The sequence below is a fragment of the Aquibium microcysteis genome (assembly GCF_014495845.1).
Lineage (GTDB): Bacteria > Pseudomonadota > Alphaproteobacteria > Rhizobiales > Rhizobiaceae > Aquibium > Aquibium microcysteis.
The window spans coordinates 2,773,766-2,830,202 of sequence record NZ_CP061080.1 but is presented as its reverse complement, the minus strand read 5'-3'; the positions used below and the strand labels follow the sequence as shown (position 1 = coordinate 2,830,202).

The 56,437-nt window shown below is 67.5% G+C and carries 51 protein-coding genes (2 of these 51 cut by a window edge); 26 read left to right on the top strand and 25 right to left on the bottom strand.

All coding sequences use genetic code 11. The annotated features are described in order from the left end of the window. Both IAI54_RS13125 and IAI54_RS13120 read right to left on the bottom strand, forming a co-directional pair. Positions 1-837 carry the start of an autotransporter domain-containing protein gene (locus IAI54_RS13125; RefSeq protein ID WP_187972758.1) on the bottom strand. The gene continues 4,074 nt to the left of window position 1, outside the view, so only the first 837 of its 4,911 coding nucleotides appear in the window; it begins with the start codon at positions 835-837; its stop codon lies off the left edge, out of view. Positions 838-1,157: 320 nt separating this feature from the next. Then, on the bottom strand, positions 1,158-2,501 hold the full coding sequence (locus tag IAI54_RS13120) for a UDP-glucose dehydrogenase family protein (protein WP_187972757.1): 1,344 nt from the start codon (positions 2,499-2,501) through the stop codon (positions 1,158-1,160). 333 nt (positions 2,502-2,834) lie between these two features. Between IAI54_RS13120 and galE the strand changes: the two genes are divergently transcribed. Then, the gene (gene galE, locus IAI54_RS13115) at positions 2,835-3,812 is read left to right on the top strand and encodes a UDP-glucose 4-epimerase GalE (RefSeq protein ID WP_187972756.1); all 978 of its coding nucleotides are present in this window, start codon (positions 2,835-2,837) and stop codon (positions 3,810-3,812) included. 21 nt (positions 3,813-3,833) lie between these two features. Here galE and IAI54_RS13110 read toward each other — a convergent pair whose 3' ends face one another. After that, on the bottom strand, positions 3,834-5,267 hold the full coding sequence (locus IAI54_RS13110) for a mannose-1-phosphate guanylyltransferase/mannose-6-phosphate isomerase (RefSeq protein ID WP_187972755.1): 1,434 nt from the start codon (positions 5,265-5,267) through the stop codon (positions 3,834-3,836). A 45-nt stretch (positions 5,268-5,312) separates the two neighbouring features. Beyond that, a complete protein-coding gene (locus IAI54_RS13105; RefSeq protein ID WP_187972754.1) occupies positions 5,313-6,740 on the bottom strand; it encodes a phosphohexomutase domain-containing protein in 1,428 nt (475 codons plus the stop codon). A gap of 860 nt (positions 6,741-7,600) precedes the next feature. Between IAI54_RS13105 and IAI54_RS13100 the strand changes: the two genes are divergently transcribed. From IAI54_RS13100 to IAI54_RS13075, 6 genes are all read left to right on the top strand, one after another. After that, positions 7,601-8,026 carry a FecR family protein gene (locus IAI54_RS13100; RefSeq protein ID WP_187972753.1) on the top strand — a complete coding sequence of 142 codons (426 nt, stop codon included), beginning with the start codon at positions 7,601-7,603 and terminating at the stop codon, positions 8,024-8,026. A gap of 114 nt (positions 8,027-8,140) precedes the next feature. Further along, entirely contained in the window at positions 8,141-8,944 is an 804-nt protein-coding gene (locus IAI54_RS13095) for a tyrosine-protein phosphatase (RefSeq protein WP_235679351.1), read from the top strand. Further along, on the top strand, positions 8,944-9,723 hold the full coding sequence (locus tag IAI54_RS13090) for a polysaccharide biosynthesis/export family protein (RefSeq protein ID WP_187972751.1): 780 nt from the start codon (positions 8,944-8,946) through the stop codon (positions 9,721-9,723). The genes IAI54_RS13095 and IAI54_RS13090 overlap by 1 nt, the downstream gene beginning before the upstream one ends. A 27-nt stretch (positions 9,724-9,750) precedes the next feature. Continuing rightward, positions 9,751-12,120 (top strand): GumC family protein, encoded by a 2,370-nt coding sequence (locus tag IAI54_RS13085; RefSeq protein WP_187972750.1) that lies wholly within the window; start codon positions 9,751-9,753, stop codon positions 12,118-12,120. Next, a complete protein-coding gene (locus IAI54_RS13080) occupies positions 12,095-13,267 on the top strand; it encodes a tetratricopeptide repeat protein (RefSeq protein ID WP_187972749.1) in 1,173 nt (390 codons plus the stop codon). The genes IAI54_RS13085 and IAI54_RS13080 overlap by 26 nt, the downstream gene beginning before the upstream one ends. Further along, positions 13,267-14,583: an O-antigen ligase family protein gene (locus tag IAI54_RS13075; protein WP_187972748.1), complete on the top strand. Its 1,317-nt coding sequence runs from the start codon at positions 13,267-13,269 to the stop codon at positions 14,581-14,583. The genes IAI54_RS13080 and IAI54_RS13075 overlap by 1 nt, the downstream gene beginning before the upstream one ends. Positions 14,584-14,656: 73 nt before the next feature. Here the strand turns inward: IAI54_RS13075 and fcl are convergent, their stop codons facing one another. From fcl to IAI54_RS13035, 8 genes are all read right to left on the bottom strand, one after another. Further along, complete coding sequence (gene fcl, locus IAI54_RS13070) at positions 14,657-15,613, bottom strand: GDP-L-fucose synthase (protein WP_187972747.1); 957 nt, start codon at positions 15,611-15,613, stop codon at positions 14,657-14,659. 4 nt (positions 15,614-15,617) lie between these two features. Further along, positions 15,618-16,700: a GDP-mannose 4,6-dehydratase gene (gene gmd, locus IAI54_RS13065; protein WP_187972746.1), complete on the bottom strand. Its 1,083-nt coding sequence runs from the start codon at positions 16,698-16,700 to the stop codon at positions 15,618-15,620. Between the two features lie 166 nt (positions 16,701-16,866). Further along, the gene (locus tag IAI54_RS13060; protein ID WP_187972745.1) at positions 16,867-17,598 is read right to left on the bottom strand and encodes a FadR/GntR family transcriptional regulator; all 732 of its coding nucleotides are present in this window, start codon (positions 17,596-17,598) and stop codon (positions 16,867-16,869) included. A gap of 8 nt (positions 17,599-17,606) precedes the next feature. Then, positions 17,607-18,587 carry a galactofuranose ABC transporter, permease protein YjfF gene (gene yjfF / locus IAI54_RS13055; protein ID WP_187972744.1) on the bottom strand — a complete coding sequence of 327 codons (981 nt, stop codon included), beginning with the start codon at positions 18,585-18,587 and terminating at the stop codon, positions 17,607-17,609. Next, a complete protein-coding gene (locus tag IAI54_RS13050; RefSeq protein WP_187972743.1) occupies positions 18,584-19,609 on the bottom strand; it encodes an ABC transporter permease in 1,026 nt (341 codons plus the stop codon). The genes yjfF and IAI54_RS13050 overlap by 4 nt, the downstream gene beginning before the upstream one ends. Further along, positions 19,606-21,132: a galactofuranose ABC transporter, ATP-binding protein YtfR gene (gene ytfR / locus IAI54_RS13045; RefSeq protein ID WP_187972742.1), complete on the bottom strand. Its 1,527-nt coding sequence runs from the start codon at positions 21,130-21,132 to the stop codon at positions 19,606-19,608. The genes IAI54_RS13050 and ytfR overlap by 4 nt, the downstream gene beginning before the upstream one ends. A 112-nt stretch (positions 21,133-21,244) precedes the next feature. Further along, positions 21,245-22,153: a galactofuranose ABC transporter, galactofuranose-binding protein YtfQ gene (gene ytfQ, locus IAI54_RS13040; RefSeq protein WP_235679405.1), complete on the bottom strand. Its 909-nt coding sequence runs from the start codon at positions 22,151-22,153 to the stop codon at positions 21,245-21,247. Positions 22,154-22,527: 374 nt separating this feature from the next. Then, the gene (locus IAI54_RS13035; RefSeq protein ID WP_187972741.1) at positions 22,528-23,826 is read right to left on the bottom strand and encodes a PQQ-dependent sugar dehydrogenase; all 1,299 of its coding nucleotides are present in this window, start codon (positions 23,824-23,826) and stop codon (positions 22,528-22,530) included. Between the two features lie 308 nt (positions 23,827-24,134). Here IAI54_RS13035 and IAI54_RS13030 point away from each other — a divergent pair, with 308 nt between their 5' ends. From IAI54_RS13030 to IAI54_RS13020, 3 genes are all read left to right on the top strand, one after another. Further along, the gene (locus tag IAI54_RS13030; protein ID WP_187972740.1) at positions 24,135-25,049 is read left to right on the top strand and encodes a sulfurtransferase; all 915 of its coding nucleotides are present in this window, start codon (positions 24,135-24,137) and stop codon (positions 25,047-25,049) included. 95 nt (positions 25,050-25,144) lie between these two features. Next, positions 25,145-26,374: a YeeE/YedE family protein gene (locus IAI54_RS13025; protein ID WP_187972739.1), complete on the top strand. Its 1,230-nt coding sequence runs from the start codon at positions 25,145-25,147 to the stop codon at positions 26,372-26,374. Between the two features lie 384 nt (positions 26,375-26,758). Further along, positions 26,759-27,352: a DUF6969 family protein gene (locus IAI54_RS13020; protein WP_187972738.1), complete on the top strand. Its 594-nt coding sequence runs from the start codon at positions 26,759-26,761 to the stop codon at positions 27,350-27,352. Positions 27,353-27,374: 22 nt separating this feature from the next. Here IAI54_RS13020 and IAI54_RS13015 read toward each other — a convergent pair whose 3' ends face one another. From IAI54_RS13015 to coxB, 3 genes are read right to left on the bottom strand one after another with little or no spacing between them, the layout of a single operon-like run. Then, positions 27,375-27,737, bottom strand: a complete 363-nt coding sequence (locus IAI54_RS13015; protein ID WP_187972737.1) for a hypothetical protein — start codon at positions 27,735-27,737, stop codon at positions 27,375-27,377. Further along, positions 27,734-30,244 carry a cytochrome c oxidase subunit I gene (gene ctaD, locus IAI54_RS13010; protein ID WP_187972736.1) on the bottom strand — a complete coding sequence of 837 codons (2,511 nt, stop codon included), beginning with the start codon at positions 30,242-30,244 and terminating at the stop codon, positions 27,734-27,736. The genes IAI54_RS13015 and ctaD overlap by 4 nt, the downstream gene beginning before the upstream one ends. Further along, on the bottom strand, positions 30,241-30,918 hold the full coding sequence (gene coxB, locus IAI54_RS13005; RefSeq protein ID WP_235679350.1) for a cytochrome c oxidase subunit II: 678 nt from the start codon (positions 30,916-30,918) through the stop codon (positions 30,241-30,243). Before coxB ends, ctaD begins: the two co-directional genes overlap by 4 nt. A 42-nt stretch (positions 30,919-30,960) precedes the next feature. Here coxB and IAI54_RS13000 point away from each other — a divergent pair, with 42 nt between their 5' ends. Next, positions 30,961-31,461 carry a DUF2231 domain-containing protein gene (locus IAI54_RS13000; RefSeq protein WP_187972734.1) on the top strand — a complete coding sequence of 167 codons (501 nt, stop codon included), beginning with the start codon at positions 30,961-30,963 and terminating at the stop codon, positions 31,459-31,461. On the opposite strand, the gene IAI54_RS12995 is transcribed toward IAI54_RS13000, so the two are convergent. The 8 genes from IAI54_RS12995 to IAI54_RS12960 all read right to left on the bottom strand — a co-directional run bounded on the left by IAI54_RS12995 (position 31,439) and on the right by IAI54_RS12960 (position 39,763). Continuing rightward, on the bottom strand, positions 31,439-31,945 hold the full coding sequence (locus tag IAI54_RS12995; RefSeq protein WP_187972733.1) for a CopD family protein: 507 nt from the start codon (positions 31,943-31,945) through the stop codon (positions 31,439-31,441). The two genes, IAI54_RS13000 and IAI54_RS12995, sit on opposite strands and share 23 nt — an antisense overlap. 226 nt (positions 31,946-32,171) lie before the next feature. Beyond that, entirely contained in the window at positions 32,172-34,112 is a 1,941-nt protein-coding gene (locus IAI54_RS12990) for a TRAP transporter permease (protein WP_187972732.1), read from the bottom strand. Positions 34,113-34,138: 26 nt separating this feature from the next. After that, entirely contained in the window at positions 34,139-35,080 is a 942-nt protein-coding gene (locus tag IAI54_RS12985; protein ID WP_187972731.1) for a TAXI family TRAP transporter solute-binding subunit, read from the bottom strand. 84 nt (positions 35,081-35,164) lie between these two features. Next, entirely contained in the window at positions 35,165-36,340 is a 1,176-nt protein-coding gene (locus tag IAI54_RS12980) for an ABC transporter substrate-binding protein (RefSeq protein ID WP_187972730.1), read from the bottom strand. A gap of 52 nt (positions 36,341-36,392) precedes the next feature. Continuing rightward, complete coding sequence (locus tag IAI54_RS12975) at positions 36,393-37,136, bottom strand: ABC transporter ATP-binding protein (RefSeq protein WP_187972729.1); 744 nt, start codon at positions 37,134-37,136, stop codon at positions 36,393-36,395. Continuing rightward, positions 37,126-37,926, bottom strand: a complete 801-nt coding sequence (locus IAI54_RS12970) for an ABC transporter ATP-binding protein (protein ID WP_187972728.1) — start codon at positions 37,924-37,926, stop codon at positions 37,126-37,128. Before IAI54_RS12970 ends, IAI54_RS12975 begins: the two co-directional genes overlap by 11 nt. Next, a complete protein-coding gene (locus tag IAI54_RS12965) occupies positions 37,923-38,843 on the bottom strand; it encodes a branched-chain amino acid ABC transporter permease (protein ID WP_187972727.1) in 921 nt (306 codons plus the stop codon). Before IAI54_RS12965 ends, IAI54_RS12970 begins: the two co-directional genes overlap by 4 nt. A 2-nt stretch (positions 38,844-38,845) precedes the next feature. Next, positions 38,846-39,763, bottom strand: coding sequence for a branched-chain amino acid ABC transporter permease (locus IAI54_RS12960; RefSeq protein ID WP_187972726.1), 918 nt, complete (start codon positions 39,761-39,763; stop codon positions 38,846-38,848). A gap of 441 nt (positions 39,764-40,204) precedes the next feature. Between IAI54_RS12960 and IAI54_RS12955 the strand changes: the two genes are divergently transcribed. The 7 genes from IAI54_RS12955 to IAI54_RS12925 are packed head-to-tail and all read left to right on the top strand — an operon-like array spanning position 40,205 to position 47,161. Then, on the top strand, positions 40,205-41,410 hold the full coding sequence (locus tag IAI54_RS12955) for an FAD-dependent oxidoreductase (RefSeq protein WP_187972725.1): 1,206 nt from the start codon (positions 40,205-40,207) through the stop codon (positions 41,408-41,410). 42 nt (positions 41,411-41,452) lie between these two features. Beyond that, a complete protein-coding gene (locus IAI54_RS12950; protein ID WP_187972724.1) occupies positions 41,453-42,199 on the top strand; it encodes a maleate cis-trans isomerase family protein in 747 nt (248 codons plus the stop codon). A 16-nt stretch (positions 42,200-42,215) separates the two neighbouring features. Continuing rightward, positions 42,216-43,130 (top strand): polysaccharide deacetylase family protein, encoded by a 915-nt coding sequence (locus IAI54_RS12945; protein WP_187972723.1) that lies wholly within the window; start codon positions 42,216-42,218, stop codon positions 43,128-43,130. Beyond that, positions 43,127-43,864 (top strand): GntR family transcriptional regulator, encoded by a 738-nt coding sequence (locus IAI54_RS12940; RefSeq protein WP_187972722.1) that lies wholly within the window; start codon positions 43,127-43,129, stop codon positions 43,862-43,864. The genes IAI54_RS12945 and IAI54_RS12940 overlap by 4 nt, the downstream gene beginning before the upstream one ends. A gap of 43 nt (positions 43,865-43,907) precedes the next feature. Beyond that, positions 43,908-45,416, top strand: coding sequence for an aldehyde dehydrogenase (locus IAI54_RS12935; protein WP_235679404.1), 1,509 nt, complete (start codon positions 43,908-43,910; stop codon positions 45,414-45,416). Then, positions 45,416-46,273 carry an SDR family NAD(P)-dependent oxidoreductase gene (locus IAI54_RS12930; protein WP_187972720.1) on the top strand — a complete coding sequence of 286 codons (858 nt, stop codon included), beginning with the start codon at positions 45,416-45,418 and terminating at the stop codon, positions 46,271-46,273. Before IAI54_RS12935 ends, IAI54_RS12930 begins: the two co-directional genes overlap by 1 nt. Before the next feature lie 9 nt (positions 46,274-46,282). Then, on the top strand, positions 46,283-47,161 hold the full coding sequence (locus IAI54_RS12925) for an MBL fold metallo-hydrolase (RefSeq protein ID WP_187972719.1): 879 nt from the start codon (positions 46,283-46,285) through the stop codon (positions 47,159-47,161). 23 nt (positions 47,162-47,184) lie between these two features. On the opposite strand, the gene IAI54_RS12920 is transcribed toward IAI54_RS12925, so the two are convergent. Beyond that, positions 47,185-47,952: a GntR family transcriptional regulator gene (locus tag IAI54_RS12920; RefSeq protein ID WP_187972718.1), complete on the bottom strand. Its 768-nt coding sequence runs from the start codon at positions 47,950-47,952 to the stop codon at positions 47,185-47,187. Positions 47,953-48,179: 227 nt separating this feature from the next. Here IAI54_RS12920 and IAI54_RS12915 point away from each other — a divergent pair, with 227 nt between their 5' ends. Genes IAI54_RS12915 through IAI54_RS12900 form a run of 4 tightly spaced genes read left to right on the top strand, consistent with a single transcriptional unit; the run spans position 48,180 to position 51,213 of the window. Beyond that, a complete protein-coding gene (locus tag IAI54_RS12915; RefSeq protein WP_187972717.1) occupies positions 48,180-48,926 on the top strand; it encodes a maleate cis-trans isomerase family protein in 747 nt (248 codons plus the stop codon). Between the two features lie 25 nt (positions 48,927-48,951). Beyond that, entirely contained in the window at positions 48,952-49,812 is an 861-nt protein-coding gene (locus IAI54_RS12910; RefSeq protein ID WP_187972716.1) for an isocitrate lyase/PEP mutase family protein, read from the top strand. 25 nt (positions 49,813-49,837) lie between these two features. After that, a complete protein-coding gene (locus IAI54_RS12905) occupies positions 49,838-50,479 on the top strand; it encodes an isochorismatase family protein (protein WP_187972715.1) in 642 nt (213 codons plus the stop codon). Next, entirely contained in the window at positions 50,476-51,213 is a 738-nt protein-coding gene (locus IAI54_RS12900) for an SDR family NAD(P)-dependent oxidoreductase (RefSeq protein ID WP_187972714.1), read from the top strand. Before IAI54_RS12905 ends, IAI54_RS12900 begins: the two co-directional genes overlap by 4 nt. A 130-nt stretch (positions 51,214-51,343) precedes the next feature. Here the strand turns inward: IAI54_RS12900 and IAI54_RS12895 are convergent, their stop codons facing one another. Beyond that, positions 51,344-51,781 carry a MarR family winged helix-turn-helix transcriptional regulator gene (locus IAI54_RS12895; protein ID WP_187972713.1) on the bottom strand — a complete coding sequence of 146 codons (438 nt, stop codon included), beginning with the start codon at positions 51,779-51,781 and terminating at the stop codon, positions 51,344-51,346. A 136-nt stretch (positions 51,782-51,917) separates the two neighbouring features. Between IAI54_RS12895 and IAI54_RS12890 the strand changes: the two genes are divergently transcribed. The 4 genes from IAI54_RS12890 to IAI54_RS12875 form a co-directional block, all read left to right on the top strand. Further along, positions 51,918-53,036 carry a substrate-binding domain-containing protein gene (locus IAI54_RS12890; protein WP_187972712.1) on the top strand — a complete coding sequence of 373 codons (1,119 nt, stop codon included), beginning with the start codon at positions 51,918-51,920 and terminating at the stop codon, positions 53,034-53,036. 164 nt (positions 53,037-53,200) lie between these two features. Further along, positions 53,201-54,802, top strand: a complete 1,602-nt coding sequence (locus IAI54_RS12885) for a flotillin family protein (RefSeq protein ID WP_187972711.1) — start codon at positions 53,201-53,203, stop codon at positions 54,800-54,802. Between the two features lie 87 nt (positions 54,803-54,889). Then, positions 54,890-56,125 carry an urea ABC transporter substrate-binding protein gene (locus tag IAI54_RS12880; protein ID WP_187972710.1) on the top strand — a complete coding sequence of 412 codons (1,236 nt, stop codon included), beginning with the start codon at positions 54,890-54,892 and terminating at the stop codon, positions 56,123-56,125. Positions 56,126-56,421: 296 nt separating this feature from the next. Then, a protein-coding gene (locus IAI54_RS12875) for an ABC transporter permease subunit (RefSeq protein WP_187972709.1) crosses the window boundary here: on the top strand, positions 56,422-56,437 show its start. It continues 851 nt past the right edge of the window; only the first 16 of its 867 coding nucleotides appear in the window; it begins with the start codon at positions 56,422-56,424; its stop codon lies beyond the right edge, outside the window.

Sequence of the window (56,437 nt, the reverse complement as noted above, 5' to 3'; positions counted from 1 at the left end):
GGTATTGCGGTTCTCGGCGAAGATGCCGTCGCCGTAGGAATCGATTGCGCCGTAATGCACGACCATGACGGAATCGAGGGCCGAATAGGCGTAGATGCCCTTGGCCGTCTCGGACGTGATCGCACCGGACCAGCCGACGATGACGCTGCCGTCGCCGTTGGCGCCGAAGGACTGGACCACGATGCCGTCGCCATAGGCCTCGATCTCACCGCCGCCGCTCAGTTCGGCGTCGCCGTTGGGGGCGTCGACGACGATGCCCTTCCCGCCGGACGAAGCGATGCCGCCGCTGCTGCTCACGCCGACGTCGCCGAATTCCGACCAGGCACTGATGCCGCCGAGCGTGCCCTCGATGTCTCCGACCAGCGTGATCGAGGTGTTGTCCTGCGAGAGGGTGCGGACCCCGTAGCCGCCGTCGGAGACGATGTCACCCGTGTGGTCGATGGTGACGGTGCCGCCGGAGGAGTTGGCATAGATGCCGTCGGCGTCGACGGCGATGGTCTCGAAGTTCCCGGTGTCGCTGGTGATGGTGATCGGACCCGTCGACTGGAAGTCGATCGCGTTGACGCCGGCATTGTCCGGCCAGATCTTGCCGGTCACGCCGGTGATGACGAGCGTCTCGACCGGATTCGTCGCGACGACGCCGTCGCCGAGCAGGCCGGTGCAGGTCTGGGTGGTGCCGGCGATGCTGCAGGCCGCCTGCGCCTCGCCCGGCGTTCCAAAGCAGAGGAAGATCGTAGTCAGTGCCGCGCCGCTCAGAAGGGCGTGCTTCCTCCCCGCCCTCCGGCCGGCCGATCCACCAGAAGGCGAGGAGCCCTGGCGCGCTACGAATACGTTCATTCCTGTCAACCCCCGTACAATCCAGGCGCGCAAACGGAATCAGATCGCGCCTTGCCCCTTAGAACTCTAGTCAACGGGTTCAACCCGCGATAGCGCGTGTCATCTTCCCTAGCGGCATTTCGCGGCTATGTGGCATTCCCGCCACAGGGTGCGCCCGGAACGCGGGCTCCTGCGGAAGGGACGGCTGCGGATCCTGACGGCGCGAGGATGACCCCGGCCGGCGGGCGCGCTTCAGAGAGGAGTCGCGTCCGGCAGCCGAACGACCTTTACGCGCCGACGGGCCGTCGGTCGTGACCGTACGGCGAGCGCGCGCCGCCCGGTCAGGAGGCGACGTTTCGGGTGCCGCGGCCGACGGCATAGAGGGTGATGCCGTGGCGTTTCGCGGCGGCCGGATCGTAGACGTTGCGGCCGTCGAAGATGACCGGCTGCTTCAGCACCGCCTTCAGCGCCTCGAAGTCGACGATGTTGTAGGCCTTCCACTCGGTGACGAGGACCAGCGCGTCGGCGCCTTCCAGCGCGGCGTCGCGGCTGGCGCAGAGCATGAGGTCGGGGCGGTCGCCGTAGATCCGGCGGCATTCCTCCATGGCCTTCGGGTCATGGGCGCGCACGCTGGCCCCCGCCGCCCACAGGGCCTCCATGATGACGCGCGCGGGCGCCTCGCGCATGTCGTCGGTGTTGGGCTTGAAGGAGAGGCCCCAGAGCGCGAAGGTGCGGCCCTTAAGGTCGCTGCCGAAATGCGCGGTGATCTTCTCGACGATGAAGCTCTTCTGGCGGTTGTTGCGCTCCTCGACCGACTTGAGCAGCGTCGCGTCGAAGCCGATCTGGTCGGCGGTACGGATCAGCGCCTGCACGTCCTTCGGGAAGCACGACCCGCCATAGCCGACGCCGGGATAGATGAAGTTGTAGCCGATGCGCGGGTCCGATCCGATGCCGTGGCGGACGTGCTCGATGTCCGCACCGAGCCGGTCGGCCAGATTGGCGATCTCGTTCATGAAGCTGATCTTGGTCGCCAGCATGCAGTTGGCGGCGTATTTGGTCAGCTCCGCGCTGCGGATGTCCATCGCGATGATCTTCTCGCGATTGCGGTTGAAGGGCGCGTAGAGTTCGCGCAGCCGCTCTTCGGCGCGGCGGCCGGCCACGCCGATGACGATGCGGTCGGGCCTCGTGCAGTCGGCGACGGCGGAGCCTTCCTTGAGGAATTCCGGGTTGGAGGCGACGTCGAAGGCGATGTCCTCGCGTCCGCGCGCGGCCAGCCGCTCGACCATCCTGGCACGCACCTTGTCGGATGTGCCCACCGGGACCGTGGACTTGACGACCACGAGCCGTTCGGAGGTCATGTGGGTGGCGATGGTGTCGGCTACCGCCAACACGTAGGAGAGGTCGGCCGAGCCGTCCTCGTCGGGAGGTGTGCCGACCGCGATGAACTGGATCTCGCCATGGGCGACGCCGCGCGCGGCGTCGGTGGTGAAGCGCAGGCGTCCTGCCGCGCCGTTCTCGACGACGAGGGTCTTCAGATCTGGCTCGTAGATCGGGATCTCGCCGCGCTCGAGCCCGGCCACCTTGGCGGCATCGACGTCCACGCAGAGCACCTGGTATCCGGCCTCCGCGAAGACCGCGGCCTGGACCAGACCGACATAACCCGTTCCGAAAATGGTGATCCGCACGCGCTTCTTTCCCTTCGTCCCTCTGGCGACGGCGCATATCCCACGCCGCGCAGGCCAGCGCAACGTTCCGCGGGACGTGCCGTCCGGCCGGGCTCCGGCCGCCCGGCATCCGCCCGGTACCTCTCCGAAGATGCAGCTGCAGAACGTCCGGTCGCGGCGCCGGCCGGCCGTTCCGTTCCGCACCGAAACCGTCGTGGAGCCATCGGTCGAGGCCGTCCGGCTTCATCGGGAGGTCGAGCGATGCCGTGACTTCCGTCGCCGACGATGACAGAACGCACGGCAGACGAATCCGTTCATGGCCGCGCCGACCTGCCGGCGCGGAGAAAGGTGCACATGGCGACGATACTTGTGGTGGGCGGCGCGGGCTATATCGGCGCGCACTGCTGTCTCGATCTCGCCGGGCGGGGACACCTGCCGGTCGTGTACGACAACCTCTCCAACGGCCACGAGGAATTCGTGCGGTGGGGCCCGCTCGAAGTCGGGGACCTGCACGACAGGGACCGGCTGCGCGAGGTGCTGGCCCGGCACCAGCCGGCCGCGATCATCCATTTCGCGGCGCTGATCGAGGTCGGACAGTCGCTGCTGGACCCGCTGTCCTTCTACGACAACAATGTCGGCGGCACGATCGCCCTGCTGTCGGCGGCGTCCGAGGCCGGTATCCACAGGCTCGTCTTCTCATCGACCTGCGCCACCTACGGCGTGCCGGACGCCACGCCGATGGCGGAGGAGCACCGGCAGGTGCCGATCAATCCCTATGGCCGCAGCAAGCTGATGGTCGAACGGATCCTGTCCGACCTCGACGACATTCGGGGCCTCCGCTCGGTCGTCCTGCGATACTTCAACGCCGCAGGTGCCGACGAGGAGGGACGGATCGGCGAATGGCACGATCCGGAGACGCATGCGATTCCGATCGCCATCGAGGCGGCGATGGGGCGCCGTGCGGGCTTCACGATCAACGGCAGCGACTACGACACGCGGGACGGGACCTGCATCCGCGACTTCGTCCACGTGATGGATCTCGCCGACGCCCACACGCGCGCGGTCGAGCACCTGCTGGCCGGCGGGACGAGCGCCACGGTGAACCTCGGCACCGGCACCGGTACCTCGCTGCGGGAACTGCTCGACGTCGTGCGCAAGGTGAGCGGGCGCGACGTCCCGGTGTCGCTGGGACCGCGGCGCGACGGCGATTCGCCGTCGCTCGTGGCCGACAACCGCCGCGCACGGGCGCTGCTCGGCTGGGAGCCGAAACGGTCGATCGAGGACATCGTGGCGAGCGCCTGGCGCTGGCACTCGTCCCGCAACGCGGGCTAGTCTCCCTCGTCCGGTGCCGGTTCAGCCCTTGGCGCCCTGGCCTCGGGCATAGATGTCGTCGTAGCGGATGATGTCGTCCTCGCCGAGATAGCTTCCGGTCTGAACCTCGACCAGCACCATCGGCACCTTGCCCGGGTTCTCCATGCGGTGGACGGCGCCGAGCGGGATGTAGACGGACTGGTTCTCGGTGAGCAGCCGGACCTCGCCGTCGATGGTGACCCTGGCCGTCCCCTGGACGACGATCCAGTGCTCCGAGCGGTGGTGGTGGCTCTGGAGGCTCAGCGACGCGCCCGGGTGGACATGGATGCGCTTGACCTGGAAACGGTCGCCGACGGCGAGCGATTCGAACCAGCCCCATGGCCGGTGGTCCTTCGGAAGCTGCGTCGCCTGCCCGGCGCCCTTCGCCCGCAGCGCCTCGACGGCCAGCTTGACGTCCTGCGCGCGGCTCATGTCCGCCACGAGCACCGCGTCGTTCATGGCGATCGCCATGACGTTGTCGAGCCCGATGCCGACCAGTTCGACGCCGTCGCTCTCGGACCTGAGCAGGCTCGCACGGCAGTCGATCGCGGTGACCGCGCCCGACCGGGCGACTCCCGCGGCATCCTGCGCGGTCTCGCTCCAGACGGCGTCCCAGCCGCCGAGGTCCGACCAGGCGCCGTGATAGGGCACCACGGCGAGGTTGGAGGCACGCTCCATGATGGCGTAGTCGATCGAGATGTCGCGGGCGGCCGCGAAGGGTGCCGGCGCCAGCCGCAGGAAGCCGAGATCGGCCTTCGCCTCCGCCACCGCGGCGCGCACGGCTGCGAACACGTCCGGCGCATGCGCCTCGAAGGCCGCGACCATGTCGGCGGCCGAAAAAAGGAAGATGCCGGCGTTCCAGAGATAGTTGCCTGCGGCCAGCATGGCCGCGGCCTTTGCCGCGTCGGGCTTCTCCACGAAGCGAGTCAGCGCCACCGGCTCCCCGTCCGCCGGCGGCTGCCCCGCCAGTTCCAGATAGCCGTAGCCGGTTTCCGCACGGGTCGGCGCGATGCCGAAGGTGACGATCCGGCCTTCGGCGACGGCCGCCAGTCCGCGGCCGACGGCGGCGCGGAAGGCCGCGGCATCCGGTATGACGTGATCGGACGGCGAGACGAGCAGGATGCCTGCCGGATCGCGCTCCCGGACGAAGAGCGCGGCGGCGAGGATGGCCGGAGCGGTGTTCCGCGCCTCCGGCTCGATGATCACCGCGAACGGGTCGAGCCCGGCCCCGGCAAGCTGCTCGGTGACGATGAAGCGGAAATCGGCATTGGTGAGCACGATGGGCGCGGCATAGCCCTCGCCGACGAGCCGGCTCGCCGAGGCCTGGAAGAGGGTCTCCTCGCCCACCAGCGGGACGAACTGCTTGGGATAGCTCTTGCGCGACAGCGGCCAGAGCCGGGTGCCGGAGCCGCCGCACAGGATTGTCGGGTAGATCATGTCGCCTTCAGCCTTCCCGATGGAGCACGCCGGTAGAAAGCAGATTCAGGCATTGCCCGCAATGATCGAGGACCGGCCGTCCAGCGCGCCGCGCACCCGGTCGAGGAAGACCGCGAGCAGATCGGCAGCCGCCTGCGGTTCGTCCGATTCGGTGTAGATGCGGAACTCGGGCGCATTCCCGGAAGGGCGCAGGTGGACGACGTCGCCGTTCGACAGCGTCGCGCGCAGGCCGTCGGTCCGGTCGAGCGCCACCTCCCGCCCGGCGGGCGACAGGAAGGCCGCGCGGGCCTGGTCGTCGGCCAGCCGGTCGAGAAGCGCGAGCGCAGCCGCGGGATCGATGCCGGCAAGCCTGTCGGCGGCGGTGAAGCGGGGCGGGAGCGCCTCGACGAGCTCTGCGAGAGACCGTCCGGCGGCCCTGGCGGCCGCGAGCGGCGCCAGCATCGGAAGGAAGGCGTCGCGCGTCATCAGCGGCGCGAGGTCGCCGGCCGGTGCCGCGGCACGGAAGCCCAGCAGGAACCCGCCATTGGCCTCGAACCCCGCGACGCGTGCGGCCGGATCGGCAGCGCGTGCGGCCTCCATCGCCGCGATGACGAAGGGCGAGCCGATGCGGGTCAGACGAACGGACGAGAACTCCGGGATCACGGAGACCATGGAATTGGACGAGACCGGCGTACAGACCACGGTCGCGCCGAGAGTGCGCGCGGTCAGGACGCCGAGCACGTCGCCCGGGATCACCCGGCCGGACGCGTCGGCCAACATCGGGCGGTCCGCGTCGCCATCGGTGGAGAGGATCGCGTCGAGTCGTTCCGACGCACACCAGGCCGCGAGCTGTGCCCGCGTCTCCCGGTCGACCGCCTCGGTGTCGACCGGGATGAACCTGTCCGAGCGCGCGAGCGCCACCGTCGTCGCACCGAGCGCGCCGCAGACTTCCGCCATGGCATCGCGCGCGACGGAGGAATGCTGGTAGATGCCGACGCGCAGCCCCGACAGCGCCGATGGCCCGAAAGCGCCGACGTAGCGGCCGACATAGGCGGAGGCGGCCAGCGGGGAGGGGACCAGGCTGCCCGGTGCCGAGGCAGCCGGCCGCAGACGGGCCTCGAAGGCCGCCGAGATCGCCGCCTCCTCGAGCTTGGTGATCTCGCCCGTCGGCAAGTAGAACTTGAGGCCGTTGCGGTCGGCCGGAATGTGGCTGCCCGTGACCATCACGCTCGCGGCTCCGGCCGACATGGCGGCCAGCGCGAGCGCCGGGGTGGGCAGGGCGCCGCAGTCGTGGACGCGCAAGCCCGCGTCGAGTGCGGCCGCGATGACGTCGTCCGCGATCCGCGGTGAGGACGGTCGCAGGTCCCGCCCGACATGGAGGCCGGTGCCGGCGGGACAGACGGCGAGGAAGGCGTTCGCGTAGGCCGTCACCAGATCGGTGTTCAGTTCCGTGACAAGGCCGCGAAGACCGCTCGTTCCGAACCTGGGCGCCACGTTGCTCTCCGATCATCAGACGCCGTGTCGAACCAGATTCCGGCGCCAAAGTCACGCTGCGATATCGGACCGGGGGGCAGAGCCGAGCGGCGACGGCAGACGGCGTCCCGGACGCAGTGCGACCGCCCGGCCAAGCGTCCGCCCCGGCGCCGAGCCCGCCGCTGCGGTCGCAGGTGCGAGCCTCCGGCACCCGCTACCGATCCTTGCGCAGGTGTTCCGTTCACGCTCGCCGACGCCGGCTGATTCGCCGGACCGCAGCGGAAGCTGCCGCCGAATACTGCGCCTGTTCTTGAGTTCCGGACCCGAAGCAGGCACGCGGCAGGTGGTCTCCCGCGCACCTTGCGGCGGCATGAAGTCGACACAACCAGATATCGATCCTGCGCGGTGAAATGTCGCGCTTTCGTTATCTTGCGGCGTATTACGGAAGTTGCGATCCGGTGCCTGCTCTTCCATATTTCCACTTCGGCAGATCGACGACCACCCTCTCAAGCTCCTGTCGCGCGTCCAACCTCTAACTTTTGTTGTTCCGGTGCGTCTTTCCTGCGCGGCTTTCTCCGCCGGTCGGCATTGCGCCAGTTGTGTTACAATCTGCCTCAAGGGCATCCCCCTGAGTGGCAAGCCACAACTCTGGCACAAGATCGGACGACTGGACTTCGACGAGGGGCGATTGCTTGCCGACTACTGTTGCGCAAGCCGCCGGTGTTACAAACATTGATCCGCATCGACCTCGGTCTGATCCATTGGCCGTTGAACCCGTCAGGGGTGTGTGATAGCGGTCGCATACAGTGTAATGCTTCAGGAGACAGAGGGAAGTGATGCGGATCACATCTATGATTTGCGCGGCGGGGGTGGCCGCGGGGATGACCCTCGCAGCCGGGGCGGCCTTCGCGCAGGAATGCGCCTGCGTCGTTACGTCGACCGCGAACATCATCGGCAGGGTGACGGCGGTCAAGGGCACGGTGCGGATATCGCAGCAGGCCGGTTTCTCTCCGGTCCAGAACCAGTCGGCCCTCCAAAAGGGTGCCACGATCATGACTGGTGGGGATGGTTCCACGACGCTGGAACTCGGCACAGGGTGCACGATCAATCTGGTGGAGAACCAGTCGATGACCCTCGTCTCGCAGGCGAACGGCAACATCTGCGCGGCGGTGCGCACGGAGGCGGCTGCGGCCGGTGGCGTCACGACGGGCGCCGTCGTCGGTGTTGGGGTCGGAACGGCGCTTCTGGTCGGTGGCGTCATCGTGCTGAGCCAGGATAAAGAAACGATCTCCGTCAGCCAGCAGTAGCGAGGGCGGCCAGCTCTCAGTCTACCCCAGTGCAGTCGTCATTCGGTGCCAGGATCCCGATGGATCGTTCCGTGAGCGGCGGGTCGTTGTGAGGCTGATGGCGCCGATTTATCGGTGATCGACATCCATTCGCACATTCTTCCGGGCGTCGACGACGGTTCTCCGGACATCGCCACTTCGCTGGAGATGGCGCGGATGGCGGTCGCCGACGGCATCACGTGCATGGCCTGCACGCCGCACATCCTGCCCGGCATGTACGAGAACAGCGGGTCCGGCATAAGGAAGGCGGTCGATGGCCTGCGGACGGCGCTGGCAGCGGCGGGGATCCCGCTGGAGATCGTCACCGGCGCCGACGTGCACGTGGCGCCTGATCTGGTGGAAAAGCTGAAGGCCGGGACCGTTCCGACCCTGAACGGCTCCCGCTACTTCCTCCTCGAGCCCTCGCACACGATCCTGACGCCGCGTCTGGAGGAGTTCGCCGAACGCCTTATTGGTGCCGGCTTCGTTCCGATAATCACGCATCCGGAAAGGTTGCAGTGGATCCGGACTTCGTATGGCGTCATCCAGGGGTTGAACCGGATGGGCTGTCTGATGCAGATCACGGCCGGTTCGGTGCTGGGCGATTTCGGGAAGGTGCCATTGTACTATTCGGAGAAACTGCTGGACGAGGGCCGGGTGGATATCGTGGCGTCCGATGCGCACGGTACCGGACGGCGCCGCCCGGTGCTGACCCGCGCCCGCGATGCCATCGCGCTGCGCGTCGGGGAAAGCGAGGCCCGCGCCATGGTCGAGTCCCGGCCGGGCGCGGTGCTGACGAACACGTCGATCCAGGCCGTGGGCCGGTTCCGCGAGGCCGTGCCTGCCGAACCGGAGAAACGCAGTTTCATCGCCAGACTTCTCCGACGGACGGACAGCTGATGCACGCGACCAGACTTGATCTTCGACGGTACGGGCGGGCGGCGGCGGTGATCGCCGTGGCGGTGGCGTCGGGCTGCTCGACGACCGACACCCCGACCTCCGCGGCCGACGCCTCCTCGCAGGAGGTGCTGGCGCTTCAGGGCGAAGCAGGCGCCGGATCAGGCGGGCTCAGGGTCGTGCGCGACCTGCCGCCTCCGGCCAACACCCAGAACGGACAGGAGCAGCCGCTGGCTCCAAACGACGTCCTGGAGATTGACGTCTTCCAGGCCGATTCGCTCGACCGGACCGTTCAGATCGATGCAGCGGGGCGGGTGAACCTGCCGCTGATCGGGCAGGTGGAGGCGGCCGGCAAGAGCGTGCGGGCCCTCGAACAGGAGATCGAGGCCGCCTACGGCAAGAACTATCTGCAGAACCCCGACGTGACCATCTTCCTGAAGGAATCCTTCGGTCAGCGCGTGACCATCGACGGTGAGGTGACGAAAGCCGGCGTCTATCCGGTCTCCACCAGTTCGACGCTGCTGGAGACGATCGCGCTCGCCGGCGGCTTCCGCCAGATCGCCGACCAGTCGAAGGTCTACGTCTACCGCGACATCGGCGGCCAGAAGCTGGTGGCGAATTTCGACGTCGCCGAAATCCGGTCGGGACGGCGGGCCAATCCGCGTATTTACGGCGGCGACGTCATCATCGTGTTCACTTCGCAAACCAAAGTCGCTATGCAGAATCTGAAGGAAGCGCTGGGTATCGCAACCAGCGCATCGAGGCTCGCGGTGATTCCGTGATCGGGCGGCTGCGAAGAGTGGCTTGAGATGAACCGACAGATTCAACCCGGCGGACAAGGAGCGGCCTTCTCGCCGCCGTCGGAATTCCTGTATGACGGGCCGCATCGCTACGCGGCCTACGGGTATCGGGAGCCCGAGCCGGAGCCCGAGACGTTCAACCCGCTCACGCTGCTCCTCTACGTCATCCGGTATCGCTGGCTGATCGCGTTCCTGCTCGCGGTCGGCCTCGTTTCGGGCGCGGTGTTCACGATGATGCAGACGCCGCGCTACAGGGCGACGGCGCAGCTCGAGGTTCTGGTCCCGTCAGCCAAGGTGTTCCAGGACATCGAGGTCGTGTCGGAGGCCACCGACGTGCGGTCGTTCCTGACTGCGCGCGAGAAGCTGAAGAGCCGGGCACTGGCGCAGCGCACGGTCTACGAGCTCGGCCTGACCGAGCGGGAGGATTTCCTCTTCCCGAAGCCGGACTTCTCGCCGTTCAACCTGTTCTCCCGGGCCTTCGGCATCGACCGGACGACCGACATCGATCGCTATACGCCCGAAGAGCGCGAGGCGATCGCCATCGGCCGGGTCATGCAGAACCTGTCGGTCGATCTCGTGACCAACACCAGCCTGCTCAAGGTCAGCTTCAGCGACCAGCAGCCGGCCTATGCCCAGAGCGTGGCCAACCAGATCGCGCAGAGCTTCATCGACCAGCGCGTCGACCAGACCAGCGAGACGTCGGGCCTGGCCCGCCAGTTCATCCAGGAACAGGTCGTGCAGGTGAAGGAGCGGCTGCAGCAGTCGGAGAAGGCGCTCGTCGACTACGCCAAGGAAGCCGGAATCACGGTGACCGGCGACGAGAACTCCCTGATCGCCGCCAACATGACCGCCATCAACACCTCGCTCGCCAAGGCGATCGAGGAGAACCTCGAATATGGCCGCCTGGTGCAGCAGATCGAGGCGGGCCGCGGGGACGGGCTGGAACAGGTGCTGGCGAGCGAAGGCCTGGCGCGGATCCGCAGCCGCATCGCCGAGCTCAGCGCCGAATACCAGCAGAAGCTGTCCCTGTTCAAACCGGGCTTCCCGGAGATGAAGCAGCTGGAGTCGCAGATCCAGGAACTGCGCAAGCAGGCGGAGAACGGAATCGCGGTGATCACCGATTCCATCCGGCTGAAGCACGAGGAGACGCAGACGAAGGTCGCGGACCTCCGGTCCAAGCTCTCCGAACTCGAAGCGCAGCAGGCCGACTATCAGGACAAGAACATCCAGTACACGATCCTGAAGCGTGACGTGGAATCCTACCGGTCGCAGTACGAGAGCCTGATCGACAAGCTCAACGACATCGGCGTGGGCGCCGACCTGAAGACCCAGAACGCGGCGGTCGTCGACCTGGCCGTCCTGCCGGGCGGACCCTATTCGCCGCGGATGACGGTCAACGTCGCGCTCGCCCTGGCGCTCTTCGCGGTCTTCGGCGCGGTGCTGATCTACATCCTCGAACTGCTCAACAACACCTTCTCGAACCCGGAGCAGGTGGAGAAGGAACTCGAGCTCCCCGTGCTCGGCATCCTGCCGTCGGTGGACGAGAAGGAGATCGCGGCGGCGCTGAACGACCAGCGGTCGGGTCTGTCGGAGGCCTACAGGTCGCTCCGCACCGCGCTCCAGTTCTCCGGTACGGAGGGCATGCCGCGGACCCTGCTCGTGACGAGTTCGGAACCCTCGGAAGGCAAGTCGACGACCGCCTTCAAGCTGGCGCAGGATTTCGCCTCGCTCAACACCAGCGTGCTGCTGGTGGACGCGGACATGCGCAAGCCGAACCTGCACCGCCTGTTCGGGCTAGACAACACGCTGGGTCTGAGCAACCTGCTCACCAACACGATCCGCCGGGAGGACTATCCGAAGCTCCTGCGCCCGACACGCTATCCCAACGTGACGATCCTGACCTCCGGGACGATCCCGCCCAATCCGGCGGACCTGCTTTCCTCGTCGCGCATGGCCGCCGCGCTGAGCGGGTTCGCCAAGCGTTACGATCTCGTGATCATCGACGCTCCGCCGATCGTCGGCCTTTCGGACGCGCCGATCCTGAGCCGGCTCGCGGACGGGTCGCTGCTGGTCGTCTCCGCCAACCAGGTCCCGCGCAAGTCGGCCATCAATGCCCTGAAGCGGCTGCGCGCGGCCGGCGCCAACGTCGTCGGAACGACGCTGTCAAAATTCGCGGTGAGCCGACTCGACTACAACTACGCGTATAGGTACATCAACAGCGACTACTATTCATACGGGGCCGAGACCCCCAGGCTTGCCGGCACCGCGGGGCGTGTTGAGGAGGAAGACGTTGGTCAGGATCCGACGTTTGGCGATATGGCTCGCGGCGTCCGCGGCCGTCTTGATGCTTTCCTTGCACGCATCAAGCAGGCTCGTTGAGGAGACCGACCCGGGCTTCGCGATCGCCCTCTTTCCCCTCAACGTCGACGCCACGACGACCCTCGTCGAGCGGCTGCTCGACGGACAGGAGGCGGGCGCCGACGTCTCCCGCGCGCAGGAGGTCGTCGAGAAGGCCATCGCGCTCAACGCCGGCCATGCCCGACTGCAGAGCCTGAAGGCGGAGATCCTGCTGCGCGAGGGAGACCGAAGCGGCGCAGCGGACGGCTTCGAGCGCGCCCTGCGGCTTTCGCGCACGGAGAGCGTCGCCCTGCAGCGGACCATCGCCTGGTCGATCGAGGCGGAAGAGGTCGTCGGCGCGCTCGAGAACATCGACGTGCTGCTGCGCCGGCATCCGTGGAAAATCAGGGATCTGGGCAGCATCTTCGCCGCCATCGTGACGACGCCCGAGGGCTATCGGGAACTGCGCCGCCGGCTTCTGGTCGGGCCGCCCTGGGCCGCCGCGGTCTTCCGCCAGATCGCCGCCGACCCGCCCAGCCTGGCCGCAGGTGCCTCGCTGCTGACGGATCTGCACAAGGAGGGCGCCCCGGTCGGCGACTGGGGACTGTCGACGATCGTCCAGGCCCTCATCCGCGAGGGACGCCCGATGGAGGCCTACAACCTGTTCCTGGCGACGCAGTCGGCCGAAGAGGCAGCGCTGGCCGGGTACGTCCACGATGCGGGCTTCCAGGGAACGCCGAGCAACAAGCCGTTCGACTGGCAGATCCGCAGCCGTTCCGGGCATACGGTGGAGCGGCTGCCGCATCCGTCCTTCGCGAGCGCCAAGTCGGGGCTCCTCATCCAGTTCAACGGGACGCCCGTGAAGGACATGCAGGCGAGCCAGGTCCTGGCCCTGCCTCCGGGACTTTATGATCTTTCCGCCACCCTCACCGCCGCCAATGCGAAGCTGCCGAAGGGGCTCTACTGGTCGCTGCGCTGCCTGTCGTCCAGCCGCGAATTCGCGCGCCTCTCGATCGCGGAGGGGAGCTACCGCGACGAAACCGTGTCGGCGGCATTCGAAGTCACGGCGCTCGACTGCCCGCTGCAGATCGTATCCATCCACACCGCAGTCATCGCCGAGAGCTGGAAGGATCGCTACCTCGGCAGCGTGGTCGTCCAGCGGCTGCAGATCCGCAAGAGTGCAAGCTGATGTCCACATCCGAGGCGCGACAGAAGATCGGACTGGGCGTCGTCCTGTTCCTGTCCCTCGTCTTCGGCGGCGGGGCAGGGCCCGGGCTGTTCACGGATTCGCTGCTGCAGGCGGCGATCGTGCTGGCCGCTGCCTTCGTGTTCACAGGCCCGTCGAACCTGCCGGCCTCTCCGGTGGGGATCTTCTTCCTGCTCGCCACGGCGCTCGCCGGGCTGGCGCAGGTGGTGCCGCTGCCGACGTGGCTCTTCGCCGGCATGCGCGCGGACGTCTTCATGCAGGCGGACGACGGCACTGGCTTCCGGTTCGTCAGCCTCGGCGTCGGGCGGACGCTCGAGGCGGTCGCCTTCGCCCTGGCAGCGATACTGTTCGCGCTCTCCGTCACGAAGCTCAAGGGCGAGCATGTGAGAGGGCTGCTGCCGTTCTTCTTCATCGGAGTGGCCTGCAACATGCTGGCCGGCGCCATGCAGTTCTCGATGGCGGAGAATGCCAGCCTGCAGAGCTGGCTGCCCTACACGATCAAGGCGGGCCTGTTCGCCAACGTCAACCACTTCTCCACGCTCCTCTTCGCAAGCATCCCGCTCATCGTCTACTATGGGCTCTTCGTCGGGCGCGGCATCCTCATGAGCCTGTCCATTCCAGCCATCCTGCTGATCCTGCTGGCGGCCGGCTCGCGGGCCGGCGTGCTGATCGGCCTGGCGATCACCGTCCTGTCCTTCCTCTTCCTCGCCTGGCGCTCGCGTGTCGGCACCCTGACGTCGGCGGCGCTGTTCGTGGGTCTCGGCATCTACAGCTTCGGCGCGACGACGAAGTTCATCGGCGATCTGGATCCGGGCTTCGGCCGCATGGAATTCATGCGCACCACCCTGGAGGGACTGAAGGAGAACTGGGTCTGGGGGGTCGGCTACGGGAACTTCCTCAGCGGATACGGCCCCAACGAGCGCGCGGAGATGATCTTCCGGCCCTACGTCAACCACGTCCACAACGACTTCCTCGAAGTCGCCTTCGAAGGCGGCGTCGTGGCGATGGCGCTGATGGCACTGTACCTGGTCCTGTTTCTCCTGCGGATGCGCCACCGGCTCGATCCGCTGCAGCGGGCGGCGTTCCTGTCGATCGTCTTCGTCCTCCTGCACTCGTCGATCGACTATCCGATGCGGACCATGGCGATCGCCGTGTCCTTCGCCATGCTGAACGGAATCTACTTCCATCGCATCCCGCTGTTCAGGCCGCCATCGCGCAGCGAGACGCTGGAGGTCAGCCACAACGGCGAAACCCTATATGCGCCGATCGAGCGGCCGAAGGTGGCCGATCCCGTGTGACGGTTCCGCCGCCGCGGCGGCGTACCCGCGATCGCTTCGGAAGCACGTGGGCTGACGGAACAGGTGGCGGGCTTTAGGCCGGCGCCGGGTGCGGGTTGCCGGCGCCGGCCGCCAGAAAGGCCCGGTAGGCCATGGCGACGCCAGCCTCGAGCCCGATGGATGGCGCCCAGCCGAGCGCGCGCAGCCGCCCGGCCGCCATCAGCTTGCGCGGGGTGCCGTCCGGCTTCGACAGGTCGTGAACGATGCGCCCCTCGTAGCCCACGACCCTGCAGACCAGCCGGGTGAGGTCGAGGATCGTCACGTCCTCGCCCGAACCGACGTTGACGTGGACGTCGTCCGAGTAGGACGTCATCAGGCGGACGCAGGCGTCGGCGCAGTCGTCGACGTGGAGGAACTCGCGCCGCGGCGTCCCCGTCCCCCAGACGACGATTTCGGGTGCTCCGCCGACCTTGGCTTCGTGCGCCTTGCGGATCAGTGCCGGCATCACATGGCTGGAGGAGAGGTCGTAATTGTCGCCAGGGCCGTAGAGGTTGGTCGGCATGGCGGAGATGAAGTCGCGGCCATGCTGGCGCCGATAGGCCTGGCAGAGCTTGATTCCGGCGATCTTGGCGATCGCGTACCATTCGTTGGTGGGCTCGAGCGGACCGGTCAGCAGCGCCTCCTCGACGATCGGCTGCTCGGCGAATTTGGGGTAGATGCAGGACGAGCCGAGAAACAGCAGCTTGCCCACACCTGACCGATGCGCGGCGTGGATGACGTTCGCCTCGAGGATCAGGTTCTCGTAGATGAAGTCCGCCGGGTACCGGTCGTTCGCCAGGATGCCGCCCACCTTGGCGGCCGCGAGGAAGACCGCGTCGGGCCGGTTGGCGTCGAACCAGCGCTCGACATGGTCCTGCCGGGCGAGGTCGAGTTCGGCGCGCGTCGCCGTCAGGATCGTGCAGTGTTCCGACCGAAGCCGCCGCGCGATGGCGGAGCCGACCATGCCGCGGTGACCGGCGACGTAGACCCTTTTTCCGGCGAGCGGGAACATCGCGTCAGGCGTCCTTCAGCACCGGTTCGGTCCGCATCACCTTGAGATCCTCCTCCACCATCTCGCGACACAGGTCGCGGACGGAGGTCTCGTGCCGCCAGCCGAGCTTCTCGTGCGCCTTTCGGGGATCGCCGACGAGGAGGTCCACCTCGGTCGGCCGGAAATAGCGCGGATCGACCTCCACGACGCATCTTCCCGAAAGCGTATCGTAGCCTTTCTCGTCGACGCCCGACCCGCGCCATTCCAGCGGAATGCCTGCATCCTCGAAGGCCCATTGCACGAAGGTGCGGACCTGCGTCGTCTCGCCGGTGGCGAGCACGTAGTCGTCCGGCTCGTCCTGCTGCATCATCAGCCACATGCCGCGCACGTATTCCCGGGCATGACCCCAGTCGCGCCGGGCGTCGAGATTGCCGAGATAAAGCCGCTCCTGCTTGCCGAGGCTGATGGCCGCAGCCGCACGGGTGATCTTGCGCGTCACGAAGGTCTCGCCGCGCAGCGGGCTCTCGTGGTTGAACAGGATGCCGTTGGAAGCATGCATGCCGTAGGCCTCGCGGTAGTTGACCGTGATCCAGTAGGCGTAGAGCTTGGCGGCCGCATAGGGGCTGCGGGGATAGAACGGCGTCTTCTCCGACTGCGGCACCTCCTGGACGAGACCGTAGAGCTCCGAGGTGGAGGCCTGGTAGAAGCGGGTCTTCTTCTCCATGCCGAGGATCCGGATGGCCTCCAGGAAGCGCAGCGTGCCCAGAGCATCGGCATTGGCGGTGTATTCCGGTGTCTCGAACGACACCATGACGTGGCTCTGCGCCGCCAGATTGTAGATTTCGTCCGGCTGGCTCTCCTGGACGATCCTGATCAGGTTCGTCGAATCGGTCATGTCGCCATAGTGCAGGACGAAGCGGCGGTCCTGCGCATGCGGATCCTGGTAGATGTGCTCGATGCGGCTGGTGTTGAAGGACGAGGAGCGCCGCTTGATCCCGTGAACGACGTAGCCCTTCTCCAGCAGGAGGTCGGCGAGATAGGCGCCGTCCTGGCCGGTGATCCCCGAAACGAGGGCGACCTTGCGGCTATCCGGATGGGCAGACTTCATCTTCCCGTCGTATCCCGCTCGTGAGGCTGATCTTGTCGCGCAGCCTTATCGGCGCAGCGCGGCGGGCACAACACCAAAGCCACTGCATAGCTAAAGGCCCTGCCGGCTGCGGCGAGGCATTCGCGCCCGGGCGGGTCCGGCGCGGGCGCTGCGGCAGAGGGCGGCGTCACGCGGTCGGCGCGGAGACCCGGTGGGCGACGCGTTCCTTGCCGTCGATGATGACGGCGCCGACCGCGGCGGCGGCGGCATCCGGGTCGGCAGCCGCGATGGCGTCGACGATGTGCCGGTGCCGCAAGGCGGTCCGCAGGTGTCTTTCCGGTTCGCCGAACGGCGAACTGAGCTTGAAGCTCGTGACCAGCGCCGCCTCGATCAGGTTGCCGAGGGAGTAGAGGAACGGGTTCTTCGCGGCTGCCAGCATCGCCAGATGGAACTCCAGATCGGCGAGCGCGAAGCTCTCCATCGAGGTCGCCGTGCGCATCCTCTCGGTCGCCGCCGTCATGGCGGCTATGTCGTTCCTGGTGGCGTGGCGGGCGGCAAGCCGGGCCGCGTAGGGCTCGAAGGCAAGGCGGATTTCGCTGAGGTGGGTGATGAACTGGCCGTCGATGCCGCTCTCCAGGTGCCAGGTCAGCACGTCGGCATCGAAGAGGTTCCACCGCGTGCGCTCGGTGACGCGCGTGCCCACCCGTGCGCGCGGAACGACGAGGCCCTTGGCGGTGAGCGTCTTCATGGCCTCCCGCAGGACAGTCCGGGAAACGTCGAAGCGGTCGGCCAGTTCGGCGTCCCCCGGCATCAGGCTGCCGGTGGGGTAGAGCCCGCCGACGATCGCCTTGCCGAGTTCGTTCACCACATGCGAATGACTGTTCCGGACGATGTTTCCCGAGATGGCTGTCTTGAGCATCACGTTCCTCAACCGGGCCTGTCTGCCGTGCCGCGTTCGCGGGTGGAGAGCAGGACGAGACCCTTCTGCAGCAGAATGAACGCAAAGAGCAAGAATCCGATGACGATCTTCGTCCACCAGCTCGACAGGGTGCCGTCGAAGACGATGTAGGTCTGGATCAGACCCATGATGAGCACGCCGACGAGCGTGCCCGCCACGAAGCCGCTGCCGCCGGTGAGCAGCGTCCCGCCGATGACCACGGCGGCGATCGCGTCGAGTTCCACGCCCACGGTGGCGAGCGAGTATCCGGCGGAGGTGTAGGTGGCGAAGACGATCCCCGACAGGCCGGCGAGGAACCCGGACAGGGCGTAGATGGCGATCGTCGTGCGGGCGACCGGCACGCCCATCAGCGAGGCCGTGGCCGCCCCGCCGCCGAGCGCGTAGACGTTGGTTCCGAACCGGGTGCGGTGGGCGAGCACGATGCCGGCAAGAAAGACCAGCAGCATGAGGCCGCCGATGAAGGTCAGGCGGCCCTTGCCCGGCATGAGCCAGTAGGCGTTCTTCAGGACGTCGAAGAACGCGTGGTCGATCGGCACCGCGTCGATCGAGATGACGTAGGCCATGCCGCGCGCCAGGAACATGCCGGCGAGCGTGACGATGAAGGGCGGCATCTCCAGAAAGTGGATCGCCGCGCCCATGCAGGCACCGAACAGCGTGGTGATGACGAGCAGCAGGACGAAGACCGGGACCGGGTGCAGGCTCGTGTCGCGCAGCATCACGGCGATGAACACGCCGGAGAAGGCGATGACGGAGCCGATCGACAGATCGATGCCGCCGGACAGGATGACGAAGGTCATGCCGACCGCCGCGATGCCGAGGAAGGCATTGTCGGTGAGCAGGTTGCCCACGACGCGCGTCGACAGGATCGCCGGAAACTGGACGTAGCAGACCGCGTAGGCGGCAAGGAAGATCACCACGGTGGCGATCAGCGGGAGCATGCGGGCGTTCATTGGGTCACCGTGCGCGTTTCGCTCGTATCGGTGCGGGGCCGGCGCCGGAAGAAGAACGCCGCGGTGCGCGTGGCCGGCGACTGCAGCACCAGGATCGTCAGCACGATCAGGGCTTTGATGACCAGGTTGAATTCCGGCGGGAACCCCGACAACAGGATGCCGGTGTTCATGGCCTGGATGATCAGTGCGCCGATGAGCGAAGCCACGATCGAGAAGCGGCCGCCCAGCAGCGACGTCCCGCCGATGACGACAGCGAGAATGGCGTCGAGCTCCAGCCAGAGCCCGGCATTGTTGGCGTCGGCGCCGCGGATGTCGGCCGCGGCGATGATGCCGGCAAGCGACGCGCAGAGGCCGGAGGCCATGTAGACGGCGATCAGCAGAACCCGCGAGTTCACCCCCGCCAGCGTGCTGGCCCTCAGATTGACGCCGATCGCCTCGATCAGCATGCCGAGCGCCGACCGGCGGACGACCAGGGTGACGATCATCCCGGCGATCATCCAGATGACCACGGGGGTCGGCACGGTGAGAACAGAGCCGGAGCCGATGAAGATCAGGCTTTCCTGGTTGAAGGTGAGGATGGCGCCCTCGGTGATGAGCTGGGCGATGCCGCGCCCGGCCACCATGAGGATGAGGGTGGCCACGATCGGCTGGATGCGCAGGACGGCGACGAGGATGCCGTTCCACAGGCCGCAGACGAGCCCGGCGGAAATCGACAGGGCAAGAATGGCGGGCAGGCCGTAGCCCTGCGTGCTGCCCCAGGCCGCGGTCGCCCCGCAGATCGCCATGACGGCGCCGACCGACAGGTCGATTCCGCGCGTCGCCATGACCAGCGTCATCCCGATTGCCAGCAGGGCAACCGGCGCACCGCGGTTGAGGATGTCGATCGGGCTGCCGTAAAGCCGCCCGTTGGCGATCCGGACGTCGAAGAAGCCGGGAAAGAAGACCGAGATCAGCACCAGGATGCCGGCCAGGATGGCGAGCTGGGGCGCGATCCGGCGGAGAAAGCGCGTCGCGCCGTTCATGCCTGCTGCTCCGCGTCGTGCGATGCGATCGCCTTGACGATGTTGCCGGTGGTGATCTCGGCGCCGGCGAGTTCGGCGACGTGGCGCCGGTCCCGCACGACGATCACCCGATGGCTGTAGGCGACCAGTTCGTCGAGCTCCGACGAGATGACGAGAAGCGACATGCCCTGGGCACAGAGATCCTCGATCAGCCGGATGATCTCGGCATGGGCGCCGACGTCGATGCCGCGGGTGGGCTCGTCGAGGACGAGGAAGGTCGGGTTGGTCGCCAGCCAGCGGGCCAGCATGACCTTCTGCTGGTTGCCGCCCGACAGGAGCCCGACCGGTTTCTCCGCGTCGGACGTCCGGATGTCGAGGCGGCGGATGAACTGGTCGGCCAGCTCCGCCTGGCGCCGCGGCGGGATCGGCCGCGACCAGCCGGCCCGCGCCTGGAGGGCGAGCACGATGTTCTCGCGGATGCTGAGATCGCCGATGATGCCGTCTGTCTTGCGGTCCTCGGGACTGAAGCCGAACCCTGCGCCCACGGCATCGCGCGGCGACTTCAGGTCGATCCGCTCGCCGTCCCGGCGCAGGCTGCCGCTGTCGTGCGGCGTCACGCCGAAGATCGTTTCGGCGGTTTCGGTGCGGCCCGACCCCAGCAGTCCGGCCATGCCGATGACCTCGCCGCGGCGGACCGTCAGGTCGAACGGCGCGACGCGGCCGCTCCGCCCGAAGCCTTCGAAGGAGAGATGAGCGCCGCCGGAGGGGGCGTCGGTGCGGCCGGTCTCGCGCGTCTCCTGCTCCAGCTCCCGGCCGAGCATCATGTTGACCAGCTTCATCCTGTCGATCTGGGAGACGGCCTGCGTCCCGACCAGCCTTCCGTTGCGCAGGACGGTGATCCGGTCGCAGATGTCGAAGACCTGATCGAGAAAGTGCGAAATGAAGACGATGCCGAGGCCGCGCCGCTTGAGGGAGCGGATGACCTCGAAGAGCATCTGCACCTCGTTGGCGTCGAGACTGGCCGTGGGTTCGTCGAGGATCAGAACCTTGCCCGAAAGGCTGACGGCCCTGGCGATCGCGACGATCTGCTGGACCGCGACCGAATAGGTGTCGAGGTTGCGCGAGACGTCGATGTCGAGGCCGTAGTGGGCCAGGGTCTCCCGCGCCTGGCGCTTGAGCCGGCCCTGGCTGACGAGCCCGAAGCGCCGCGGCTGGTGTCCAAGGAAGAGGTTCTCGGCGACCGTCAGGTTGGGCAGGAGGTTGACCTCCTGATAGACCGTGCCGATGCCAAGACCCTGCGCGTCCAGCGGGTCCCGGGGGTGGATCAGCTGGCCTTCCAGCCGGACGTCGCCCCCGTCGCGGCGATAGGCACCGGTCAGGCACTTGATCAGGGTCGACTTGCCGGCGCCGTTCTCGCCCAGCAGCGCATGGACTTCGCCCGCCTGCAGCGTGAAATCGACGGCATCGAGCGCGATCGTGCCTGGAAACCCCTTGGAGACCGCCTCCGCGCGAAGGAGCGGTGGATTTTCGGCCACTGTGTTCATCCTCGACTTGATAGCATACCGATGGACCCGCCCCGAAGACGTGCATCGGAACGGGCCGGTCGATCGTGATCGGCGCCGCGCTCCAGGGCGCGGCGCCGATGCCTCGGGAGGATCAGTAGCCGAGATCCTTGCGGCGCTCGTACTCGCCCTTCGGATCGTCCGCCTGGGTGTAGAGCTTGGACTCGGTCTGGATGAACTTCGGCGGCATGGTGCCGTCCTTCATGAAGGCGGCAAGGGCGTCGAAGGCGGGGCCGGCCATGTTCGGCGTCAGTTCGACGGTGGCATTCGCCTCGCCGGCGGCCATGGCCACGAAGATGTCCGGAACGGCGTCGATGGAGACGACGAGGATGTCGGTTCCCGGCTTCAGGCCGGCTTCCTTGATCGCCTGAATCGCGCCGACGGCCATGTCGTCGTTGTGGGCGTAGAGCGCGCAGATGTTGGCGCCGCCGCCTTCGGCCTTCAGGAAGCTCTCCATGACTTCCTTGCCCTTGGTGCGGGTGAAGTCACCGGTCTGGCTGCGGACGATCTTGATGTTGTCGTGACCCTTGATGGCGTTCTCGAAGCCGGTCTTGCGGTCGATCGCCGGGGACGAGCCGGTCGTGCCCTGGAGTTCGACCACGTTGCACGGCTTGCCCGCAAGCGTGTCGACGAGCCATTTGCCGGCGACCTCACCCTCGTGGACGAGGTCGGAGCCGACCGCCGTGAGATAGAGATCCTTCGAGGAATCGACCATGCGGTCGAGGAGCACGACGGGGATCTCGGCCTCCTTCGCTTCTTCGAGCACCGAATCCCAGCCGGTTGCGACGACCGGCGCCAGCAGGATGGCGTCCACGCCCTGGGCGATGAAGGAGCGCACCGCCTTGATCTGGTTCTCCTGCTTCTGCTGGGCGTCGGCGAACTTCAGGTCGATGCCGCGCTTCTCCGCCTCCTGGCGCGTCACCGTCGTCTCGGCCGCCCGCCAGCCGGACTCCGATCCGATCTGAGAGAAGCCGATCGTCTGGGCAAGCGCGCCAGACGACATGAGTGCGATAGAGACCAGCGCGCCTGCGCCGATCCCGGCCATCTTGAACAGCATTTGAGTCCTCCCTGGAAACTGCACGGGCCTATGCCCGAGCGAGAAAAAATCATACTATATTATTTTTGTAAACGCCCAAATTTGAAGGCCGACGCCCGCGGCGACGAGAAGTTGTGCGCGTCGGGTGCTTCCGGGGTTCGACCGGCGGTGAGCCGATGCAGGCGCAGACGAGGCGCGAACGCCAGCATTCCGCGGCAGCGCGGCTGCCGCGGCCGTTATTTGAACGTCCGGGTTTTCGTCCCGCCGGAGGGTCGGCAGATGCCGCCGGTGCGGCGCAGACGGCCGCTAAGCCGGCCTCGCGCGGATGCGGAAGGTCGCCGTCAGGCGCCGGTGACGCGCCACAGGACGTCGCCGACGTCGTCGGCGACGAGGAGCGATCCGTCCGGCCCGAGGGTGACGCCGACGGGCCTGCCGTAGGAGTACTTCTCGTCGGGCGACAGGAAACCCGAGAGGATGTCGCGCGAGGGGCCGGAGGGCCTGCCGTTCTCGAACGGCACGAAAATGACGCGGTAGCCCGAGAGCGTCGAGCGGTTCCACGAGCCGTGCTGGCCGATCACCATGCCGTCGGGGAAGCCGGGCAGCGTGCCGGCCGGCATCCAGCACAGGCCGAGCGAGGCCGTATGACCGCCGAGCGCGAAATCCGGTGTGAGCGCCCTGGCCACCATCGCGGCGTCCTGCGGCACACGGTCGTCGACGATGCGATCCCAGTAGCAGTACGGCCAGCCATAGAAGCCGCCGTCGACGACCGAAGTGAGGTAGTCAGGCGGCGTCTCGTCACCGAGGCCGTCGCGCTCGTTGACGACGGTCCAGAGGACCCCCGTCGACGGTTCCCAGGCGAGCCCGACCGGATTGCGCAGCCCCGAGGCGAAGACGCGCTGCCGCCCTGCGGCGATGTCGTATTCGTAGATGGCGGCCCGTCCTTCCTCCGCCTCCATGCCTTCGTCGCCGATGTTGGAGAGCGAGCCGACGCCGACATAGAGACGCGTGCCGTCGGCGGACGGAAGGATGGAGCGGGTCCAGTGGCCGGCCGGCTTGTAGGAGGCGAGACGGCGGCCGGGCGCCTCGATGCGGGTGTCGCCGTCGGAATAGGGGAAGGCGACCAAGCCGTCGGTGTTGCCGACATAGAGCGTGCCGTCGAGCATCGCCATGCCGAAGGGGTGGTTCAGGCCGTCCAGCAGCACGTGCCGCGTCTCGGCGACGCCGTCGCCGTCGGCATCGCGCAGCAGCGTGATGCGGTTCGGGCTGTCGCCGAGGGCGGCGGCGCGACGCATCGTGGCCGACATGGCATAGTCGAAGACGGAGCTGATGCCGCCCGGCACCGACAGCGCCTCGGCGGTCAGGACGTCGCCGTTGGGCAGGACATGGATCCAGCGGGGATGCTTGAGGCCGGCGGCGAAGGCGTTGACCTTCAACCCCGGCGCGGCGACCGGTGTGCGGCCGGCGTCCCAGCCGCGCGCCGTCGGCATCTTGAGCGTCGGGATGGCGCCCTGGGGGCGGGCAGGGGGGATTGCCGGTCTGTCGCCGAAGGCCTGGGCGAGGACGCCCTGGCCGCGATGGCGTATCCTGACCATGACGCCGCCGACGAGAGCGACGAGTTCGGCGAAGAGAGAAGTGGCCATGGCTGCGGTTCCTGACTGGCGTCCTCCCGCCTTAGACCATCGGGCGCCGAAAGGGAAACCGGAGGTGCGCGCACGCCAGCCGCCACCTGTCCGGAGACGGCCACGCCGCGAACGTTTTTTGTCGCGCGCGGATCGAGGCAGCGCCCAGGTGGACTTCCATTCCTGATTTCGAGGCAATTTTGGAACGGGATTCGAACGGGCGCAGGTTCGAAAGCCCGCCATGCCCTGACCCGCCTCGGCCGTTCCGATAGAAGGATGTCACGGGACTTCACCGCGAAGTCCGCCATCACAGACCGGGAGACCCACAGATGCGCCTCGCTTCACTGGCCCTCACGCTCGGCGTGCTCGCCGCGCCCGCCGCCTTCGCTTCCGACGTCCGCCCCCTGGTGGATGCCGAGTGGGTGAAGGCCCATGCGGGCCAGGAGAACGTCGTCCTCCTCGACATCCGTGACAAGGTCGCCGAGACCGATCTCGGGACGACCCCCTATATCGACGGCGCGGTCGTCGCGCCCTATGCCACCGCAGGCTGGCGCACGGAGCTCAACGGGGTTCCCGGGATGCTGCCGCCGGTCGAGCAGATCTCCAAGCTCATCGGCGACCTCGGCATCGATGCCGACGATCACGTCGTCATCGTACCCTGGGGCACCGACTCCAGCGAGTTCGGCGGCGCGACCCGCGTGTACTGGACCTTCAAGTATCTCGGCCATGACGAGGTCTCCATCCTCGACGGGGGCTGGCGCCAGTACGATGCGGCCGGCGGCAAGCGGTCGGCGGAGCCGGCGAAGCCGACGCCCGTGACCTTCGAATACGATCTGCAGGAGGATCTCCTGGCAACGACCGAGGAGGTCGCCGCCGCTCTCGAAGCAGGCACGAAACTGGTCGACGGCCGACCGGCCGAGCAGTTCGAAGGCAAGTCGAAGAGCCCGGTCGTGCGCACCGAAGGCACGATCCCTGGCGCCGTCAACATCAAGCACAGCGACCTCTACAGCGCGGAGTACGCCCTGTTTGCCCGTCCCGAGACGGTGAAGGCGCTGTCGGAGGCCGTGGGCCTCGGCGCGGACGAGAAGAACATCGCCTTCTGCAACACCGGCCACTGGGCTTCCGTGGCCTGGTTCGGCCTGAGCGAGGTGCTGGGCAACAAGAACACCTCCATGTATGACGGCTCGATGGCCGAGTGGACCGCCGATCCCAAGCGTCCGGTCGAGAACCGCTCGGGCACCTGAACCTTTCCGACGGGCGTCACGAATGCATGCGAATGTCCGGAGCGATCCGGACATTCGGCGTTTTCGAGCAAGCGACAGAAGCGGCAGACTCCATCATGACCGACATCCCTCTCGACCGATCGCCTGCGGATCGACCGCAGATCGCGCTCCCCATGACCATCGACCGCGCGCCGGCGCTCGTCGCAGCCGGCGGGCTCGTCCTCGGCTTCGCGGCCATCGCAGGCCTGATCGACCTGCGCCAGGCGGCGCTTTTCCTTGTGGGCGGGCTGCTTGGCGCGGCGCTCTATCACGGCTCCTTCGGCTTCACCGGCGGCTGGCGCCGCTTCGTGGTCGAGCGGCGGGGGCGAGCGGTGCGGGCGCAGATGCTGATGATCGGCATTGCAGCGGTGGCGATGATCCCGCTGCTGGCGGCGGGCAGCCTGGGCGGCAAGCCGCTGGTGGGCGCCCTGGCCCCGGTCGGCGTCTCCGTGCTGATCGGCGCCGCCCTGTTCGGGCTGGGGATGCAGCTCGGCGGCGGCTGCGGCTCGGGCACGCTGTTCACCGTCGGCGGCGGGTCGGCGCGCATGCTGGTTACCCTCGTGTTCTTCATCGTCGGCGCCGTGATCGGCACCGCGCACCTGCCCTGGTGGCTCGAACTGCCGTCGCTCGGCGTCATCGATCTCGGTCGCGCGTTCTCGACCGGCACCGCCGTCTTCGCGACGCTGGCCGCGCTCGGACTGGTCGCGCTCGCAACCGCGCTGGTGGAGCGGCGCGCGCATGGCGACGTGGAGTGGGAGGCGACGCCGCCGCGGGCCGGCTGGGCCTGGCTCGTCAAGGGACCATGGCCGCTGGTCGGCGCCGGGCTGATGCTCGCCGTGCTCAACGTCGCGACGCTGCTGCTCGCCGGACATCCCTGGTCCGTGACCTTCGGCTTCGGCCTCTGGGGCGCGAAGATCGCACAGGCGGCCGGCATTCCGGTCGAGAGCTGGGCCTTCTGGACCTGGCCCGGGCCGCAGACGGCGCTGTCGTCCAGCGTGCTCGCCGACGTCACTTCCGTGATGAATTTCGGGATCATCCTCGGCGCCGCGCTGGCCGCGAGCCTCGCGGGGAAGTTCGCGCCGAAGGCGAAGCTGCCGCTCGGATCGCTGCTCGCGGCCATCGTCGGGGGCCTCCTGATGGGCTATGGCGCGCGGCTTTCGTTCGGCTGCAACATCGGCGCCTTGTTTTCCGGCATCGCCTCGGGCAGCTTGCACGGGTGGCTGTGGTTCGCCGCCGCCTTCGCCGGCTCGTTCGCCGGCGTTGCGGCGCGTCCACTGTTCGGTCTCGACGGGTTCAAAAGGACATGAGCGCCAGAAACACACTGCTCTTCGGAGCCGCGCTCGCGGCCGCCACGGCCGCCGTCGCGGTCGATCACGCGCGCCATCCGGTGCCGAGGGCGCAGGAGCCGATGCAGACCGCGCCGGCCGCGGGAGCGGCGCCCTGCGCAGCCGCGGCCCCCTGTGCGGCCGGTGCGCCGCGGTTGAGCGCTCCCGCGGCTCCGGCGGCAGCCCCCTGCGCCGCCGCCGCGCCGTGCGCCGCCGCCGCACCCAGGCTCGCGCCTCCGCCTCCGCCGGCCCCTCCGCCCGCCTCGCCGGCCAAGCTCGCGCCGCCGCCGCCGCCGGCTGCCCCGCCGGCATCCCCGGCCAGGCTCGCTCCGCCGCCGCCGCCCATGCCCCTTCCGGAGACGACGAATGGCTGACGATCGGGAGCACGCCATCGGCGAGATCAGCTTCTGCGAGAGCGTTCTCGCCAAAGGCGGTCTCAGCGTGCTCACCGAAACGTTTCGCGAAACGTCGACCATCGCCGCATGGGAGCATTATCCGCCGGGCGACGTCTTCGATCCCGTGAGCGGAGCGCAGTGGTTCTACCATTGCCATCCGGCGGAGGAAGGCACCGTGGAACACGGTCATTTCCACTGCTTCGTGCGGCCGGACGGGGTGGACGGGCCGATCCATCATCTCGCCGCCGTCGGCGTGGATGCGCACGGACGGGCGCTGCGGCTGTTCACGGTGAACCAGTGGGTGGTCGGGGACGACTGGCTGGACGCGGAGGGGACGATCGCGCTGCTGCCGCGCTTCGACGTCCACATGCCGCGCCCGTCCTACCTCGTGAACCGATGGCTGACCGCGATCTTCTTCGCCTACGAGGCCGAGATCGCCGATCTCATCCGCGCCCGTGACGAGACGCTGGCGCAGCACCCCGTCACAGAAGGGCTCGACGTCCGGCAGGACCGGTCGCTCGAAGTGACGTCGGAGATGCTTTTCGAGCCTCAGCCGGCTGACTGAGCCGATCGGCGGCATCGGTTCCTCAACAGGGGCTCAGCCAGACGACGCCGCCGAAACAGACGATGGAGGCGGCGGCCGACAGCAGCGCCAGCCGCCGCGCGGCGGTGTGCATGAAATCGACGGTCCCGGCGTCTTCGTCGTCGCCGCCCGGTGCGGCCGCCTTCAGCTGGCGCACGAGCACCGCGTGGCCTCCCATGACGAGCGCGAAGAGGGCAAGGAGCACGGCGCGCTGAAGCGTCAGCGGCCCGACCAGCGCCGTCTCGTCCCAGCCGAGGCCGCAGCCCGTCGCCTGTGCGCCGTAGACGGCCAGAAACGCCACGCTCCACAGCACGAAGCCGGAGACGACCGCCGCAAGGGGCGCGATCTCGCGCATCTGGCGTCTCATCCGTCCGCTCCGGACGCGCCGAGTTCGGCCATCAGCCACCAGAAGGCGAGGGTGACGACCCCCGTCGCGAAGGCGTAGAGATGGACGAGCAGGCCGATGCGCAGGTCGAGCAGGCGCGCGGGCGAGACCCAGCCGGCCGCGACGCGCCACAGGCCGTAGCAGGCGAAGACGAGGCCGATCATCGCATGCAGGGTCGCGTAGGAGAGGGCGACGAAGACGGTCGCGGCGGCGGCGTGTGCGGTCGGATCGGCGATGGATGCCGCGGACCAGGCGAAGAAGGTGGCGCCGGCCGCATGCAGCGCAGCGGTGAGCGCCAGCGGCGCGATCCGGCCCGCCGCTCCCGCCCCGACACTGCCCAGGGCGGCGAGGCCGCCGATCATCAGAACGGCCAGAATGGCGAGGCTCGGAACCAGATCAGGCCGCGGCATGGCGGGCGGTGGCCATCCGGGCGCCGAGATCCAGAGGAAGAGCCCTCCGAACGCCAGCGAGGCGAACAGCGTCGCATCGGCGATCAATGCAAACATGGTGGCCCAGATCGATGGAGCGCTGGGGCTTTCGAAATGCGGGGGGACCGAGACGCCGAGGCCGATGGGCTCCGGCCCCGTGTCCGCCTGCCTGCCCCGCCCGACGGTCCAGCGAAGGAACAGGGCGACGACCAGGAGCGGCGCGAAGGCGGCAACCCAATAGATCTTGAAGAGCATGGCGAGGAAGAAGACGCCGGTGCCGATCGCCGTGATCAGGGGCAGGTAACTCGGTCGCGGCAGTTCCACCACCTGTTCGACACCGCCGCCGATCGCTTCGACGGCGAGGGTTTCCATGCGCCCCTTGCGCACGAAGCCCAGATAGCCGCGCCCGGCTGCGAGCTCGGCACCCACGTCGTCCGGGCGGAGCGTGTCGGCGCGGGCCTCGACATGCGGCAGGGAGGCGAAGGCATAGGCGGGGGGCGGCGTCGGCATCGCCCATTCGAGCGTCTGCGCGCGCCAGGGATTGCGCCGGAACGCCTGCCCGAAGCGGAAATGCAGGGCGAAGTCGAGCAGCACCAGGCCGAAGCCGATCGCCATGATGAAGGAGCCGACCGACGAGACGAAGTTGAAGATCTCGAGCCCCGGCTCCGCGGGATAGAGGTGCGCCCGGCGCGGCATGCCGCGAAGGCCGGTGAGATGCATGATGAAGAAGGTGACGTTGAAGCCGATGAAGATCATCCAGAAGGCCGGCTTGGCCAGGTGATTGACCGCCATCCGGCCGGTCATGTGCGGCACCCAGTAATAGGCCGCCCCCAGGACGGGAAAGACGAAGCCGCCGACCAGCACGTAGTGCAGGTGCGCGACGACGAAGTGGCTGTCGTGGGCCTGGATGTCGAAGGGCACCATGGCGACCATGACGCCGGTCAGCCCGCCGATGACGAAGATGAACAGGAAGCCGAAGAAATAGAGCATCGGCAGCGAGAAGCGCGGCCGGCCATGCGAGAGCGTGGCGAGCCAGGCGAAGATCTGGACGGCTGTCGGAATGGCGACAAGCGCGCTCGCGGCCGAAAAGAAACTCAGCGCGAGATGCGGGATGCCGACGAGATACATGTGGTGGACCCACAGGCCGAGCGACAGGAAGCCCATGGCGATGAGCGCCACCACGACGGCCCGGTAGCCGGCGAGCGGGCGGCCGGCGAAGACGGGCAGGAAGGTGGCGATGGCGCCGGCGGCCGGCAGGAAGATGATGTAGACCTCCGGGTGGCCGAAGAGCCAGAAGAGGTGCTGCCACAGCAGCGGATCGCCGCCGCGGGTCGGGTCGAAGAAGGGCAGGTCGAAGGCGCGCTCGAGTTCGAGCAGGATCGACCCCAGAATGAGCGGCGGGAAGCCGACGAGCATCATGCCCGCCGTCACCAGCATGTACCATGCGAAGATCGGCATGCGGTCGAGCGACATGCCCGGCGCGCGCAGCTTCAGGATGCTGACGAGGATCTCGATGGCCGCCGACAGCGCCGAGATCTCCACGAAGGTGATGCCGAGCAGCCAGACGTCGGCGTTGATCCCCGGCGAGAAGACGCGCGAGGAGAGCGGCGTGTACATGAACCAGCCGCTGTCGGGCGCGACGCCGAAGGCCAGCGCCGCGATGATGATGGTGCCGCCGAAGAGATAGCACCAGTAGCCGTAGGCGGTCAGGCGCGGGAAGGCGAGGTCGCGGGCCCCGAGAAGTTTCGGCAGGAGGTAGATCGCCAGGCCCTCCAGCATGGGGATCGCGAAGAGGAACATCATGATGGTGCCGTGCATGGTAAAGACCTGCGCGTAGACGCCTTCTTCCATGAACGGGCTCTGCGAGGAGGCGAGCTGGGTGCGGATCAGCATCCCGAGCAGGCCGCCGATGGCGAAGAAGATCGCCGCCGTCGCCATGAAGCGCTTTCCGATCACCGAATGGTTGACGGCCGCCAGCCTTGCGAGCCCGGGCCCGGTGCCCCAGATCGCCGTGAGCTGCCTGTGCAGGCGGAGCGCCTCGCTTCCTCGCGGCTGCGTCATTCGGCGAAGTTCCTTTCGAGCAGGTCGAGAAAGGCGTCCGGTTCGTGCACCTGGACCTCGAAGCGCATGGTGGTGTGTCCCGTGCCGCAATACTCGGCGCAGAGCCCGCCGAAGGTCCCGGTGCGGTCGGCGAGGAGCCGGACGTGGTTGCGATGGCCGGGCACCGCGTCGATCTTGCCGCCCAGCGCCGGGACCCAGAGGCTGTGGATCACGTCCGCGCTGACCGTCACGACGTCGACGGGTCGGTCGACGGGCATGTGCAGCACGCCGGTGGTGACGGGGCCGCCTTCGACGTCGACGTAGCGGAATTCCCACTGCCACTGCCGAGCATGGGCCTCGATGCGCAGCGGGTCCCCGTCGCCTTCGCGCGCCAGCAGGTGCTCTCCCTGCGCAAGGGAGACGAAGAGCAGGGCGAGCAGGACGGGCAGCGGCATCACCAGGCCGCCCCAGAGGATCCATCGACCGGCGGGCAGCCTGGCGCCCACGGACGGCCTCAGCATCACCAGCGCAAACAGGCCCATGACCAGCGCGAAGAGCACGATCGCGGCGAAGAACATGACCCACCAGAGCCTGGCGATGGCCCGCGCCCCGGGTCCGGCGGGGTCGAGCGCCGAGGCGTCGCCCGCGCAGCCCGCGAGCAGGATCGGCGCCACGAGCGTGACGACAGGGAACAAGAAGGGGCGCGCGCGCCTTTCTGCCGGAACAGGAGATCCCGCATGCCCGACAGCGAACGCCGCCGCAATCCGGTCAACCAGGCCGTCGACGAACTGGACGTGACGTCCGCGGTGGCGATCGCCGGGCATCCGATCCACGCGATGAGCGTGCATTTCCCCATCGCGCTCGTCATCGGAACGCTCGGCATCGACATCTTCTACTGGTGGTCGGCCGATCCGTTCTGGCTGCGGGTCGGGCTGTGGTCGTCGGGCTTCGCCTTCGGCGGCGGTCTGGTCGCGGCGCTGGCCGGAACGGCCGAGCTGCTTCTGGTGCGCGGCATCCGTGGACGGGTCGCGAGCTGGGCGCATGGGGTGGCCGCCATGACGCTGATCGCCGTGGCCGGGCTGAACTGGGGCATTCGCGTCCAGGATACGTCCGACGTCCTGCCGCACGGACTGCTGCTGTCGCTGCTGGCGACGTTCCTCACCGGTCTTGCCGGCTGGCATGGCGGAAAGCTGATCTTCCATCACGGCATCGGCCTCATGGTATCGGCCAAGGACTGATATCCTCGGCCAGCCGGCGCAGGCCGCCGGGTTCGGTCAGGATGGAGGGGACGAGGCCCCTCCATTCGATCTCGGGTTTCGCCAGCACCAGCGCCAGGACGCCGACGATCAGGACGAGCGTCACGCCCGTCACCGCGACGAAGCGCCAGACCGGATAGATCTGCCCTTCCTCGAAAAGGCGGATGATGACCAGTCCGGTCAGCGTGTGGAGGAGGGCGAGGAAGGCGACGAGCGCCAGCTTGGCCGAGAGCCAGGGCTGGTAGGCCTGGCTGGCGAAGATCAGCGCGGCACCCGATGCGATGGCGATGAATGCGGCCGGCGAGACCAGCTTGAGGAAGGCGAAGCGCGTGGTCCGCTGCAGCATGTACAGCCGGTGCCCCTGAACGATGCGCGCGCGCTGCACGTAGAGACCGGGCAGGCTGACGAGACCGGCCATCCAGACGCATACGGCCGCGATGTGCAGGATCTTGATCCAGAGGATCATCCGTTCCGACCATGGATCGTCAATTGCGTCCCCTTCGACTTCCCGTTCGATCACGCCCGCGGCGCGCCGCGGGCACGCAACAGGGAAGCGCACGGCCAAGGGCCGGCGACAGGAACAGGAACACGGCAGGGGAGCGATGGTTCCGGAGCAGCGGGGTCGACGGGCGCAGCCGGGAGGCGACCGGCCGGCGGTCATCCGTGGAGCGGATGCCGGCCCGTCGGATCCGCTATCGCGGGGTCGGGCGGTCGCCGATGCCGTCGCGCGCGGCGATCGTCGCGCCGCTGCCCGTGATGGCATAGAAGGCGAGCAGCACGAGGCCGGCCCCCGACACCGCGTATTCGAGGCTCCAGCCGGCGAGTTCGTGGATCGGCGCGATCATGGCCAGACCAAGCAGTGTCCAGCCGATGCGCGTCGCCAACCCCAGCGGCTTGAGCGCGTGGCCCACCAGCCCACCGGTGACGAGCACGAGCGCGGCTGCCGAACTGACGAAGACGTAGACGATGTCGACCGCGCTGCCGACCATCAGCAGCGCCGGCTTGTAGATGAACAGGAAGGGCAGGAGATAGGCGATCCAGCCGAAGCGGAAGCCCTCGATGCTGGTCTTCAGCTGGGGCGCGTTGGCGATGCTGGCCGCGGCGAAGGAGGCCATGGCGATCGGCGGCGTGATCATCGACAGCATGCCGTAGTAAAAGACGAACATGTGTGCCTGCATCGGCGCTATGCCGAGCTGCGTCAGGGCCGGCGCGGCCAGCGACGCCATCAGGAGATAGACGCCGGTGGTCGGCAGCCCCATCCCGAGCACCACACCGACTCCGGCCGTGACCAGGAGCAAAGCGAACAGGCTCTCCCCTCCGAAGTCGAGCAGGTAGAGCGACAGCGCGAATCCCAGCCCGGTGGTCGTGAGGAGGCCGATGATCATGCCGGCCGCGGCCGTGATCAGCAGGATGTCGCAGGTCGACTGGCCCGTGGTCACCACGGCGTCGAGCAGCTTGCGCGGCGTCAGCCGCCGATCCTCGGGGCCGAGGAACGAGGTGGCGAGGCCGAGCGCGACCATCGCCACGATCGCCCAGATGGCGGCGAGTTCGGCCCGGACGTTGAAGCTGAAGATCGAGAGCAGCAGGACGCCGATCCCCAGCATGGGAAGCCAGCCCTGCGCGAGGACGGAGGCCATCGGCGTGCGGTCGAGGTCCCGGAGCGACGGGATCCGATCGCGGTGGGCGATGAAGTGGATCTGCACGAAGATCGACAGGTAGTAGAGGATCGCCGGCAGCAGGGCGGCGATGACGATGTCGCGGTAGGGGACCTGCAGGAGCTCGGCCATCAGGAAGGCGGCAGCACCCATGATCGGCGGCATGAGCTGGCCGCCGGTCGAGGCCACGGCCTCTATGGCGCCGGCCTGCTCTGGCCGGAAGCCGGCCTTCTTCATCATCGGGATGGTCATGACGCCGGTGGACATGACGTTCGACACCGCACTTCCGGAGATCGAGCCGAACAGGGCGGAGGCCGTGACGGCGACCTTTGCGGTGTTGCCGGGGCCGTTGCCGGCCACCCGGAGCGACAGCTGCGTGAAGAAGTCGCCGCCGCCGACGGCCAGCAGCAGGCCGCCGAACAGGACGAAGACGACCACGACGAAGGCGGCGATCTGCAGCGCCTGGCCCCATGTGGCGGTCGAGTCGGTGCCGAGGAAGCGCAGCACGTCGGCGACCGGCTGCGGCCGTCCCGTCAGCGCGCCGGGTACCCAGTCGCCGAACAGCGCATAGAGCAGCATGACCGCGAAGATGACGATCAGGGCCCAGCCGATGACGCGGCGCAGGCCCTCCATCACCAGCCCCGTCGTTGCGATGCCGAGGATCAACGCTTCCGTGGGATGCCGGAAGGCGCCTTCCGAGAGGATGGGAAAGCGGATGAAGACGAAGAGGCCGAGTGCGAAGGCGGCAACGCCCAGCGCCGCATCGACCGCGTTGCAGAGACCTCTGCCGGGCCGGCAGGCCCGGAAGAAGACCACGGCGAGCGCCGCGCCCAGCATGAGCGCGGCGATCTGCTCGGGATAGATGAGAATGCCGAGGCGCTGCGGGACCGATGCGATCCAGGCGATCGACCCGGCCGGCACGAGGACGGCCAGAATCGCCGGTATGATGCGAAGCGGATTGCGAACGTCGCGGTTCATCTCACCCTAGCCCTGACGACGATCGATCACTCGCCGGACCAGATGCCGACGCTCTTGTAGAACTCGATCGCACCCGGGTGATACTCGAGCACGCCGGCCTTGCCGATCTTGGCAGGGTCATACTCGTTCCAGATCGGGCCGGTCTCCTTCAGCGCCGCCTCGCCCTCGAAGAGCGCCTTGGCGACCTTGGCGACCACCTCGTTCGGGACGTCGGCATTGGCAAAGAGCGTGTAGTCGTAGGCGAAGATGACGGTGTCCTCGCTGACGCCCGGCACCTTGTAGGAGCCGACCGGCTTGAGGAACGTGCCGGGAAGTTCCGCGGCCAGCACCTTCTCGTCGCCTTCCTTGTAGTTGAGGAAGGTGACGCCCTTCAGCGTGGTCTCGAAGTCGAAGGTGTACTGCGCGCCGGCGGTGGCGATCGTCAAGTCCGTGGCGCCATCCTTGAAGGCCTGGAACTGGGCCGGGAAGTTGGCCGTGGGCACGCTGGTCACGTCGTCATAGGTGAGGCCGGCGGTCGCGAGCGAGGCACGGATGATGTAGTCGCCGAGCGAATTGGCCGGGAAGCGCGGCACGCGCTTGCCCTTGAGGCCGTCGAGCGTCTTGATGCCCAGCGAGGACGGAACCATCATTCCGGCGTTGAAGGGGATCAGCGTGGCGACCAGCTTGAGGTTGGGCGCCGGCTGGCCCGCCGACATGCCTTCGCCCTTCAGGGCGTAGAAGGTCTGCGGGTAGTTGGCGATGCCGAACTCGACGCGGCCGTCATTGACCAGCGGGATGTACTGCGAGGTGTTGGCCAGCATCTGGGGCCGAACCTGCAGGTCGGTGGCCTGTGACACGGTCTTGGCGATCGCGGTCGCGATCTGCTCCGTCGCGCCGCCCTGTGTGGTCGCCAGGCCGATGGTCTGCGCCATGGCGCCGGAGACGGTCGTGACGGCGATGGCCGCCGCGAAGGCGAGGGATTTCAGCATGGTCTCGTTCCCTTTTTGTGGTTTTGCGTCATTGGAGGCGGCCGGCTCGTGCCGGCCGCCACGGCAGTCGATCCGTCTAGGCCTTCATTCGCACTTGTCGGCGGGCGCTTCGTCGAACTTGGTCCATTCGCCGCCCTTGATCTCGATGATGTAGCCCGGCAGTTCGGCGTCGTGGCCGGCGAAGCAGATGTCGTCGCCCAGGATGCCGGAGAAGCGGACGCCTTCCATGCCCGCCACGATGGCCGCGCGCTCTTCCTCGATCTTGGCCGGGTCGCCCGTCACGCCGGCCTTCTCCATGACCTGCTTGAGCAGGTAGATGGTGTCGTAGGCCTGGGCGTCGGAATGGTGGGCGCCGAGCTTGTGGATGCCGCGCTTGCCGGTCTCCTCGACGAACTTGGTGTTGAAGGCCTGCGAGGCCTCCGTGCGGCCCTTCCAGAAGCCTGCGACGAGCAACGTGCCGTCGCCCTCGGGGCCGAACAGCTCCACGACGTTCGGATCGGCGAAGATCTGCGAGCCGATGATGCGACCCTTGTAGCCCTGGCGGCGCAGTTCCTTGATGACCTTGGAGGCGGATTCCGGCAGCGCGGCGATGGCGACGAGATCGGGATTGGCCTGCAGGATCTGCGCGGCCTGGGCCGACATGTCGAAGCTCTTGTACTGCACGGCGATCGGCTCGCCATGCTTGATGCCGGCCTTGGCGAGGAGAGCAGGATAGAGCTTGGTGCCGGCGGCGTTGGAGACGACCTCTTCCGAGATGTAGACGATCTCGGCGGTGTCGGCCTTGATGCCCTTGGCCTTGATCGAATTCAGGAGCCGCCCGAACTGCTTGGTCTCGTCCTCGGTGAGGCGCCAGCCATAGGTACGGCCGTCGGTCAGGCCGGGTGCCGAGGCGGAGGTGGGCATCATCAGGACCTTGAGGCGCTCGGCGTCGTTGAGCGCGACCGCGGATTCGCCGGAGGAGAAGGGACCGGCGATGGCCAGGACGCCGTCGTCCTGGATCAGCTTGCGGGCGCCGACGGAGGCCTGCTTCGGGTCCGAGCCGGTGTCGAAACGGACGATCTCGACGGGCTTGCCGTTGATGCCGCCGGCGGCGTTGATCTCCTCGACGGCGATGTCGATGGCCGTCAGCGTCGGCTCGCCCGGACCCTTGAGCGGGCCGGCGGTGACGACGATGTTGCCGATCTTGATGGTTTCCTGCGCATAGGCGGTGCCTGCGGCGAGCAGGATCGCGGCTGCGGCGAGTAGCGACCTTACTTTCATGGATGTTCTCCTCTTGGGTTGTTGCGTCGTCTCGTTCAGTTCCGTCCGCCGGTCACACGCGTTCTCCAGGCGCGGGCGAGGGCGAATTCTGGTGCCCTCCGAGGTAGGCCTCGGTGAGGGTCGGGTTCTTCGACAGGGCGGCAGCGCTGTCGGCCAGCACGATGGAGCCGAGTTCCAGCACGTAGCCCCGGGTGGCGACTTCCAACGCCATCGTGGTGTTCTGCTCGACGAGCAGGATCCCGATGCCCGACCCGTTCAGTTCCACGATCAGGTCGAAGAGCCGCGAGACGAACAGCGGCGAAAGGCCGAGCGACGGCTCGTCGAGCATCATCAGGCGGGGCCGGCCGACCAGCGCGCGGCCGATCGCCAGCATCTGCTGCTCGCCGCCGGACAGCACGCTCGCCTTCATGTCGCGGCGCTCGGCGAGGTTGGGGAAGCGGTCGTAGATGGCCTCGATGTCGCGCGCGGCATCCCTGTCGGAGCGAAGATAGACGCCCATCTGCAGGTTCTCGTGGACGGTCATGGACACGAAGATCTGCCGGCCCTCGGGGACGAGCATCATGCCCGCACGCACGCGCGCCGAGGGGCTGGCGCCCGTCAGGTCCCTGCCGTCGAAGACGATACGGCCGCCCGCCGGCCTGACCGCGCCCTGCAGGGCGCGCAGCAGGGACGTCTTGCCCGCGCCGTTGGCACCGAGCACCGTGACGATCTCGCCCTGGCCGACCGAGATGGTCGCGTTGCGGACCGCGTGGGTGCGCCCGTAGCGGACGTCGAGGCCCGAAACCTCAAGCAACATGGTCGGCCTCCGGATGGTTCATGGCCTTTCCCGCCTGCCGCGTGCCCAGATAGGCCTCCAGCACGGCGGGGTCGTCCTGCACGGTGCGCGTCGAGCCGTCGTAGATCTTCCGGCCGAAGTTGAGCACCACGGCGTTGTCGCAGAGGCTGCGCACGAGGCTCATGTCGTGCTCGACGACGAGCAGGGTGACGCCGGTCTGCGAGATGGTCATCAGGAAGTCGCGCAGGTTCGCCGTCTCGGTGTCGTTGAGGCCCGCGGCCGGTTCGTCGAGGAGAAGGATCTTCGGCCTCGCGACGAGCGCGCGCACCACCTCGATCTTCTTGCGGATGCCGTAGGGCAGGGTGGCGACGACTTCGCCCGGATAGGTCGAGAGGCCCATCCGGTCGAGCAGATCCTCTGCTTCGCGGCGCCAGCGGGAGCGGCCGAAGAGAGACAGCGGGGTGAGCATGCCAGCCAGGCTGCCGGCGCGCGCATGCTGGCCGAGCATCACGTTCTCCACCACCGACAGATGCGGCATCAGGCGGATGTTCTGGAAGGACCGCGCGATGCCGAGCCCGATCCGCGACCGCGACGGCAGGGCGTCGATCGCCCGGCCCTCGAGACGGATCTCTCCCTCAGACGGCGCGAACACGCCGGAAATCAGGTTGAACAGCGTCGTCTTGCCGGCGCCGTTGGGGCCGATCAGAGCCGTGCGAGAACCCTGCGGAACGTCGAAGGAGACGTCGGTGATGACTGCCAGTCCACCGAAGTTCTTCGAGACGCCATGGAGCGAAAGCAAGGGCGCGCTCATGCCACCTGCTCCTTCGGCGCCGCGGACCGGCGGAAGCGCAGCCGCTCGATCAGAGTGCGGGTGATGAGCCCTTCGGGCCGCAGCACCATCATGGCGATGGTCAGGGCGCCGAGGATGACGAACCGCCAGGAATCGTCGGGCGGACCGACGGGGCCCTCGATGCCGACGAGTGTCGCGAGGAAAGTCTTCACCTGCGGCAGGACGGTTCGAAGCAGTTCCGGCAGCAGCGTGAAGAAGGCCGCGCCCGCCAGCGGCCCCCAGGCGGTCTGCGTGCCGCCGAGAAGGACGTAGAGAAGCACGTAGATCGAGACCAGCGCATTGAAGCTCTGGATCTCGACGAAGGAGAAGGAGTGGGCGTAGAGGCCGCCGGCGAGCCCCGCGAGCGCACCGCCGATGGCGAAGGCAGAAACCTGCACCATGCGGATGTTGACGCCCATCAGGTCGGTCACGACCTCGTCGTCGTGCGTCGCACGCATGGTCAGCCCGAACCGCGTCGACATCAGGTAGAAGACGAAAAGGGTGACGGCCACCGCCGTGATCACCGGGACGTCCCAGTCGATGAAGGCAGGCACGGACATGCCCATCGCACCGCCGAGCGTCTCGGAGTTGAGGATCGTGCCGGCGACGACTTCCGCGAAGGCGAAGGTCGCGAGCACCAGATAGACGCCGCGCGTGCGCAGGATCGGGAAGGCGATCAGGAAGCCGACGACGCCGGCCACGACCATACCGACGCCGACCGTCACCGGGACCGGGAGGCCGAAGGTCGCCGACAGGTAGGCGGCCGTGTAGGCGCCGAGCGCCTGGAAGCCCGCGCCGCCGAGGTTGAGCTGTCCCGTCGCCACCGGCAGGAAGATGCCGTAGGCGAAGATGACGTTGATCGCGAGGATCGAGAGTATGCCAGCCCAGTAACCGCTCATGGTCAGAGCTTCCCCTTGCCGATCGAGTGGTGGCCGAGCAGGCCCTGCGGGCGCAGGAGCAGGGTGAGAAGGAGCAGCCCCCAGACCGCGACCTGCACCGTATCGGCGCCGAAGAAGTGGATGGTCATCATTTCCGTCAGACCGACGATGAGACCGCCGAGCACGGCGCCCCAGATCGAACCGAGCCCGCCGACAACCATGCCGGCAATGGCCTTGGTGCCGATGTCCTCGCCCATCTGCGGCGACACTTCGCCGTAGTTGACCGCAAAGAGCGCCCCGGCGAGGCCGCAGAGGAGCCCGGTCAGCATGAAGACCACCGGCACGACGCGGTTGGTGTCGACGCCCAGGATGTTGGCGGCGTCGGGATTCTCGGCGATCGCCCGAAGGCCGCGTCCGATGCGGCTCCGCTTGAGCAGCCAGGTCAGCCCCACGACGATCAGCACCACGATGCCGAGGCTGACCAGCTGCGGGATGCGCACGAAGATGCCGCCGACGGACATGGTGAGATCCGCGCTGGGGCCCGGGAAACGCTGCGCGTCCGTGCCGTAGCCGATGCGGACGAGGTTCTCCAGGACGAGCAGGAAGCCGAGGGAGGACACGAGGGGAATGGCGTGTTCGGTGGAGTCGCCGTAGCGCGTCTTCAGGTACCGGAAGGTGAAGCGCTCGACGACCAGCGAGGCCAGGATCGCCGCGCACAGGCCGAAGAACAATGCGAGTGGCCAGGGTAATGGTCCGGACAAACCGAACGGCAGGCCCCAGTAGGCGAGCGCCCACCCGACCATTCCCGCGAGCATGAACAGGGTGGGGATCGTGAAGTTCAGGAAGTTGAGGACCCCGATCGTCAGCGTGAAGGCGACCGCCACCGTGACGTAGACGCTTCCGAGCATGATGCTGTTGACGAATTGCTGGATCAGCAGCATGGCGCCATCTCCCGGTCGAGCGGTGGGTTTGTATACATTGAAATGAGCTGGGCGCTGCGATTTGGATACAAAACCGTGCGCACGACTGTCGCGAGGCGATACAATTGCCCTCCAGCACCGCTTTGGCGCGGTTCCCTGTGGCGGCGCCGCCGCCCCATGCTGTTTGGGATCGAAGATCCCGGTTCAGTTCCCGCTTTCGCGGTATCACGCAAGTTCCTTGCGCGAAACCCCTGTGTCTTGCGGCTTCGGGCCTTCAAGGGCCTCTCTCTGCCGCGCTTCTGCAGGCGCCCTGACTGAGCCGGATGCCTCCGGCGCTCGCTGCAGGATCGTCCTGTGGTCGTGACATGCACTGAAGATTTCAGTTGATATGTCCTGACATTATGTACACAATGCTGGGGTGCTTCGGCATTGTCAAGCGGAACATTCGAGAGGCTGGCGGGTATGGTAGCAGACAAGGAACGGGTTCTGATCGCAGGGGCGGGGCCGGTCGGGCTGGTCGCGGCGTGTGCGCTGGCGGAGGCCGACATCCCGGTCACGATCGTGGAGCAGAGCCGGGAGCTGCCGAAGGATCTGCGCGCATCGACGTTTCATCCGCCGACGCTCGACATGCTCGAACGGTTCGGCGTCAGCGATCGCCTGGTCGAGCAGGGGCTGGTGTGCCCGCAGTGGCAGTTTCGCGACCGGGCGGAGGGCGTCGTCGCCACATTCGATCTCGGCCTGCTTTCGGCCGACACCAATCATCCCTACCGTCTGCAGTGCGAGCAGTGGAAGCTGACGGAGCTGCTGCGCGCGCGCCTCGAGGCGCGCGATCACGTGGATCTCGTCTACGAGGCCGAGGCGGTCGGCGCCAGGCAGGACGACACGGGCGCGACGCTCCTGGTGCGCCGGCCCGACGGCTCGACCGAGGAGATGCGCGGTTCCTACCTCATCGCCGCAGACGGCGCACGCAGCGCGATCCGCAAGTCGCTGGACATTGCGTTCGAGGGAATGACGATCCCCGAGATCTTCCTGTCGATGTCCACGCATTTCGACTTCGCGCAGGCCATCCCCGATCTGGCGCCCATCGCCTACGTCACCGACCCGAACGAGTGGGCGGTGCTGCTGCGGACGCCGTCGCTGTGGCGCGTCCTGCTGCCGACCGACCCGAACCAGACCGAGGAGCAGATCAAGGATCCAGAGACCATGCAGGCGCGACTGCAGGCGCTCTGTCCCAACGATGCCGGATACGACATCGTGCATGCGACGGCATACCGGGTGAACCAGCGCGTCGCCGCCAGCTTCGTGAGTGGCCGCATCTTCCTCGCCGGTGATTCCGCGCACGTCAACAACCCGCTCGGCGGGATGGGGATGAACGGCGGCATCCACGACGCGATCAATCTCACCGAAAAGCTCACCAAGGTCGTCAAGGGCGACGCGCCCCTCGATCTGATGGGGCGGTACGAGCGGCAGCGGCGAAAGGTGACGCTCGAGGCGGTCCAGGCGCAGACGCTGCGCAACCGCCAGATGATGAACGAGACGGATCCCGCCCAGCGGCGCGCCTATCACGACGACCTGCGGTCGATCGTCGCCGATCCCCGCAAGCACCGCGACTACCTTCTCAAGTCTTCGATGATCCAGTCGCTGCGCGATCTCGAAGCCGTCGCCTGACGCCAACCCTGCCCAAGAAGCCCAATTGCGAGGTCCAATTCCATGGTCGACAGTCTCGGTTACCGGATGAAGTTCGGCGTCATCGCGCCGTCCACCAACACGTCCGTCCAGCCCGAATTCGATTCGATGCGCCCGGTCGGCGTGACGAACCACTTCTCGCGCATCGTCATCCCGGACGATCCGGTCCACTCCGACGAGGATTTCAACGAACTCGTCATGCGCATCCGTGCCGCGACGATGGAGGCCATCGACGCCGTGAAGACCTGCTCGCCGGGCGCCCTGATCATGGGCATGTCGGCCGAGACCTTCTGGGACGGGAAGGACCGGGCCGACACGCTGAAGGCGCAGGTCGAGGAGCGGGCGGCCATGAACGTCGCGATGGGCTCCGACGCCTGCCAGGCGGCCCTGAAGAAATTCGGCGACATCAAGCGCATCGCGGTCGTGACGCCCTACATGCCCGTGGGCGACGAGCAGGTGCGCCGGTTCTTCACGGATTGCGGCTACGAGGTCGTGACCGTGAAGGGGCTGAAGTGCAAGAGCCCGATGCTGATCGCCCACGAGACCGAGCAGACGCTGCGCGACGCCATCATCGAGGTGAACGACCCGTCGGTGGAGGCGATCGTGCAGGCCGGGACCAACCTCGCCATGGCCCGCGTCGGCGCCATAGCCGAGTTCTGGCTGGACAAGCCGGTGATCGCCATCAACACGGCCACCTATTGGCACGCGCTGCGGATGAACGGCATCGAGGACAAGGTGCAGGGCTTCGGTTCGCTGCTGGCGAAGTATTGAGCGGCGGGAGACGGACATGCACTACGACTACGTCCCGCTGCCAAAGCGCAAGCCGCTGCAATGGCCAGACGGCAAGCGTCTGGCCGTGATCCTGACCACGAATTTCGAGTACTGGGACAAGGTCCAGCCCACCGACAAGAAGTACTATCCGGGCGGTCCGGGCATCGTCGGCGGCGACCTGCCGGGCAACGTCTACGACAACCCGAACTTCACGTGGCGGGAATACGGCCAGCGGGTGGGCGTCTGGCGCATGTTCGACGTCTTCGACGCCGAGGGCGTGACGTCGAGCTGCACGATGAACGCCAAGATGGCGATCGAGCGCCGCGAGGTGATCGAGGCGGCGCTGTCCCGCGGGTACGAGATCGTCGCGCACAACTACGTCCAGGACGAACTCCTCACCGATTACATGTTCGACGAGGACAAGGAGCGCGCCGTGATCAAGCGCACGCTCGACGTCTACGAGCAGGCCGTGGGAAAGAAGGCGAAGGGGTGGCTGTCGTCGTCCCTGCGTTCGACGCTGAACACGATCGACATCCTGTCGGAAGAGGGGCTGATCTTCGTCACGGACCTGCTCAACGACGACCAGCCCTACCTGGTGAAGACGCGCAGCGGCCGGCCCATGGTCTCGGTCTCCTACACGTCGGAGGTCAACGACTTCTCCTTCCTCCGGCAGGGCCTGACGGTGGAGACGGGTTTCATGATGTTCAAGGAACAGTTCGACTGGCTCTATGCGGAGAGCGCAAGGAGCGGCCGCTTCATGAACATCGGTCTGCATCCCCACGTGATCGGGCAGCCGTTCCGCATCCGCGCCTTGCGGGACTTCATCCGGTACGCCAAGCAGTTCGAGGGCGTGTGGTTTGCGACCAGGGAGGAAATCGCCGAATGGTATCTCGAGAATCACCAGAGCCACATAGAGCCGGATCCGGCGTGACGTCGGACAGGGGTGCCAGGCGAGACGGAGGACTGATCTTCGTCGATCCCGACATGGTGAGCCAGCTCGAACGGGCGGAATCCAGCCGGCCCGTCGAGCGGGCCTACGAGCTGATCCGTCGCGCCATCCTCACCGGCGAACTCAGGCCCGGCGACCACCTGCGCGAGGAACCGCTCGCCGCCATGACCGGCACGAGCAGGACGCCCGTGCGCGAGGCGCTGCGGCGCCTGGTCGGGGAAGGCCTGGCGATCGCCGAGAACCGCCACCGCTTCGTCGCCGACTTCTCCTACGAGGAAGTGGTGATCATCTTCGACGTCCGCGCGCGGCTGGAGAGCTACGCTGCAGCGGCCGCGGCACAGAAGATCACCGACGAGGAGATCCGCAGCCTCGAACGACTGGTCGTCGAGATCGACCAGATCGACCCGGCCGGCGGGGCGGAGGCGGCGAACGCCTTCGTGACGCTCAATTCCGAATTCCATTCGATCATCGTCAATGCGGCGCGCTCCCGGCAGCTGAAGCTGCTGACGGCCCAGGCGGTGTCGCTGCCGCTGGTGCTGATCAAGCAGTTCGTCTGGGACCAGAGCATCAACATCCGCCGCTCCAACGAGCAGCATCGAGACATCATCGCGGCGCTGGCGCAGCGCAACAGCGAGTGGGCCGAGACGGCGATGGCGGGACACATCCTGTCCACGAAGCCGCGCCCGCGCGATGCCGCGCCGACCCGGCGGCGCTGACGCCAGACTGCGACCGAAAAAGGGGAGTACCGACGTGACCGCAATGCGCGAAGCGCTGTCCGACCATCCGATCCGCGTGACGGGCTTCGTCGCCGGCGGGTTCGTGGATGCCTCCGGCGAGGAAATCGCCGTGCTCGATCCCTCCACCGAACGGCAGATCGCCGTCCTGCACGAATCCGATGCGGACGAGGTCGATCGCGCGGTCTCGGCGGCGCGCAGGGCGTTCGACCACGGCCCCTGGCCGCGCGTGAGCATCGCGGAGCGGCAGAAGGCGCTGATGGCGATCCACGACCTGATCCTTTCGCATGCCGACGAACTGGCGGCGCTGGAGACCATCAACACGGGCATCCCGCTCGGCCAGACCAAGCTGATGCACGTGACGCGGGCGGCGCAGAACTTCCGCTTCTTCTCCGAATACGTGAACCAGGCCGGCGGCGACGTCTTCACGCAGGAGCCGGGGCTGATGAGCCTGGTCACCTATGAGCCGATCGGCGTGTGCGGGCTGATCGGTCCGTGGAACATGCCGCTCGGGCTGACGGCGATGAAGATCGCCGGCGCGCTCGCCTTCGGCAATTGCTGCGTCGTGAAACCGTCCGAACTGACACCGCTGACGGTGACGCGGCTGTTCGAACTGATCGGACGAGCGGGCATCCTGCCCGACGGCGTGCTCAACCTCGTGAACGGCCGCGGCCACGTCACCGGCGTGTCGCTCGTCTCGCATCCCGACATCGACATGGTTTCGTTCACCGGCGGCACCGAGACCGGGACGGCGATCCTCACGGCGCTCGCCAAGGGCATCAAGGGCGGCGCGATGGAACTGGGCGGCAAGTCCGCGAGCATCGTCTATGCCGACGCCGATCTCGACCTGGCGCTCGACGGCGCCATGCTCGGATCGTTCATGAACAACGGCCAGATGTGCCTCGCCGGCAGCCGCATCTTCGTGGAACGGCGCATCGCGGAGCCTTTCATCGAGCGCTTCGCGGCCCGGACGAAGGCGCTCGCGGTCGGCGATCCGCTGGCGACGGGGACGGAGATCGGTCCGATGATCAACCATGCCCAGCGGGAGCGGATGAGCCGCTTCGCCGAGACCGGCCTGAAGGAAGGAGCGACGCTGCTCGCCGGCGGGCGACGCCACACCGGCTTCAACGCAGGCTACTATTTCGAACCGACCGCCATGCTGGCCCCCGACAATTCCGGCGCGATTGCCCAGGAGGAGATCTTCGGCCCCTTCGCCACGCTGCAGGTGTTCGACGAGGAGGACGAGGTGATCGCCAGGGCCAACGACAGCAAGTTCGGCCTCGTCGGCTACGTCTGGTCGGAGGATCTGAAGCGGGCGATGCGCACGGCGTCGTCGCTGCGGACCGGCACGGTGATGGTCAACACGCCGATCGTGCGCGACCTGAGGACCGGATTCGGCGGCTTCAAGCAGTCCGGTCTCGGACGAGAGGGCGCGAAAGGGTCGCGGGCGATGTTCACGGAGATGAAGACGACCATCATCGCGCAGGAGCGGCGCCATTTTCCGCGCATGGGCGTCGCCGGGGAGACGGCGTGATGGCGGCGGATCCGGCGCTCGTCGGGCGCGTGGCGATCGTAACGGGGGCGTCGCGCGGGCTCGGGCTCGAGATGGCGCTCGAGATGGCGGCGGCGGGCATGAGAGTGATGCTGACCGCTTCCCGGCCGGGCCAGGCGCTCGACGAGGCCATGGAAGCGGCGCGCAAGGCGGCGACCGACGGTGTGGGGCCGACGGGTCGCGACAACGTCGCCGGCATCGTCGCCGACGTCCGTTCCTACGCGACCTGCGAGGCCGCGGTGGCGGAGACGGTCGCGCGCTTCGGCCGCGTCGACGTGCTGGTCAACAATGCCGGCGTCGGCATGCGGCTGATCTCGGAGCGCTTCAACACCGAACCGACGCGTTTCTGGGAAGCCGCGCCGGAGGCCTGGAAGGCGATCGTCGACACCAACGTGACCGGCGCCTTCAACATGGCGCGCGCGGCGGTGCCCGGCATGGTGGCGCGGGGCTTCGGCAAGGTCGTCAACGTCTCGACCAGCGACCAGACCATGGTGCGCAGGGGCTATTCGCCCTACGGCCCGACGAAGGCGGCGCTGGAGGCGGCCTCCCGGGTCTGGGCGCAGGACCTCGCGGGCACGGGGGTCACGGTCAACGTCTACCTGCCGGGCGGGGCGGCCGACACCGATCTGCTGCCATCGGGACCCGGCAAGAAGGGCGCCGACGGCAACCTGCTGCCGCCTTCCATCATGCGCCGCGGGATCCTCTGGTTGTGCTCTGACGCCTCCAACGGCGAGACCGGAGGCCGCTACATCGCCAGGCTCTGGAACGATGCGCTGGCGCCGGACGAGGCGGCCGCGGGAGCCCGCGCGCCGCACGCCGACAAGCCCCAGATCATGTGAGGAGACACCATGTTCGATCTCGGTGGCGCGACGCTCGAGCGGATCATCGATCTCGATCCCTTTGCCCTGCCGCTGTCGTTCCTGATGCCGGGCGCCGACATCGAGGCGATCCGGCATCACGAGCCGGTGCTTTCGCCCCATCACGTCGACTTCGCGGCCGGAAACGTCCTGCTCGGCGTGCAGAGCTGGCTGCTCAGGGCAGGGGGGCTGACGATCCTGATCGACAGCTGCGTGGGCGAACACAAGGAGCGCCCGCGCCGTGCGGACTGGCACCGGCGCGCGGGAACCGGCTTCCTCGATCGGCTGGCGGCGGCCGGGGTGTCGCCCGACGAGGTCGACATCGTGATGTGCACCCACCTGCATGCCGATCACGTCGGCTGGAACACGCGTCTCGACGACGGCCGCTGGGTGCCGACCTTCCCGCGGGCTCGATACCTGATGGGCACGGCGGAACTGGCGCACTGGCAGGCGGTCGAGGCGAGGGAGCCCGGCGCGCACAATCACGGCGTCTACGCGGACTCGGTCCTTCCCGTGATCGAGGCCGGATTGGCCGAAACGGTCGACGACGGATACGACCTGACGCGCGGCATGCGCATCGAGACGATGCCCGGCCATACGCCGGGCCAGATCGGGCTCTGCCTCGACTGCCGGTCGCACGGTCAGGCGCTGTTCTGCGGCGACGCCATCCATTCGCCGGTGCAGGTCTTCCAGCCCGGCTGGTCGAGCGCCTTCTGCTCCGACCGGGATCTGGCCGCGGCGACCCGCCTCGCTCTCCTCGAACGGTCCGCGGAGACGGGCGCGGTGCTGGTTCCGGCGCATCTGCGGGGCGCCTGGGGCATGACCGTCACCCGCGAGCGGGGAGGGTTCCGGCCGGCCTTCGCCGGATGAGCCCATCCGCGCCGGCGGAGCCGTCAGTCGATCGCCGGCTTCGCCCGCTGGATGTGCATCCGGTAGACCATCTGTCCGGCCGGATGCCAGTTGAACGAGGCGATCAGGATGCCCTGTTCGGTCAGGTATCGTCGCAGCAACTGGAGCGCCCAGGACCCCTTGGACAGACCGAGCTGCCGCTCGATCTCGCTCGGCATGGGCAGGGCGCGGATCTCCTGGACCGCTTCCTCGATCTTTCCGTCGGAGTGGCGCTCGAGCAGGGCGAAGAAAGGTCCCTGATGGCCGTCGAGCAGCGGAATCAGGTGTTCGAACCGGGAGGGGATATAGCTCTGGATGTAGCAGATCGGCGTGCCGCCGGGCCGCGTCCAGCGCACGCCCGCCACCTCGAACCATTCCTCGCCCGGCAGGCCTCCGACCAGTTCCGCCAGCTCGGGATCGAGGGCGATCCGTTTCGTGTAGAGGATGACGTAGTAGGTCTCGACGGCGATCTGGAACAGTTCCTCCAGCGAGCCGAAGGAGCGGAAGAAGGTGGAGTGGGGACTGCTGGAGATGACGCGGGTGCCGACGCCCTGGCGCCGCTCCACATAGCCATGTTCACGCAGGTAGCGCAGCGCCTCGCGGATCGTGAAGCGGGAGGTGTTGAATTCGGCGGCGAGTTCGATCTCGGTGGGAATCAGCGAGCCGACCGGATAGACGCCCTCGACCAGGCGCTCCTCCAGAACCTTCTGAATCCGAACATAGCGCGGGCCGTCGCCCGCTGCCTCGCCGGCAAGGCTCGTCGTGTCAGCCATGGTGTCGCGGCCTCTTCTGGCATTCGTCCCGGACGTATGGACAATTATGTCGTATCTGGCGCACCCGGCGGCGTTGCGCAAGATCGACCACCGTTCCTGCTCCATTCACCCACAATGGGTCGTGATCGCGGAACGGCGAAAAAGGTATGGACATTTATCGGCAGGCTGTGCGAATTCATCTGCACAAAAAAAGGTCGGTCCGGAGGGGCCGACATGGAGCGTCCCTGATGCCGTGCCGTCACCTGTCCGTCTACAGCCAGCGCGCGAAGCTCGGGCTCATCGTGCCGCCGACGAATACGGTGAACGAGGCCGAGTGGATGCGCATGGTGCCCGACGGCGTCACCTTCCACACCCACCGCATGAAGCTGCACGCCGATACCGCCAGCGAGGCGGGCAGGAAGGCCCTGATGGACGACCTCGAAGAGGTCTTCGCCATGCTGAAGCAGGCACGGGTCGACGCGGTCGCCTATGCCTGCACGGCGGGATCGATGATCAATCCGGTCGATTCGCTTCCCGACGACCTGACGGCGCGGACGGGGGTCAAGGCGGTCACCACCTCGGCTTCCATCATCGCGGCGCTGAAAAAGCTGGGCGTGACGCGGCTGTCGGTCGCGACGCCCTATGCCGACCGGCTTAACGAGCACGAGACCCATTTCCTGGAGGAGAACGGCTTCGCCGTCGAAAAGCTGATCGGGCTGGGCATCGGCGCCAGCGGCCCGCAGGACTACGTCCGCATCGCCGAGACACCGATCGAGCAGGTGGCCGCCCATGCGCGTGCGGCCTTCGTGCCGGGCAGCGAAGCCCTGCTGATCACCTGCACCGACTTTCCGACGCTGCCGCTCGTCGAGCAGCTGGAAGCGGTGCTCGGCGTGCCGGTCGTGACGTCCAATCAGGCGACCTTCTGGTCGATCCTGCGCACGGCAGGCATCGACGACCGTCTCGCGGGGCTGGGACAGCTCCTGCGCAACCACTGAAAAAAGACCCAAGGACAGGAAGACAATGGCAGATCCCGCACTCAAGGCCGCGCTGAAGAACAAGGACTTCGTTCTCGCGCCCGGCGTATTCGAGCTGATTTCGGCGCTGATCGCCGACCGGATGGACTTCAAGGCGCTCTACGTGACCGGCTACGGCACGGTCGCTTCCTATCTCGGCGAACCGGACGCCGGCATCGCGACCTATCGCGACATGATCGAACGCATCGCCCAGATCGTGAAGATGACCTCCAAGCCCGTCATCGCCGATGCCGATACCGGCTATGGCGGTCTTCTCAACGTGCGCCACACGGTGCGCGGCTACGAGGACGCCGGCGTGACCGCCATGCAGATGGAGGACCAGGAGTTCCCCAAGAAATGCGGCCACACGCCCAACCGGCGCGTCATCCCGCTGGAGGACATGGTCCGCAAGATCGAGGTGGCCGCCGACAGCCGCAAGTCCGACGACTTCCTGATCATTGCGCGCACGGATTCGCGCACCGGTCTCGGCATCGACGAGGCGATCCGGCGCGGCAAGGCCTTCGCGAAGGCCGGCGCCGACGTGGTGTTCATCGAGTCGCCGGAGAGCGTCGACGAGATGAAGCGGGTGGCCGACGAGATCGACGCGCCGCTCTTCGCCAACATGGTCAACGGCGGACGCACCCCGCTGCTTCCCGCAAAGACCCTGCACGAGATGGGCTATTCGATCGCCATCCATCCGGCCGTGGGCTTCCTCTCCGTGGGCGCGGCGCTCGAAAAGGCCTATGCCGACCTGCTGAAGAATGGCGAGACGACGGACGCCGTGGAACTCTATTCCTTCGCCGAGTTCAACAAGCTGATCGGCTTCCAGGACGTCTGGGATTTCGAGAAGAAGTACGCCCAGGTCTGAGACGCCAGCCGCAAGGAGATGCGCCATGAGTGAGGATCTCGACGCAAACTACGCGAAAGCCTACGGAAACCGTGCCGGCTTCGGCAAGAAGCCGGCCCTGGTGCTGATCGACTTCGCGCATGCCTATTTCGACAGGGACTGCGATCTCTATGCCGGTGTCGACGATGCGCTCGCCTCGGCCTTGCGCATTCGCGAGGTCGCGCACGAGGTTGGCGTGCCGGTCGTCCTGACCGAGGTGAGCTATCAGCCGGGCGGGGTCAATGGCGGGCGCTTCTTCGAGAAGGCGAAGCCGCTGAAGGCTTTCGTGAAGGGACAGAAGACGGCCGCCTTCGCCGAAGGTCTCGTACCGCGCGACGACGAGATCGTCGTCACCAAGCAGTATCCGAGCGCCTTCTTCGGCACGTCGCTGGCATCGACGCTGACGGCGATGGGCATCGACAGCGTCATCCTGACCGGGCTGACGACGTCGGGATGCGTGCGGGCCTCCTGCGTGGACTCCATGTCCTACGGCTTCACCACGAGCGTGGTTCGCGACGCCTGCGGCGACCGGCATCCGGCGCCGCACGAGGCGAACCTGTTCGACATGAACGCCAAATATGCGGACGTGGTCTCCGAAGCCGAGATCATCGCCTATCTCCGCTCCCTGCCGATGAGGAACGACCGGTGACCGCCGCCCGCAGGATCGCCGTGCTCGGCGGTGCCGGCGGCATCGGCCGCGCCCTGGTCAAGGCGCTGGCGGACTCCGGCGACGAGGTCGTCGTGCTGGATCTCGCCGCGTCGCTGGAGCGCCACGCGATCGACGTGCCGTCGATTGCGATCGACGTGCTCAGCGAGGCCTCGATCGGCGCGGCCATGCGGGATGTCGCCGGGCGCTTCCCGGCGCTCGACGGCTTCGTCAACCTCGCCGGCTACAACAGCCGCATCCAGCCTCTGGCCGAAACGTCGAGCGACTATTTCGACGACGTGATCGCCGGAAACCTGCGCGGCGCGTTCCTTTCGACGAAGGCGGTCATGCCGCTGATGGCGAAGGGCGGCAGCGTGGTGATGGTGGCCTCCGGCCTCGCGCAGTTCGTGCGACCGGGCTACGGCTCCTACGCCGCGGCCAAGGCCGGCGTCGTGGCGCTGACCAAGACCTTCGCCCACGAATGGGCGCTCACCGTCAGGGTCAACGCCGTCGCTCCGGGCCTCGTCGACACCGCATTCCTGCGCGGCGGCACCGGACGCTCGAACGAGAACGGGGAGAGCGTGGTCGCCCTCGACGCCTACCGCAACGCGATCCCGATGAAGCGGCTGGCCTACCCCGAGGACGTGGTCGGCCCGATCCGGTTCCTGCTCGGCGCGGACAGTGCCTACATGACGGGCCAGGTTCTCTGGGTGAACGGCGGCGGCTATATGCCGTGACCGGCGGGATTCCGGCGCCGGCGCCGGAATCCGGAGCGTGTCGCGGCCATTCAGATCCGCGCCGCACGCTTTAGCGTCTTGTCTTCCATGTCTTTCTCCCGAAACCGTGCCCGCTTTCGGGAGACATGCCCTAGCGCCCGGCCACCCCGAGATCGATCACGCTGCCGAGCAGCTTTCGCAGCGCGGCGGATCGCCGGTGGCCGAGGCGTTCCTCGAGAGCCGAGTTCTGCTCCTCGACATGACCGCGCACGCGCTCGAACAGTTCGTAGCCGAGGTCCGTGATGGTGACGAGCACGCGCCGCTGATCCTGCGGATCGGGCAGGCGGTGGACGAGGCCGCGCGACACCATGCGGTCGGTCATCTTGGTCAGCGCCGGGTGGTTCATCAGGACGAGATCGGCGATCTCGCCCATCGAGAGAGCACGCCGCTCGCTCAGCACCTCGAGCATCCGCCACTGCTCGACGCTGACGCCTTCGGCCTGGAGTTCCCGCTCGAGGTCGCCATGCAGCTTGCGGTGCGTCTGGGCCACCAGGTAGGCCAGATAGTCGCTCAGCGATCGTTCGGACACGTTCCTCTCCCGGAGGTCGGCTTCGGTTGCCGGCATACGAATCGCCGCCGGGCCGATTGCCATCGTTTGTTGCTTCAGATACTTAATTCGGAAAAGAAAAACAACACAGCGGGAACTGACAGGGGCTTGAACCCGGATGATCGAGCGATCGGCGCTGCGTCATGGCGTGAACGGAGGCGGCCACGCCTTCGGCTTCGGCCGGCGCGGAAGCCTGTTCTTCGCAGGGCGCCCTCGGACACGCATCGCGGTGCTGATCCCGATGAGCGGATCGGCTGGAATCTGGGGACCGTCCTGCATCTCCTGCGCGGAACTCGCGCTGCACGAGATCAACCGCACCCGCGGCATCGGCGACCGCGAAGTCGAACTCGTCTACCTCGATGCCGACGATTCCGTCGTCGAGACGGCTGTCGAGCAGCTCAATGAGCTGATCGACGACGGCGGCGTCGACGCGGTGGTCGGCATGCATGTGAGTTCGGTGCGGCAGCGCCTGAATGCGGTGCTCGGCGGTCGCATCCCCTATGTCTACACGCCGCTCTACGAGGGCAACGAGCAGGCACCCGCCTGCTTCACCATCGGAGAGACGCCCCGGGAGCAGCTTGCACCGGCGATCCGGCACCTCGCGGCTTCCCTGGGCGTGCGGCGCTGGGCCCTCGTCGGGAACGACTATGTCTGGCCGCGCGCCTCGCACCGCTATGCCCGCCACTGCATCGCCGCGTCCGACGGACAGGTCGTGTTCGAGACCTACGTTCCCTTCGGACTCGAGGAACCGGTCGAGCTCGTCGAGCAGATCGCCGCGAGTCGCCCCGACATCGTGCTCCTGTCGCTGATCGGCCAGGAAGCGGTCGAGTTCAATCGGGTGTTCGGGGCCATGGGGCTGGACCGTTCGATCGTGCGCTTCTCCACCGCCATCGAGGAGAACGTCCTGCTTGCGACGGGGGCCGACCATACGCGACGCCTCTATGCCGCATCCTCCTACTTCGCCGGGCTCAGGACCGAGGCAAACCTCTCTTTCGTCGAGCGCTACCGCAGCCTGCACCGCGAGCATGCCCCGGTGCTCAACGCGCTCGGGCAGTCGATCTACGAGGGCCTGCACTTCTATGCGGCGCTGGTCGACGGCAAGCGGCCGCGCGGGGCACCGGTCACGTGGCGCAGCGCCAGGGGCGGGGCGTTCCTCTCCAACGAGCGGAAGGAGAACCCGATCTACCTCGCGCGCGCCGACGGGCATCTGTTCTCCGTCGTGGCGCGACTCGCCTGAGATCGCAGGCGCACGAGAGACCGGACGCGTCCGTGTTCCGGCCTTGTCCGGACGGCGAAGAAAAAAGCTTGAAACGGAAAATGTTCCTGCGCTAGCTTCCAGTCGGTTCAAGGGAATCGCGTGCCTGGCGCGCCGGTCCCGCTCCCATCGAAACGGAGGTATGCGTGGCCTGGTTTCTGGCTTTGGTCGTTCTGGTCGTCGCGATCGTCCTCGGCGTGCTGTTCCTGAACCGCTTCTATGCCAAGTCGACGCGCGAGACGGCGCTGGTGCGAACGGGCCTCGGCGGCCGGCGCGTGCTGATCGATGGCGGCGCGCTGTCGCTGCCGATCCTGCACCGTATCGAGCGCATCAACATGCGCACGACGCGGCTCAGGATCGAGCGCCAGGGCGCGGCATCCCTCATTTCGGAAGACCGGCTGCGCGTCGACGTGGCGATGGAGTTCCACGTCCGGGTGGACCCGTCGGAAGCGGGCGTGGCGACCGCCGCGCAGGCCTTCGGCTCCAAGACCTTCCGCGAGGAGGAGATGCAGGGCCTGATCGAGGGCAAGCTGGTCGACGCGATCCAGTCGGCGGTCGCCAGCCGATCGATGGACGAACTGCACGAGAAGCGCGACGCCTTCGTCGAGGCGGTCTCGGCGCGGCTTGCCCCCAATCTCGCCCGGTCGGGCCTCATGCTCGATTCGGTTTCGCTGGTGCGGCTCGACCAGACGCCGTTCAACGCGCTCGACGAGAACAACGCCTTCAACGCGGTCGGCATGCGCAAGCTCGCCGAACTGGTCAGCCACAACAAGAAGGCGCGGGTGCAGGTGGAGACGGAGGCCGACGTCGAGATCCGGCGCCGCCTGCTCGACCAGACCAGGCATCGGCTGCAGATCGAGCGCGAGCAGGAGGAGGCGGAGCTGGCCAAGCGGCTCGACATCGAGCGCCGGCGCATCGATCTCGACACCGAGATCCAGAATGCCCGCACGACCGCCGAGCGGCTCGCCGAGGAAGCGCGCATCGCCAAGGCCGGCGAGGTCAAGCGCGCCGAGATCGACCGGGATCTCTCGCTGCGCAAGCAGGAGATCGAGGCGCTCCTCGCAGTGGAAACGGCCAAGATCGACAATTCCATCCGCATCGCCGCCAAGCGCGGCGAGGAACAGATCGCCGAGGCCGGGTTCGAGGCCGCCAAGACCGAACTCGTCAAGGCTCAGGAAGCCGTCCAGACCGAGCGCGACGTGCTGGCCGCCGAACGCGGCAGGCAGCTCGCGCTGCTCAAGGCGCGCGAGGACGCCGAGGTCGACGACCAGAAGGTCAAGTCGCAGGTCGACACCATCCTGTCGCTGGCCAAGGCGGAGAGCAACGCTGCGCAGGTGAAGGCGGAGGCCGAACGTCACCGGCTGATCGCCGAATCGGAAGGCCGGGCGGCGATGATCGAGGCCGAGAACGCCCAGAGCGAGCAGATCCTGCGGTTGCGGCTGGAGATGCACAAGCTCGACATGCTGCCGGACATCACGGCGCAGATGATGAAGCCCGTCGAGAAGATCGACTCCATCCGCATCAACCACATTTCGGGCCTCGGCCCGGTCGGCGGCGGCAGCGGCGAGGGTGGCGGCGGCGGCGGGCAGGGCGGGTTCCAGTCGGCGCTCGATTCCATCATGGGGATGGCGATCGGCTTCCCGATGATCAAGAAGCTCGGCGAGGAGATCGGCGTCGAGATGGATCACAATCTCGGCGCACGCGCGCTCGACGCCATCAACCGGTCGCCGGTTCGCAAGAAGGACTGAGTGGCCGACGCCTCTCACCGACCACAATCGACACAGGCCATGCCGGCGCGCCGGGAGACGCGTCGGGAACCAGAAAAGGGGAAGACAATGACGATTTCCAGACGCACGATCCTCAAGAGCGCGGCCGCCGGCTCGGCCGTGCTGGCGAGCCCCGCCTTCATCCGCAACGCCTTCGCGGCCGATCCGATCAAGCTCGGCACGGTGTTCGACATTTCGGGCATCTTCGACGCCTACGGCAAGCCGATCGACATGGCGGTGAAGCTCGCCGTCAAGCAGATCAACGACGGCGGCGGCCTGCTCGGGCGACCGGTCGAGCACATCGGCTACGACACGCAGTCCAACATGGCGCTCTACACGCAGTACGCCCAGCAGCTGACGCGCCAGGACAAGGTCGACGTCGTCCACGGCGGCATCCTGTCGGCTTCGCGCGAAGCGATCCGCCAGACGCTGCGCCGCGCCAACACGCTCTATTTCTACAACATCCAGTACGAAGGCGGCGTCTGCGACCGCAACTGCTTCGTCACCGGCGTGACGCCGGCGCAGACGACGGAGGTGCAGATCCCCTACACGATGGAGAAGTGGGGCAAGAAGGTCTACATCCTGGCCGCCGACTACAATTACGGCCAGCTGATGGCCCGCTGGATCCAGAAGTACTTCAAGGACGGAGGCGGCGAGACCGTGGCGGTCGACTTCTTCCCGCTCGACGTGTCGGACTTCGGCTCGACCATCACCAAGATCCAGACGGCGGCGCCGGACATGGTCTACTCGGCGCTGGTCGGCGGCGCGCACCTCTCCTTCTACCGCCAGTGGGCGGCGGCGGGCATGAAGTCGCGCATCCCGCTGGCTTCCACGACGCTCGGCGTCGGCTCCGAGCATCTGGTGCTGACGCCCGAGGAGGGCGACGGGATCGTGGTGTGCTACAACTACTCGCCCGAACTCGACACGCCGGCCAACAAGGCCTTCACCACCGCCTGGGGCGAGATGCACGGGGCCGAGACGGTGCCCAACATCCACGAGCTTGCCGTCTCGAACTACCAGGGCATCCTGCTGTGGGCCGAGGCCGTCAAGGCCGCGGGTTCGGTCGAGCAGGCGAAGGTCATCGAGGCGCTCGACGGCGGCCTGTCGCTCGACGGTCCGGCCGGCAAGGTGACGATCGATCCCAAGACGCACCATGCCACGCTCGACGTTCACCTGATGGAGATGCGGGGGCAGAAGCTCAACGTGCTGCAGAGCTTCGGCGCGCGCCCGCCGATCGACACGCAGCTCGTCTGCGACCTCGTCGCCAATCCAGACGACAACCAGCAGTACGAGATCAAGATCTGAGGCTGTAAGACGGGGCGGCAAGCCGCCCCGCACCGTCCGCTTCGCGGCCACCGAGCCGGGGCGAGCCGCTCGTCTCGCCCGTTCTCCGGCCCCCCCCCCCGACCGGGGGAGAGGAAGCAAGGGCGGGTCGGCGCCGCAGGTCTCCAGAAGCCGAAGCCACGAAGGCAGCGGCTTTCCTCTCCCCCCGCGCTGGGGGAGAGGTGGCACGCGGAGCGTGACGGTGAGGGCTGCTTGCGCGCCAGCGCAGCAATCTTTCACCGCGCTCCGACCGAACTTTCTCCGCTCACGGGACCGGCATGGACCTCGCAGCCG

What these genes read in the sequence shown, in the direction of transcription:
- galE (WP_187972756.1), top strand. Translation starts at nt 2,835, where the DNA reads ATGGCGACGATACTTGTGGTGGGCGGCGCGGGCTATATCGGCGCGCAC.
- IAI54_RS13110 (WP_187972755.1), bottom strand. Translation starts at nt 5,267, where the DNA reads ATGATCTACCCGACAATCCTGTGCGGCGGCTCCGGCACCCGGCTCTGG.
- IAI54_RS13100 (WP_187972753.1), top strand. Translation starts at nt 7,601, where the DNA reads ATGACCCTCGCAGCCGGGGCGGCCTTCGCGCAGGAATGCGCCTGCGTC.
- IAI54_RS13090 (WP_187972751.1), top strand. Translation starts at nt 8,944, where the DNA reads ATGCACGCGACCAGACTTGATCTTCGACGGTACGGGCGGGCGGCGGCG.
- IAI54_RS13085 (WP_187972750.1), top strand. Translation starts at nt 9,751, where the DNA reads ATGAACCGACAGATTCAACCCGGCGGACAAGGAGCGGCCTTCTCGCCG.
- IAI54_RS13075 (WP_187972748.1), top strand. Translation starts at nt 13,267, where the DNA reads ATGTCCACATCCGAGGCGCGACAGAAGATCGGACTGGGCGTCGTCCTG.
- fcl (WP_187972747.1), bottom strand. Translation starts at nt 15,613, where the DNA reads ATGTTCCCGCTCGCCGGAAAAAGGGTCTACGTCGCCGGTCACCGCGGC.
- gmd (WP_187972746.1), bottom strand. Translation starts at nt 16,700, where the DNA reads ATGAAGTCTGCCCATCCGGATAGCCGCAAGGTCGCCCTCGTTTCGGGG.
- IAI54_RS13060 (WP_187972745.1), bottom strand. Translation starts at nt 17,598, where the DNA reads ATGCTCAAGACAGCCATCTCGGGAAACATCGTCCGGAACAGTCATTCG.
- yjfF (WP_187972744.1), bottom strand. Translation starts at nt 18,587, where the DNA reads ATGAACGCCCGCATGCTCCCGCTGATCGCCACCGTGGTGATCTTCCTT.
- IAI54_RS13050 (WP_187972743.1), bottom strand. Translation starts at nt 19,609, where the DNA reads ATGAACGGCGCGACGCGCTTTCTCCGCCGGATCGCGCCCCAGCTCGCC.
- ytfR (WP_187972742.1), bottom strand. Translation starts at nt 21,132, where the DNA reads ATGAACACAGTGGCCGAAAATCCACCGCTCCTTCGCGCGGAGGCGGTC.
- ytfQ (WP_235679405.1), bottom strand. Translation starts at nt 22,153, where the DNA reads ATGTCGTCTGGCGCGCTTGCCCAGACGATCGGCTTCTCTCAGATCGGA.
- IAI54_RS13035 (WP_187972741.1), bottom strand. Translation starts at nt 23,826, where the DNA reads ATGGCCACTTCTCTCTTCGCCGAACTCGTCGCTCTCGTCGGCGGCGTC.
- IAI54_RS13030 (WP_187972740.1), top strand. Translation starts at nt 24,135, where the DNA reads ATGCGCCTCGCTTCACTGGCCCTCACGCTCGGCGTGCTCGCCGCGCCC.
- IAI54_RS13025 (WP_187972739.1), top strand. Translation starts at nt 25,145, where the DNA reads ATGACCGACATCCCTCTCGACCGATCGCCTGCGGATCGACCGCAGATC.
- IAI54_RS13020 (WP_187972738.1), top strand. Translation starts at nt 26,759, where the DNA reads ATGGCTGACGATCGGGAGCACGCCATCGGCGAGATCAGCTTCTGCGAG.
- IAI54_RS13015 (WP_187972737.1), bottom strand. Translation starts at nt 27,737, where the DNA reads ATGAGACGCCAGATGCGCGAGATCGCGCCCCTTGCGGCGGTCGTCTCC.
- ctaD (WP_187972736.1), bottom strand. Translation starts at nt 30,244, where the DNA reads ATGACGCAGCCGCGAGGAAGCGAGGCGCTCCGCCTGCACAGGCAGCTC.
- IAI54_RS13000 (WP_187972734.1), top strand. Translation starts at nt 30,961, where the DNA reads ATGCCCGACAGCGAACGCCGCCGCAATCCGGTCAACCAGGCCGTCGAC.
- IAI54_RS12995 (WP_187972733.1), bottom strand. Translation starts at nt 31,945, where the DNA reads ATGATCCTCTGGATCAAGATCCTGCACATCGCGGCCGTATGCGTCTGG.
- IAI54_RS12990 (WP_187972732.1), bottom strand. Translation starts at nt 34,112, where the DNA reads ATGAACCGCGACGTTCGCAATCCGCTTCGCATCATACCGGCGATTCTG.
- IAI54_RS12985 (WP_187972731.1), bottom strand. Translation starts at nt 35,080, where the DNA reads ATGCTGAAATCCCTCGCCTTCGCGGCGGCCATCGCCGTCACGACCGTC.
- IAI54_RS12980 (WP_187972730.1), bottom strand. Translation starts at nt 36,340, where the DNA reads ATGAAAGTAAGGTCGCTACTCGCCGCAGCCGCGATCCTGCTCGCCGCA.
- IAI54_RS12975 (WP_187972729.1), bottom strand. Translation starts at nt 37,136, where the DNA reads ATGTTGCTTGAGGTTTCGGGCCTCGACGTCCGCTACGGGCGCACCCAC.
- IAI54_RS12970 (WP_187972728.1), bottom strand. Translation starts at nt 37,926, where the DNA reads ATGAGCGCGCCCTTGCTTTCGCTCCATGGCGTCTCGAAGAACTTCGGT.
- IAI54_RS12965 (WP_187972727.1), bottom strand. Translation starts at nt 38,843, where the DNA reads ATGAGCGGTTACTGGGCTGGCATACTCTCGATCCTCGCGATCAACGTC.
- IAI54_RS12960 (WP_187972726.1), bottom strand. Translation starts at nt 39,763, where the DNA reads ATGCTGCTGATCCAGCAATTCGTCAACAGCATCATGCTCGGAAGCGTC.
- IAI54_RS12955 (WP_187972725.1), top strand. Translation starts at nt 40,205, where the DNA reads ATGGTAGCAGACAAGGAACGGGTTCTGATCGCAGGGGCGGGGCCGGTC.
- IAI54_RS12950 (WP_187972724.1), top strand. Translation starts at nt 41,453, where the DNA reads ATGGTCGACAGTCTCGGTTACCGGATGAAGTTCGGCGTCATCGCGCCG.
- IAI54_RS12945 (WP_187972723.1), top strand. Translation starts at nt 42,216, where the DNA reads ATGCACTACGACTACGTCCCGCTGCCAAAGCGCAAGCCGCTGCAATGG.
- IAI54_RS12935 (WP_235679404.1), top strand. Translation starts at nt 43,908, where the DNA reads ATGCGCGAAGCGCTGTCCGACCATCCGATCCGCGTGACGGGCTTCGTC.
- IAI54_RS12930 (WP_187972720.1), top strand. Translation starts at nt 45,416, where the DNA reads ATGGCGGCGGATCCGGCGCTCGTCGGGCGCGTGGCGATCGTAACGGGG.
- IAI54_RS12925 (WP_187972719.1), top strand. Translation starts at nt 46,283, where the DNA reads ATGTTCGATCTCGGTGGCGCGACGCTCGAGCGGATCATCGATCTCGAT.
- IAI54_RS12920 (WP_187972718.1), bottom strand. Translation starts at nt 47,952, where the DNA reads ATGGCTGACACGACGAGCCTTGCCGGCGAGGCAGCGGGCGACGGCCCG.
- IAI54_RS12915 (WP_187972717.1), top strand. Translation starts at nt 48,180, where the DNA reads ATGCCGTGCCGTCACCTGTCCGTCTACAGCCAGCGCGCGAAGCTCGGG.
- IAI54_RS12910 (WP_187972716.1), top strand. Translation starts at nt 48,952, where the DNA reads ATGGCAGATCCCGCACTCAAGGCCGCGCTGAAGAACAAGGACTTCGTT.
- IAI54_RS12905 (WP_187972715.1), top strand. Translation starts at nt 49,838, where the DNA reads ATGAGTGAGGATCTCGACGCAAACTACGCGAAAGCCTACGGAAACCGT.
- IAI54_RS12890 (WP_187972712.1), top strand. Translation starts at nt 51,918, where the DNA reads ATGATCGAGCGATCGGCGCTGCGTCATGGCGTGAACGGAGGCGGCCAC.
- IAI54_RS12880 (WP_187972710.1), top strand. Translation starts at nt 54,890, where the DNA reads ATGACGATTTCCAGACGCACGATCCTCAAGAGCGCGGCCGCCGGCTCG.